The organism is Pantoea rwandensis, assembly GCF_000759475.1.
Taxonomy (GTDB): Bacteria; Pseudomonadota; Gammaproteobacteria; order Enterobacterales; family Enterobacteriaceae; genus Pantoea; species Pantoea rwandensis_B.
Genome location: NZ_CP009454.1, coordinates 2,181,188 through 2,238,858 on the forward strand (window position 1 = coordinate 2,181,188; position 57,671 = coordinate 2,238,858).

Here is a 57,671-nt window from a genome sequence, read left to right on the forward strand (position 1 = left end):
ATCTTTGAATAATATATCCTAACCGGTTAGTGCCATTTAGAAAATTGCTCGTTGCGGGATGTAAGATGAAGGATCAATAAAATAAATGTATGGCTCGGACATTTTTTGTCGAGATATCGAGCAGGTTGTTAGGCAGAGATTATGTAATTTGTGGTCAGAAATTTTGGGTGATTAAATGAATATCCAATCTGATGAGCATATGGGACCAATCGTTTTTGTTAATGATACACTTTTTCTCTAGGGAACGAATGAATCTCTTATTAATTATGATGTTGTTTTGGAACTAAACAAAGCTAAAGAATTGCTTTTTTTTGACAAAATTTGAGTGATCCATACCTGAATTGGAGTGATTTTTTCTCCACATTGATTTCTGATCTAATTCTTGATAAAGATTACAAAAAATCCCAAAGGGAAATATTGGATAGGTCAAAAAGACTAAAGGAGGATGCTCTTAAGAATAATATTCGCAAGAGAAAGGCATTTCTACTGAGAAAGAAAAATGGATTGATAGATAATGGCGATTATGATTCATTTGTCAATGAAGTTACTGATGAAGCTATTCATATGCTTAACTGGTTGGCAACGCAAAGATATCTTAATGGGTATTTAGAAGGGACAATGCTGGAAGAAATTTTTTCAATTTTCAAAAAAGGATGTATGCCATGTGGAGTTAACAGGGATCGATGAACACTCTCAGTTTTCAACCCGATTGTGTTGAAAACTTATTAACAGATTATTATTCATCTATTCTACTAGCGGTTGCCCGTCTAGACCGTATTGCGTCAGACTGATCATCATCTCCTTCATTAAGAGCTAATGAAGGATAAAAACTTTAAATCGATCTTTTAATGAAGACGAAAGATTGCCTAGGATGGCGATAGTGCCTCGAATGATATTTTCTTACTTGGTTCTTGAGATCTTACCGGTTAGCCAGATCGTGACCGAGGGGGCACGTTCTAAGCAGGGAAACACAGCCAGTCACTGTGGGGCTACGATGCGGCGGGCAGAATGACGCGCAGCATTCAGCCGGACGGCGAGGAACGTTTCTGGTATGACGCGGCGGATAACCGCACCGGCGAAGATCTGCACCCGGTGTGGAATAATCTGCTGAAGCGTCTCGAGGGTATCCGCTGGGAATACGACGGTTTTGGTCGTATGACGGAACGGCACGACACCCGGCGCGGTATTGTGCAGCGCTTTCATTACGACGATGAACACCGCATACGTGAGGTGCTTATAGAGGGTGATGCCGACTACACCCGCGCGCAGTATCAGTATGATGCGCTGGGGCGCCGCACCGGCAAGCAGGTCTGGCGGCGTCATGCTGTGAAGCCGGAATGCACGCACTACTCGTGGTCCGGCATGCAGATGGTGGGTGAGCACAGCGACAGCAAACCCGATGCCGCAGTGCAGTATGTCTATGCAGAAAACAGCTACGAACCGATAGCGCGCGTCGACAGCAGTCAGCAGCACGCGGAGGTGTACTGGTATCACACGGAGATGAATGGACTGCCGGACAGGGTAACGGACAAGCGGGGTGACACCGTCTGGCAGGGGGCATTTACCACCTGGGGCCGTACGAAGCGGGAAAGCAGTGGGGTTGACTGGAGAGTGCCGCAGAATCTGCGGTTTCAGGGACAGTACCTTGACCGTGAAACGGGTCTGCACTATAACACTTTCCGGTACTATGACCCGTGCGGTGGGCGTTATACGCAGCTGGACCCTATAGGGTTGATGGGTGGGTTGAACCTGTATGGGTATGTGCCGGATCCGCTGGGCTGGGTGGATCCGCTGGGGTTGAGTCCCTGCAAGCCAACAAAAGTATTGCCTGATGCAGAACAAGGAATCTATAACTATAGGGGGATTCATAAGGGGCACCCTGAATGGGACAATGCATTGAGAGGGAAAGTAGTTCCGGGCAATATAAACTCCAAGCTCTCTGCAGAAGAGCATAATCTTGGTGGTTTCTCTGCAAATAGCCCATACACCTCTTGGACAGATGATCCAAATGTTGCGAGAAGATTCGCAGGAGAAGATGGTGTTATCTTAAGAGTCAAAACAGGTGCACCTAAAGCTGGAGATACTTGGTCATGGGATATATCTGTTGACGATTATTTTGAAAGAGAAATATTACTCAAAGGTATTCGAAGCAATGATGTTGAGGTTTTCTTACCATGAAAAATTCTGATGATATATATTTGTTAAGGAAATTCACTCCGAATGATATAAAGAGTGAGGTTTTTTCTTCGGAGATTATTTTTTTTAAGCATTATCAAAGGAGTAAAGGTGAAGAGCTTCGTGAGCTAATAATTCACATTGAGAATGCTAATTATTCAGGTCTGTCAATTAATGGTGGTGATACTTCTGTTCGCATCTTGACAGAATTTAAAGGTGAAACTATTAGCATTCTGGCAGGAAAAAATAGTGTTTACTTTTTTAAGTTGTATATAAATGAAAATATGGAGGACCTCATTTCATTTATCTTAATTAAGAGAAATAAACGGACAAAAGAAGAATTACAATCGATGGCCAAAAAATTAGGAATCAAAGAGATACCATATTAACGCTAAAAAACCGGAATCGAACTCAGCGATCCTTCCGGCTTTTAAAGGTCAGCCACTGACCTGCGCCAGCAAGGTCTCGATCTGTTGTCGGGTCTGTCTGGCGTCCCGCTTCTGCTGCACATAGCGGGCCACTACATCATTCACACGGGCCGGGCTGAAATCTTCGGATAGCCGCCCATTACCTGCACGCGAATGCGCATACCCATACTCACCTCAAACACCGTCTGAGTCAGTCACTTCCCGGCAATGTTCACCTGCGGCGTGCTCCGGTCTCCCCGGTGCGAGCGGTATCCCAGAACATACTGCCGTTCCCGCTTTGCAGCTTTATCTGCGGTAGTGCCGCGTTCCAGTCACGATAATTTCCTCGCTTAGTTACTATGGAGAGCAGTGATCAAGGTTGTCCACCCTTATTGCCGCGTTAAAACCTGTTCCGATCAGCACGCGCCTTGCAATTATTTCTTCCAGGAAGGCCTAAGCGTTATAGAAATAGCGGATAGAATATTGGATGATGAGCCCATCCATTTATAACAAAAAGACGTATGCGAACTCTACGATCCCTCGGCTTATTATATTTAGCGGTAATAAATCAGAGTGAGTTAGCCCTGTTCAACTTTCACCGTTACCTTCTGTCCGCCTCAAATTAATTCTAGTTCTGTAAAATGTTAATAAACTGATTAGTTGTAATGGTCCTAAGCATGAAAGCTCCTTTTAAGAAATGTCCTAGAATGAGTTAGTGTTGGTCCAAATAGTTGAAATAAAGATTGATTAAGATTATTTATTAATACCGTTAATCATTCTATATAAGCAAAGGAGCCTAATATGGCCGTAGATATGTATCTGAAAGTAGAGGGAGTCAATGGTGAATCTAACGACTCTAACCATACAAACTGGATAGATATTCAGTCCTTTAACTGGGGAGCCAGCCAGCCAGGTAATATGTCAGTAGGTGGTGGCGGGGGCGCAGGCAAGGTTCAGTTCAGCGACTTTGCTGTGCAGGCTTTTATTGATAAAGCTACACCGGCCATTATGAAGTTTTGCGCATCTGGTAAGCATGTTAACAGCGTAGAACTGTCAGTATGTAAAGCCGGAGGCCAAAAAGTTGAATATGCTCGTATAGTACTGGAAGATGTTCTGGTCACTGGCTGTAAATTCACTGGCGTTGGAAGTACCGATAAAATCATGGTCAGTTATTATTTCCAGTCGGCTAAAGCCAACATTCATTACTGGGAACAGTCCGAACAGGGTACGAAAGGTGCAGAGACGCAAGCGGGATGGGATATTAAACAGAATAAAGAAATTTAATTAACGGGGACGGAATTATGGCTGGAATAGCATCCTCTATAACCAACGCTATCTATAATGGCGGTTCATTCAATAGTTCAGAGATGGAACTATTGGTGGATATCATCAATAATACTCATGACGATGATTTATTTAGCTTCGCGAATGATGATGTTGAACAGGCTATGAAAACCTATTCATCACTTCTTGCAAACAGCAGTGGTCGCGCATCTGTAGGAGGTAATGATCTTGAAATGGGGTTGTTATCAAACAGAACTAATCTAGTCATGTCAACGCCAGACAACAAAGATTTTTTTAACAAATATAAATCCGGCAATTCTGACTGGTGGAATCCTTTGAAGGTCAGAGATGTGTACAACAAGTCAGCAAGAGACTATCTCTGGGAGATTTTAGCCCCAATTGGGACCTTTTTGACTTCAGGCAGCACCATTGCCGCGATAATGAGAGAGGTAAGTGTGAGGGTGGCGTTGTACTCTGCCGGTTCAACTTCAGCATTTGTATCGTTATTATTAATCTTGAGATCAAGAAATAAAGATGATCAACTTAAAAATAATAAGGATCTGATGAGCTCATTTAAATCGCTTGCCAAAGCGAAGATTGAGTTAAATAAATCTTATTTAAAGATGGTTTCAAAACTCAGGAATGATTTAGGGCCTCATGTAAAGGATGATAAGAAGCAAGATACTATCGCTAATCTAAATAGTGATTTAGGTTTGTGGAATGCGAGTCCTAATATGAGAAGCTTTGTAAATGGAGGGTTCCTTAATATTTCTGGTGATGCTAATCCTGAGATAAAGATAGAAGGCAATGATTGGTTTATTAAATTTGATGACAGCATGACATTTAGTAAGAACGATGTGGAAATTCTTGAGAGGCTGTCTTAATCACTTGCCATTATCGGTATTAGTTACGGCGCAGTTGCGCATGATATTGTGCGTAATTCGTAAATGCCTTTACAAGTCTCAAATTGTATTCTGCATGCTAAGCTATGGCCAAGAGCAACAGTTTTGGCCTTTTATCCCTCTGCATTTTAGCAAATATCCACAATTCAACACTATTATGTCCAGGACTTGCACCATACTCTAAGCCGGGATCTTCAAACAGATTTTATCGCCAGTGCTTCCCAGTTAAAATCGTCCAAGATATTAAAGGTATAGAATGGTACGCCACGGATCACTTCTGATTTGGCGCATAACGTGTGGCTAGCGGTGCAGGGCTAAGCATCGACAAAATTGCTTACACTTGGAAAGGGACTTCGGTTTCAGCTTGCAGCAGATGCGGTGAGCAAGTTTATTACCTAATCGATCAATATTCGCATGTGATGGGTCTTTGTCTATGTCTATCTGACACCAGATTTGACCACCAATTTTCCCCGATGCGGAGGGTAAAATAAAAGTACATCGGGAAGAGTTTTCACGCTCGCCTGTTGAATCAAAATAATGCAGAAATTCGCAAGGATGCATGAGAACTGGAAATTGGCTCCTCTGACTGGACTCGAACCAGTGACATACGGATTAACAGTCCGCCGTTCTACCGACTGAACTACAGAGGAATCGTGTGAACGAGGCGCATATTAGCGATGCCGATCCCTGTTGTCAAAGCCCTATCGCACACTTCTGGTTTAAGTGCGCGTAAAAGCAGCGGAATGCTGTTTTTCTGCCTTGAACGTTCAGATTTCAAACTGCCAGCAAGATCTCACTTTAAGCGCATTTCCTTTGAGATGTTAGATGCATGTCAAAGTTTTGTTATTTGCCGATTTTAAAACAATCATTTCAGTGCTTTTATGATGAAAATTTCAAATGCTGATCGGATGAAACAAATGAACTGCTTATCATCACGGGTGAAATCAGTTTTGGCGTCTGAAACAGCATTTTGAAAATAACCTTTTGATAAGTAGATAGTTGCAGGAAAGAGCAGTACCGAAACGATAGCGTTAGACCAGAAGCCTTACCTCTACAACCAGATAAATAACGCCAGTGCCGTTGAGTGAATGTAAAAAATATTTTTCATTCGTCGTATCAGCCCAACTGAGCATGTTAACGAATAAGAAGGGTTACCTATGAAATTCAAAAAAGCGTTAGTGACTTCCCTGTTAGCTTGCATGTTACCTGCCGCTGTTATGGCAAAAGACCTTCAGGTAGGCGTCTCTATGGCGCTGTTTGACGATAACTTCCTTACCATTCTGCGCACCGCGATGCAGAAAGAGATGACCAAAGATGGTGTTCAAGGTCAGGTCGAGGATGCGAAAGGCGACGTTTCCCAGCAGCTGCAACAAATTCAGAACTTCATCGGTCAGGGCGTTGACGCCATCATCGTTAACCCGGTGGATACCAATGCGGTTAAACCGCTGATGGATGCGGCTTCTAAAGCGGGTGTGCCACTGATCTTCGTTAACCGCAAACCGGCAGGTGAATTGACCGACAAAATGGCTTACGTCGGCTCTGACTCCGAGCTGGCGGGCCGTCTGCAAATGGAAGCGCTGGCAAAAGCGATGAACGGTAAAGGCAACGTCGCCATTTTGATGGGCGATCTGGCTAACGAATCCACCCGTGACCGCACCAAAGGTGTTGAAGCGGTAGTGGCTAAATACCCGGGCATCAAAGTGGTTCAGAAACAGACCGCGAAATTCACCCGTAACGACGCGGTGGACGTCGTGAGTAACTGGATGACCGCAGGCGATGACATTCAGGCGATTGCGTCTAACAACGATGAAATGGCGATCGGTGCGCTGCAGGCGCTGGGCAAAAACCCGAACCACATCCTGATTGCGGGCGTGGATGGTACGCCGGATGCGTTGCAGATGCTGAAGAACGGCAAGATGGTCGCCACTGTATTCCAGGATGCTAAAGGTCAGGGTGAAGGCGCCGTACAGGCTGCTGTGAAACTGGCGAAAGGCGAGAAATTGGAGAAGGTGATTAACATTCCTTATCAGCTGATCACTAAAGACAACATGGCGCAGTTCGAATCTCGTAACCAGAAATAATCGTTCCCGACTCAGCCGTACGGAGGTGATGTATGACCGCTTTTGCGCTTGAAGCCGAAGGCATCAGCAAGTTCTTCCCCGGAGTGAAGGCACTCGACAATGTCTCACTACGCATTAAACCGGGGTCGGTACATGCCCTGATGGGTGAAAATGGCGCGGGCAAATCCACTTTAATGAAATGCCTTATCGGGATGTATCGTCCCGATAAGGGCACCATTCGCATTAAAGGGGAGCCGGTGCAGTTTCAGGACACCATGGATGCGCTGCGTTCTGGCATTTCCATGATCCACCAGGAACTGAATCTGGTGCCTTACATGACTGTGGCTGAGAACATCTGGCTCGGTCGCGAACCGATGAAGTACGGCTTTGTTGACCACGCGTTGCTGAACAAGCAAACGCAGGAATTACTCAACAAACTTAATATCCGTTTAAAAGCCGATCGTATGGTTGGCGAGCTGAGTATCGCTGCTCAGCAGATGGTGGAAATTGCCAAAGCGGTGTCGTGGAACTCCGACATTGTGATTATGGACGAACCGACCTCGGCACTGACGGAAACCGAAGTGGCGCATCTCTTCACCATTATCCGCGACCTGCGTGCACAGGGTAAAGCCATCATCTATATCAGCCACAAGATGGATGAAATCTTTACCATCACCGATGAGATCAGCATCTTCCGTGACGGAACATGGGTGGGCAGCAACAGCACCTCTGAATTTACTCGTCAGTCATTAATTACCCAGATGGTGGGCCGTGAACTGACGCAGCTGTTCCCGAAATTCAATGGTGAGATCGGTGAAGAAGTGCTGACGGTGCGCAACCTCACCTGTAAAGACCGTTTCACCGATATCAACTTCACGGTACGCAAGGGTGAAATCCTCGGCGTTGCCGGCCTGGTCGGAGCGGGTCGCAGTGAGGTAATGGAAAGTTTGTTCGGTATGGAAAGCTTCGACAGCGGTGAAGTGCTGATCGATGGCGTACCGGTCAAAATTGATTCGCCTTCCACGGCGATAGAGAAGGGCATGGCGTTCCTGACCGAGGACCGTAAAAAGTCCGGCTTATTCCTGGTGTTGTCGGTGATGGAGAACATGAGCATCGTCAACATGCCGGATTATGTCAGTAAAGCCGGTTTCGTTAGCCACATGAAGATGGCGCAGGACTGCATGGAGCAGATCCGCAAGCTCAATATTAAAACGCCGACCATGGATCAGATCATCAACAACCTCAGTGGCGGTAATCAGCAGAAGGTGTTGATTGCGCGCTGGCTGCTGGCGCAACCTAAGATTCTGATCCTCGATGAACCGACGCGCGGTATTGACGTCGGGGCAAAAGCCGAGATTTACCGCTTAATCAGCGAACTGGCGAACCGTGGCGTGGCCATCATTATGGTCTCGTCTGAGTTGCCGGAAATTCTGGGCATGAGCGACCGCGTGATGGTTATGCACGGCGGACGTATAACTGGCATCCTCGATAAAGAAGAGGCCAATCAGGAAACCATTTTGTCGTTGGCATCCGAGTGAGGCGCGAGACATCTATGAGCAACGTAAAAATTACGGCCCCGCAGGCCGCGGAATCGACATCCTTCTTTGGCAATCTGCGCCATAAGCTGCCGAAAGATACCGGCATCTTTGTGGTGATGTTAGGTATTGCCCTAATCTTTGAAATTGCAGGCTGGTACGTACGTGACCAATCTTTCCTGCTCAACACCAACCGTCTGGTTTTAATTGTGTTACAGGTGGCGATCATCGGCATTATCGCGGTGGGTGTGACGCAAGTCATCATCACCACGGGGATTGACCTGTCGTCTGGTTCGGTGATTGCACTGACCGCGGTGGTGGCGGCCAGCCTGGCACAAACCTCTGACAGCCTGACACCGATGTATCCTTCTCTGGTGAACCTGCCCGCAGTCATTCCGATTGTGGCGGGGATCGGCGTAGGTCTGCTGTGCGGGGTAATGAACGGTTTCCTGATTACCAAAACCGGTATCCCGCCTTTTATCGCGACACTGGGCATGATGGTGTCGGCGCGTGGTCTGGCGCAGTACTACACGCAAGGTAACCCGATCAGCTTCCTGTCAGATGGCTTTACCTCCATCGGCCAGGGTGCAATGCCGGTGATTATCTTCCTGGTGGTGGCCTTCCTGTTCCATATCGCTCTGAAGCATACGCGTTACGGTAAGTATGTGTATGCCATTGGCGGCAACATGACCTCGGCCAAAGTGTCAGGGATTAACGTCAATAAATACCTGATCATCGTCTATACCATTGCCGGTGCGCTCTCTGGTCTGGCGGGTGTGGTGCTGGCGGCGCGCGTCAGTAGCGGCCAGTCAAGTATGGGTATGGCGTACGAGCTGGATGCGATTGCCGCAGCCGTTATCGGCGGTAGCAGCCTGATGGGCGGCGTGGGCCGTATTACCGGCACGCTGATTGGTGCGGTGATTCTGGGTCTGATTAAGAGTGGATTCACCTTCGTCGGTGTGGATGCTTACGTGCAGGACATCATTAAAGGCATCATTATCGTTGCCGCAGTCTCCATCGATATGCATCGCAACCGCAAAAAACGCTGATACGCGTCGTCCTTCGCGCTGTAACTGCGTTGGCTACGCTTGTTCACCCCGGTCACATAGTGGCCTATGCTCCCGGGGATGAACAATCTTGCCGCCTTGTTACAGCGCGAATGACTTAGCGTATCTGCTTTTTTTGGAGTGGGTTGCACAACAATTCATTTTTACGTTCATCTCCATCCGTTATCTGTATATCCCATGCTGAACGGCCTTTTCAGTTTTACAGCGCGAATGAGTGAACATATCGCCTTGAGCGTGCTGGAATCAAAACTCCGCTTCTTGAGTTCTGTCACGCTTTAGCTGCCTTGCCTCACAATAAGTTTTCCCACTGGTTGATCCTGTTCCTTTCCCCGCGTTTGCTTTCGTTCTGACCGTTTTTGGTCACTTTCTGCGACTTCTGCACCACTACAACGCTTTGGGTCATCACTTTTTTGCACATCTGCCACGCAATTTACGCACCATGGTGGTGCATTCTGATTCGTTTTTAATCACTCTGCGTCATGCGCTCAGCTTATTAACTCTTAAGAGGTAATCAGAAAGGCTTATTTTCCGTGCCGTTAGGAATATTCTGGCACTGCTTTTTCACGCTTCGAATAAACCTGGCCTGCATATTGCAACTTCATGAACACAAGCCAGCAGGCTGAGACACCCAAACGGGTTATTCGGGGATTGACGGAGGCAATATGAATTTAAGACGACTGAAGTACTTTGTAAAAATCGTCGATATCGGCAGCCTGACTCAGGCAGCAGAAGTGCTGCACATCGCGCAGCCTGCGCTTAGCCAGCAAGTTGCGACGCTGGAAAACGAACTCGATCAGCAGTTGCTGATTCGCACCAAACGTGGCGTAACGCCAACCGAGGCGGGCAAAATTCTTTATGCTCATGCTCGTACTATTCTGCGCCAGTGCGAACAGGCGCAAACGGCCGTCATCAACGCGGGCCAGGCGTTAAATGGCCAGGTATCAATTGGTCTGGCACCGGGCACCGCCGCTTCATCGCTGACGATGCCGCTGTTGCAAACGGTGCGTGAACAATTCCCGGATGTACTGGTGTATCTGCATGAGAACAGCGGCACCTCTTTAAATGAAAAAGTGATGAACGGCCAGTTGGATATGGCGGTGCTGTATGACCGTGCTCCGACAGCCGGCATTAATAGCATTCCATTAATGAAAGAAGAGTTGTATCTGTTCGGCGCGACCGCATGCCCGGGCGCTACCGTTGATCTCGCCGACGTGGCGCAGATGAATCTGTTCTTGCCGCGTGATTACAGCGCGGTGCGCAAACGTGTTGATGAAGCTTTCTCTCTGCGTCGTCTGAGCGCAAAAATTATCGGTGAAATCGAGTCAATCTCAACCCTGACCGCCGCGGTTTCCAGCGGCATGGGCGTAACCGTTCTGCCGGAATCAGCGGCTCGCGCCCTGGTGAGTTCAACTCACGCGTGGATGGCACGTATTAATAGCCCATCGCTGAATCTGCCGCTCTCGCTGAATATCTCTGCGCGCCTGCCACTGTCACCTTCCGCGCAGGCAGTGAAAAACATCCTGCTGTCACTGCTAAATAAGCCAATGACGGAAGAACGCGAGTTGATGCTGGTCGGTTAATCCCTTCTTCTTTACCCCAGCTATCTACGGCTGGGGTAAAGCCTTCACGGTTAAACACCCGCAAACGCGTCGAGATATCACCCCCCTTATTACTATTCCGCATAACACACCGTTTTTTATTATTTCCTGCAATGACACCAACTTCATAACATGGACGAAACAGGGCAGGGTACAGGAGAAAAGGGTGTGAATTTCCAGCAACTTAAAATTATACGTGAAGCAGCACGTTGCGAATTCAACCTGACAGAAGTGGCGAACACGCTGTTTACCTCACAATCTGGGGTCAGCCGCCATATTCGCGATCTGGAAGATGAACTCGGCGTGGAGATCTTCATCCGTCGCGGCAAGCGACTGTTGGGCATGACGGAACCAGGCAAGGCGCTGTTAACTATTGCTGAACGCATTCTTGATGAAGCAGGCAAAGTGCGTCGCCTGGCGGATGTGTTTACCAATGAAACCAGCGGCGTGCTGACGATTGCCACCACGCATACGCAGGCCCGCTATAGTCTGCCGCGTGTGATCAAAGCATTCCGACAGCTCTATCCTAATGTTCGTCTTGAACTCAATCAGGGTTCGCCGCAGGAAATTGTGGCCATGCTGCTGGCGGGTGAAGCGGATATTGGTATTGCCTCCGAGCAACTGGTGAACAACAGCAGCCTCGCGGCATTCCCGTGGTTTAGCTGGCATCACTCATTGTTAGTGCCGCATGATCATGAATTGCTGCAGCATCAGCCGGTGACGCTGGCCAGTTTGAGCCGCCATCCGCTGATCACTTATCGTCAGGGGATCACCGGTCGCTCACGTGTTGACCGCGCGTTCCAGGCGGCGGGCATCAAGCCGGATATCGTGCTTAGCGCGCAGGATTCTGATGTCGTGAAAACCTATGTTGAGCTGGGTCTCGGCGTCGGCATTCTGGCTGATCAGGCATGTGACATCTATGAGGGTGAGGATTTGGTGAAAATTGACACTCATCATCTGTTTGATGCCAACACCGTCTGGCTGGGATTGAAGCGTGGCCAGCTGCAACGCAATTACGTCTGGCAGTTTCTGGAACTGTGTAATGCCAATCTGTCGCTGGAAGAGATTAAGCGTCAGGCGCTCTCTTATGAAACGGAGTCTGAACCCGCTATCGATTTCCAGATTTAAGCCACAGGTCGCCATGAAGGGTGACCCAACATTCCCCGTAGGGTGCGCATTCATGCGCACCTGGCCACAAACCTCACCGTAAACGACGACGCATTCATGCGCACCTGGCCACAAATCGCACCGTAATTGATGACGCATTCGGTGCAGCATAAAATTTCTTTTGTCGCCTTAAAACGCATCCCAGCCCAGTTTCCACCCCGTAGAAAAACATCCTGCACTGCTGCGCCACGTTACAGTGAAATGAACAGGATAAAGGGGATGAAAATGTCGCGGATACAATTAAAAGATGCAGAGCTGTTGCGCCAACAGGCGCTGTTTGGTGGACGCTGGCAAGACGCTCACGCGGGCGCCACGCTGCCGGTCATCGATCCCTCCACTCAACAGCAGATTGCGACTATTCCGGCACTGGGTGTAGCCGAAACCGAGCAGGCGATAGATTATGCCGAGTCGGTGCGCGTTAGCTGGGGCAAAACCCCGAATGCATCGCGCGCCGCGCTGTTGGATAAGTGGCATCAGCTGATTCTCGATAATGCGGACGATCTGGCGATCATCATGACCGCCGAGCAGGGCAAGCCGCTGGCAGAAGCGAAAGGCGAGGTGTTATACGGCGCCAGCTTTGTGAAGTGGTTCGCTGAAGAGGCGCGCCGCATTTATGGCGATACCATTCCGGCGCCCAGCGAAGACCGCCGCATTCTGGTTCTGAAACAGCCCGTTGGCGTGGCCGCCGCGATCACACCGTGGAATTTCCCGATTGCGATGATTACCCGCAAAGTGGCACCTGCACTGGCCGCCGGTTGCCCGATCATCGTGAAACCTTCTGAACTGACACCGCTGTCGGCCCTGGCACTGGCGGTGCTGGCAGAGCGGGCAGGTTTTCCCTCGGGCGTGCTCCAGGTGCTCACCGGATTGCCGACCGAAATCGGCAGCACACTGACCGCCAGCCGCACGGTACGCAAAATCTCCTTTACTGGATCCACTCGCGTTGGCCAGTTGCTGATGCAACAAAGTGCCGACAGCATCAAACGCCTGAGCCTTGAACTGGGCGGCAATGCCCCTTTGATCGTGTTTGATGATGCCGATCTCGATGTCACCATTCCCGGTGTGATGGCGAGTAAATTCCGTAATGCCGGGCAGACTTGCGTCTGTGCCAACCGCATTTTGGTGCAACGCGGCATCTATGAGCGTTTCAGCGAGAAACTCATTGAGGCAGTGGCAACCCTTAAAGTGGGGGATGGCTTTGAACCCAGTAGCACGATTGGGCCACTGATTAACGATCGCGCTGTTGAGAAAGTGAACAGTCATATTGATGATGCGCTTAGCCAGGGCGCCACCTTACTGCGTGGCGGGATCAGTGCAGCGAATGGCACCTTTGTTGAACCGACCGTGTTGGGTAATGTCACCAGCAGTATGCGTATTGCGCATGAAGAAACCTTCGGCCCGGTCGCACCGCTTTTTGTCTTCGATACGGAAGAGGAAGCGATACGCATGGCGAATGACACACCTTATGGATTGGGCGCTTATTTCTTTACGGAGAATATACGCCGAGCCTGGCGCGTGGCGGAATCATTAGAGTTTGGCATGGTCGGTTTTAATACCGGTGCGATTTCATTAGATGCGGCCCCCTTTGGCGGAATTAAATTATCAGGATTAGGACGTGAAGGTTCTCGCTATGGTATTGAAGAGTATCTTGAGCAGAAAACGTTTCATATGGGCAGTTTATAAATACAGCAATGCGCGTTAAATCGTGCCGCTACAAATAGGTAGCCGTGCAATTTATTGCGCATAATGACTTTCATCATCAATTTCATAATCAGCGCCGGCGGCCTCAGGTTCCCGGCGCTGTTTTATTTTGTGCGCACCGTCATAATTTTCCGGCTCATCACCGTTTTAGTGCAAGTTTCGTGCGAGCTGCACCGTAGGGATGCACGAATTTTGTGAAGTAAATCATCTGTTTATTCCTTCGGCAATTCCGCAAATTTTCCCTCTCCAATACGGCAGAAAATTTTTCTGGACTGTTTTTTACGCATTTTTATTTTTTACTGGGCTGGCATACTTTCTGCATTAGCTTATTAACGTGACAGATAAATGCAGTGCAAATCGTTAATTGGCGCACATGTGATGGGTGTAACAAATAAGGAATTTTCCATGTTAAGTTTCGACCCTGAAAAAGTTTCTCTCCCGATTGGCCATTATATTGGTGGCCAGCATGTCACCACCCAGGGCGCACGTTTCGCCGTAAAACGGCCGTCTGATGGCAAAGTCTATGCCGAGCTGAGCGAAGCCCAGGCCAGTGATGTTGATCGGGCTGTCACCCTGGCTCATGAAGCGCTAAAAACCAGTGGCTGGCGCAGCTGCCCACCACGGCAACGTGGCAAAGTGTTACGCCGCTGGGCGGATTTGATTGAAAGCGATCCGTTACTGGCTCAGCTCGAAGCGTTAGGGTCGACGCGGCCGATCAGCGATGTGGTACAGCATGAAATTCCGTTTACCGCAGAGGCCATCCGTTTCTACGCCGAGTGCGCAGACAAATACAGTGGCGATCTATTTCCGACGCAGGAAAGCAGCCTCGGCATGCTGATTTCGGAGCCGTACGGCGTGATTGGCGCGATTACTCCGTGGAATTTCCCGCTGTCGATGGCGTCATGGAAATGCGGCCCAGCACTGGCAGCAGGTAATGCGGTGGTGCTGAAACCTTCGGAGCTGACACCTTTCTCTACGGTGCGCATGGCAGAACTGGCGGTGCAGGCCGGTTTACCAGCGGGCATTCTGAATATTGTGCAGGGCAGTGGCGCAGTGACCGGCAGCGCGCTGGTCACCCATCCGCTGGTGCGCAAAGTCTCGTTTACCGGTTCCACTGTGACGGGCGCTCGCATCATGAGTGACGCAGCACAGCATGGCATGAAGCCTGTCACGCTGGAGTTAGGGGGTAAAAGCCCACAGTTGGTGTTCGATGATGCGGGCGATATCGATGTGCTGGCACAGCGCATCCTGCGCGGCTTCACCGCCAACGGAGGACAGGCATGCGTCGCGGGTACTCGCCTAATTGTGCAACGTGGCATCGCTCAACCGCTGCTGGATCGCCTGGTGGCGCTGTGTCAGCAGCCGCAGCCAGGTGTCACCTGGCAAGACAGCAGCCGTTATGCGCCGCTGATCGATGAGCGCCAGGGCAACAAGGTGGCATCAGTGATTGCTGAAGCCAAAGCGCAGGGCGCGGAAGTGTTAGTGGGCGGTGAGCGTTTTGCCGACACCGATGGCGGGTGGTTCTGGCAACCGACCTTGCTGTGTGGTGTGGCGACAGACAACCCAGCCGTACAGCAAGAGATTTTTGGCCCGGTGCTGACCGTGCAGGAGTTCGACAGCGAAGAGGAAGGTCTGGCGCTGGCCGCGCATGAGACTTACGGATTGTGTGCGGGCGTGCATACGCTGAGCCTGCCGCGTGCCATGCGAGCGATGCGTGCCATCGAATCTGGCACCGTATGGATCAACCGTTATGGCCGCTCCGGTGATTTTATTATTCCTACTGGAGGCTTCCTTGGCTCTGGTATTGGCAAGGATCTGGGACGTCAGGCATTTCAGGCCTGTCAGCGCCAGAAGAGTGTATTAATCGATTTTTAAATTCACGTATCAGACAACGACGAGGTCGCGTCATGGCACTGTTTAAACCGAAATTCATCACCTTTGATTGCTACGGCACCCTGATTAACTTTGACATGGCGGGAGCGGCTGAACGCTGCTTTAAGGATCGTGTATCCCCGCAGGAGATGCTCGCATTCACCACCGATTTCGCCATCTATCGCCGCGATGAGGTGCTGGGAGCGTGGAAGCCTTACTACGATGTGGTGAGTGATGCATTGCAGCGCACCTGCAAAAAATGGGGCGTGCAGTGGAGCCAGGCAGACAGTGATTTTATCTACACCGATTGCGCCACCTGGGGACCGCACCCCGATGTGCCGGCTGGGCTGGCAAAAGTGGCGAAAGAGTTTCCGCTGGTGTTGCTCACCAACTCTATGAACGATTTGATTCCGCACCATGTGCCGCGTCTCGGTGCACCGATCCACATGACCATCACCGCGGAAGAAGTGGGTGCGTATAAGCCACAGATGAAAGGCTTCGAGTACATGCTGGACAAGTTGAATTGTGGTCCGGAAGAGATCCTGCACGTTTCGTCGAGCCTGCGCTATGACCTGATGACCTGCTACGACATGGGCATCAAAAACAAAGTGTGGGTCAATCGCGGTCACGATCCGGCCAACCCAGCGTATGAATACACCGAGATTAAAGACATCGGCGGTCTGCCCGCTGTGGTTGGACTCTAAGCCCGGAGGCGGCGATGAAACTCGAATCATTCTGGCAAGCCACCGCACCGGAATTTACCGGCGCAGCGAGCGGCGCACTGCCGACGGTTGCGGATGTGGTGGTGATTGGCGGCGGATTTACCGGCATCTCAACCGCGCTGAATCTCGCACGACAGGGTATCAACGTGGTGGTGCTGGAAAGTGGCAACGTGATGAGTCAGGCCTCCGCGCGTAACGGTGGGCACTGCAATACCGGCGTGTCGCAAAACTTTGCTTCGTTGGTGGCCAGCCAGGGGATCGAACAAGCCAGTCGCTTCTACCGTGCTTTTGACGACGCCGTGAGTTATGTCCAGCAACTGGTGCGGGAAGAGCAGATTGATTGTGATTTTCGCCTGTGCGGCAAGCTCAAGCTCGCCAGCAAAGCGTCGCATTTCCCCGGGCTGCGCAGCGCATGGCAACTGATGCGTGACACCGTTGACCCGGAAATCGAGTTGATCAGTAAAGATGAGATTCGCCGTGAAGTGGGCAGCGATGCCTTTCACGGTGGCTTACTGCAAAAACGTGGTGGCCAGATGCATATGGGCAAGTTCGGCATGGGTCTCGCCAATGCGGCGGCCCGCGCGGGAGCGAAGATCTTTCCGCATCACGCGGTGACCGGCTTGACGCGTCTGGATGGCTACCGTCATCGCGTCACCACCGCCAGGGGCGAGATCATCGCGGAAAAAGTCATGATGGCCACCGGCGTATCGAATGAAGGGCCATTCCCGTGGTTCCAGCGCCGCATCGTGCCGGTAGGCAGCTTTATCGTGGTGACTGAACCGCTGGGTGATGCGCTGATTGAACAAGTGCTGCCCAAAGATCGCACCTACGTCACCTCGCTGAACATCGGCAACTACTTCCGTACTACTGCCGATCGTCGCCTGGTGTTTGGGGGGCGCGCACGTTTTGCCGTCAGCAATCCGACCTCGGATACGCGCAGCGGCGAAGTGTTGCGCGCCGCGATGACCGCGCTGTTCCCGCAGCTGGGCAAATCGCGCATCGATTACTGCTGGGGCGGCATGGTGGATATGACGTCCGATCGCCTGCCGCATGCGGGTGAGCACGATGGCGTGTTCTATTCACTGGGTTACAGCGGCCATGGCACACAGATGTCGGTGTGGATGGGGCGGGTGATGGCGGATTTACTGGCAGAAAAACGTAACGAAAACCCCTGGCAGCGCGATGCATGGCCTGCGCTGCCAGGTTACCACGGGAAACCCTGGTTTTTGCCTCTCGCGGGGCTGTATTACAAGGCTAAGGATCGGCTCTCCTGATAGTTAGTCTGGTGCGCATCAATGTGCACTCTACGATGGGATTCTTCAGGTCGCTACTGATGCGCGCCGGGGGGACTCTCTCGAGGGGGCGCATAAATGCACATCCTAAGGTGTCATTGATTTGGCATTCATGCGGGCGCTATCCGGTCTGGTCGGGGCCACATTGATGGCGATGTGATTGACGCTCGATTATCAAAACAAACAACTTTTCATATTGAGGGTGTGCAGATGAGTAAATTCGATAAAGAGTCTGACGCTGTAAATCCGGCCCTGACACGTATGCTGACTGAGGGATCTCTGTCACGTCGTGGCCTGATGAAGTTGTTGTCTGCTGGTGCAGTGATGAGCAGTGGCTTGATAGGTTTTCCGCAGATGAGCTTTGCGGCTGAAACCCCGGTGAAAGGCGGCAAGATGCGTGCAGCCATGTCCAACGCCTCCGCTACCGATACACTCGATCCTGCTAAAGGCAATAACAGCGGTGACTACACCCGCCAGTTTATGGTTTACAGCGGCTTGACCGAACTCGACCAAAAGTTGGCGATTCAACCGGGGCTGGCGGAATCCGTGGAGTCTTCGGATGGTGTCACCTGGCACATTAAATTGCGCAAAGGGGTCACGTTCCACGACGGTAAAGCCCTCACCGCGAAAGACGTCATTTTCTCACTCAGCCGCCACAAAGATCCCGCCGTGGCTTCCAATGCTTTTAAGCTGGCCGATCAGTTCAAAACCTTCACGGCGGTGAACGATAACGAAGTCACACTGGAGCTGAGCAGCGCCAACTTTGATGTGCCTTATATGCTCGCCAGTGCCCCGTTCCTGATTGTGCAGGATGGCACCAAAGACTTCAGCAAAGGCATTGGCACGGGTCCGTTCAAATTGAAAGAGTTCACGCCGGGCGTACGCTCTGTTGGCGTGAAGAACCCGAACTACTACAAGCCCGGCCTGCCACATCTCGACGAAATCGAACTGCTGGGCGTCACCGACCAGGCGGCACGCGTCAATGCGCTAATGTCGGGTGACTTGCATATCGTATCGACCCTGAGCGCAGCCGACAGTAATCGTTTGAAAGCCACGCAAGACTTCGCGGTGCTGGAAAGTAAGGCGGGCATGTACACCAACCTGATCATCCGCACCGACATGAAGCCGGGTAGCAGTGAAGATTTCGTGCTGGCGATGAAGTATCTACAGCCGCGTGAAATTGTGCTGAAAACCGTGTTACAGGGTTATGGCGATATCAGTAACGATACACCCGTGCCGCCGTGGCATCCGCTGTTTAACGCCGATCTCAAACCGCGTCCACTGGATGCCGAAAAAGCCAAATTCCACATCGAAAAAGCCGGCATGAAAGGGGCAACGGTAGAGATCATCACCACACCCAACATAGAAGGTGCGGTGGAAGGGGGCCAGTTAATCCAGCAAGTGGCACGTAACACCGGGCTGAACGTTAAGGTACGTCGCGTGCCGTATGACGGCTACTGGTCAACGCACTGGACCAAAGATCCGGTGGGCTATGGCTCGATCAACCCGCGTCCAACGCTGGATATGCTGTTTTCTCAGTTCTATATGTCGAGCGCGGCCAACAATGAATCTGGCTGGAAGAACGATCAGTTTGACCAGTTGGTGGTCGCCGCACGCGGTGAGCGCGATCAGGGCAAGCGCAAACAGATGTATGGCGATATGCAGAAGCTGATCTATGACCACTGCGGCACCATCATCCCCACCTTTATCAGTACCCTCGACGGGTACAGTAAAAAAGTGGGCGGCGTCGAAGCCTGGCCAAGCGGCATGATGATGGGTTACCGCTTCCATGAGTTCGCCTGGCTGAAAGCCTAATTCGTCATCCGTCAGAGGAGAACGCCGATGAATCGATACATGTTGTTTCTGATTGCCCGGCGCGCAGGTGCGGGCATCCTGACCTTGCTTATCGTCTCGGCGGTGGTGTTTTTTATCACCAGCCTGCTGCCTGGCGACGCCGCGCAGATGATCCTGGGCCAAAACGCCACGCCGGAAACGGTGGCGGCGTTACGCCAGCAGCTGGGTCTGGATCAGCCGTTGTTGATGCGTTACTTCAGCTGGCTCGGCGGGATGCTGCACGGTGACTTTGGCACCTCGTTTGCCAGCCATCTGCCGGTGACGCAACTGGTGGGACAGCGTATTCCTGCCACGCTGGAGCTGGCGGGCATCACCACGGTGATCTGCGTCCCGCTGGCGCTGGTGATCGGCATTCTGGCCGCCATGAATCGCGGTTCAGCACTGGATCGCTTTCTGGTGATCGCCACCATGGCGACGGTGGCGGTACCGGAGTTTCTGGTGGCCACCGTGGCGGTGTTGATCTTCGCGGTCAAACTGCATTGGGTCTCGGCGATGTCGTTTGGCAGCCCCGATATGGATCTCGTCAGTTATCTGAAAGCCTATGCACTGCCGGTGCTGACGTTGTGCTGCGTATTAGTGGCGCAGATGGCACGGATGACGCGTTCGGCGATCATTAATCAGCTCGACAGCCCATATCTTGAGATGGCGTTGCTGAAAGGGGTCTCGCCGCTGCGTGCCGTGTTGCGTCATGCGCTGCCGAATGCGGTGGGACCGATTGCCAACGCCATTTCGCTCAGCCTGTCTTACCTGTTTGGTGGGGTGATCATTATTGAGTCGATCTTCAGCTACCCCGGTCTCGCCAGTGCGCTGGTGGATGCCGTGAGTAACCGCGATCTGCCGGTGGTGCAGCTGTGCGTGATGATGTTCGCCGCCTGTTATCTGGTGCTGCTGCTGATTGCTGACATCCTGACTATCGCCTTTAACCCAAAATGGAGGAGCTGATGAATAGCTTGCTGCTTCCTGTACGAATTTTTCAGTCGCTGTCGATCTCCGGTCGCATTGGCCTGGCGATCTCTCTGTTTTGGGTACTGATGGCGCTGTTCGGCAATCAACTGGCGCCGCATAGCGTAGAGGATATCGGTGGTGGCCCGATGCTAGGAGGGATGACCGCTAACAACCTGCTGGGCACCGATTATCTCGGTCGCGACATCCTCAGCCGCATTTTATACGGTGCGAAATTCTCCATCGGTCTGGCGTTGACCGCTGCGCTGGGTGCCAGTTTAATCGGCACCTTGCTGGCGCTGTTGGCCGCCGTTGCCGGACGCTGGCTCGAGGAGTTGCTGGGCCGCATTAACGATGCCATGTTGGTGCTGCCAGGCAAAGTGCTGTCGCTGATGATTGTGGCCGTGTTTGGTTCGTCGCTGCCGATGCTGATTCTGACTGCTGTCTTCACTTACTGGCCCGGTGCGTTCCGTATCGCGTTCGCCATGGCCAGCAGTTTGCGCAATATGGATTACGTCCGTGCTTCACGACTGCGTGGCGAAAGCCGCTGGTATGTGGCCATCCATGACATTCTGCCGAATATGGTGCATCCGATGCTTACCGATTTTGGCCTGCGTTTTGTCTATATCGTGCTGTTACTCAGCGGCTTGAGCTTCCTGGGCTTAGGCGTGCAACCACCTTATGCTGATTGGGGCACGCTGGTACGTGAAAATCTGCAGGGCCTGTTTAACGGCTCACCTGCGGTATTGATGCCGGCAGTGGCGATTGCCAGCTTAACCATCGGCGCAAACCTGTTTATTGACAGCCTGCAGCAGATGCGTCCGCTGACGCTGGCAAAGGAGGGATCATGAACGTGACACCCCATACAGCCATGCCCGTGATCTCCGTTGAAAACCTGCGTGTCACCGCCGAGACGGATAAGGGCGAAGAGATCGATCTGGTTTCAGATATCCGTTTTACCGTACAAAAAGGCGAAGTGCTGGCGCTGATCGGCGAATCCGGTTCGGGTAAAACCACCATCGCCATGGCGCTGATGGGCTATGCGCGCCACGGCTGTCGCATCGCCGAGGGCAACATTCATCTGGCGGGCACCGACGTGCGTAGTCTGTCGCCCGGCCAGCTGCGCGAATTCCGCGGCAACAAAGTGGCCTACATCGCCCAAAGTGCGGCTGCTTCCTTCAACCCAGGGATGCGTATTCTCGATCAGGTTATCGAGCCGGAGGTGATCCATGGCACCATGAAACGCAAAGCCGCCAAAGAGAAGGCGATCACGCTGTTTCGCGAGCTGGCATTGCCGAATCCTGACACCATTGGCGACCGTTTCCCGCATCAGGTCTCAGGCGGACAGCTGCAACGTCTGATGACGGCCATGGCACTGATTGGCGATCCGGATGTGGTGATCCTCGACGAGCCGACCACGGCACTGGATGTCACCACTCAGGTTGAAGTACTGAAAGCGTTTCGCCGTGTGGTGGCACAGCGCGGTGTGACCGCAATTTACGTCAGTCACGATCTGGCGGTGGTGGCGCAGATGGCGGATCGCATTCTGGTGCTGCTGCGTGGAAAAATGGCCGAGTACGGCTCCACTGAGCGTTTGATTGGCGCACCGCAGGCTGAATATACCCAACTGTTAATGGATGCTGCACGCCAGAAAGAGCGAGAAAGCAGCTGGACCTGCGCAGAGGCTGATGTGCAGCCGCTGATGGAAGTGCGCGATCTCAGTGCCGGATATGGCCCACGTGATAGTGAGGGCAAACCGAAAACGCTGATTCTGCAAGATATCAATCTTAAGCTGTGGAAAGGGCAAGCGATTGGCATTATCGGTGAGTCGGGTTCGGGTAAAACCACGTTGGCACATGCGATTGCGGGCCTGAATGCCCCGAGCCACGGTCATATTCTGTTTAATGGTCACTACATCAATGGCGACATGCATAAACGCCCGGATAACGAACTGCGGCGGATCCAGTATGTGTTCCAGATGGCGGATACCGCGCTGAACCCGGCACACAGCGTGGAACGTATTCTGACTCGCCCGCTTGTGCTGTTCCACGGTCTGAAAGGGGCCGATCTTGAGCGTCGTTTGCATCAGTTACTGGACCTGGTCAAATTACCGCGCTCAGTGTTGTGGCGCCGCCCATGGGCGCTGTCCGGTGGGCAGAAGCAGCGTGTGAATCTGGCCCGTGCCCTTGCGGCGGAGCCGGATCTGATTCTGTGCGATGAAGTGACATCGGCATTAGATACGGTGGTCGCTGCCGCCGTACTGGATCTGATCAGCGAACTGCGTCGTGAGTTGGGGCTGTCGGTGCTGTTTATCAGTCATGATATGCATGCGGTCCGCGCCGTTTGCGATGATATCGTGGTGATGAAATCAGGCCGTATCGTCACGCAAATTTCCCGCGCTGATTATGATAAGCCGACCAGTGAGCTGTACTTCGAGCGTCTTAAACGGGCGGTGCCGGAGCTGCGACAGGGTTGGCTGGATGAGCACGAAGAAGTGCTTAAAGCAGAATAAACATCACGGCATTCGTAGCGATGCGATAAATCACATCTCAATGGCGAAACCGCTCGCGCAGCAGATTGCGCCGCTACGTCGCGGGGGCGTTTTACAAGATAGGAGCAACAGATGATCACATTACGCGCCATGACGCAGGACGATATTGAACACGGCTATGCCATCACCCAACAGCTCAAGTGGCCGCATCGTCGTGAAGACTGGCAGCAGGCGTTGGCATTGGGTGAAGGCGTGGTCGCTGAAGAACAGGGCAAATTTGTCGGCAGCGCCTTTGGCTGGCGTTGGGGTGAACACGCCGCCACCATTGGTCTGGTGGTGGTGAATCCCAACAGTCAGGGACGCGGCATTGGCAAGCAACTGATGCTGGCCGTGATGGAAAAATTTCCGGATGCCGTGATTCGTTTACATGCGACGGAAATGGGGCAGGGGCTGTATGAGAAGCTCGGCTTTAAGGTGACGGGCAGCATCCAGCAGCACCAGACACGTGAGCTGGCAGCGGTGCCTGCGGTGAGTATCCCCACCGGTCTGACGCTGCGTAATGCCGAGGCGAATGACGTCGATCTACTCACCGAATTAGACCATCAGGCTCACGGTATGTGGCGTCCACAGTTGATGCAAACGCTGATCGCTGACCATCAAACGGTTTTGCTGCAGGACGCGCAGCAGCGGGTGCAAGGGTTTGCCAGCCTGCGACGCTTTGGTCACGGCTGGGCGATTGGCCCGGTGATTGCCCGCAATATCGAGGTGGCACAGGCGTTAATTGCCGCGCTGATGCAGGGTTTGCGCGGCGAGTTTGTGCGCATCGATACCGATGCGGCTTTGCCGCTGGCGAGCTGGCTGGAAACTCTGGGATTGGTCAAGGTTGATGCGCCCACCACCATGTATCTGGGAACGCCGTGGTCACCGCAAGCCGGTGAGATGCAGGCGTTTGGGTTGATGACCCAGGCGATGGCCTGATGCATATCGTTTATAAATCGGAAGCCACGCGTGGAGCCCACTGGCAGCGCTGGCTGGCTGAACATGCACCGGATGTGCAGATGCATATCTGGCCGGATGTGGGTGACGCAGAACAGGTTGAACTGCTGGTGGCCTGGCAACCGCCGGAAGATGTCATGGCGACGTTCCCTAATCTTAAGGCGCTACTGTCGGTGGGCGCGGGGGCCGATCAGTTTGATCTCAGCCAACTGCCGCCCCATTTGCCGGTGGTGCGCATGATCGAACCCGGCCTGACGCAAGGCATGGTGGAGTACGTCACCTTTGCCGTGCTGGGGTTGCATCGTGATATGCCGCGCTATTTCCAACAGCAGCGCGCAGCAACGTGGCAAACGCACCCGATTCGTACCGCCCATCAGCGGCGGGTGGGTGTCATGGGCTTAGGCGAACTCGGCCAGGCATCTTTGCAGCAGCTGGTGTCATTAGGTTTTGACTGTGCTGGCTGGAGCCGGACACCGCGTGAACTCGAGGGCGTGCGCTGCTGGCATGGCGCCGAGCAACTGGCTGAGTTTCTGGCACACAGCGACATTCTGGTGTGTTTGCTGCCGTTAACTGACAGCACACGCGGTTTGCTCAACGCTGAACTGTTTGCGCAGTTACCTGCCGGAGCCGCACTGGTACAGGTGGGGCGTGGCCCGCAGTTAAATCATGACGATCTGCTCACGGCGCTGGCCAGCGGACAATTGAGCGCAGCCGTGCTCGATGTGACCGATCCCGAACCTTTACCGCCGGAACACCCTTTCTGGCAGCATCCTGCCATCTGGCTCACGCCGCATATTGCCAGCCAGACGCAAACCGATAGCGCAGTGGCGGCGCTGCTCGACAACCTGCGCCGCTACCAACGCGGCGAACCGATGGTCGGTCTTATCGATCGCAAACGGGGATACTGAGATGGAACTGGAACAATTAGTCGCTCTGCGACGGGATCTGCACGCCCATCCCGAGCTGGGGTATCAGGAAACACGCACCAGCGACATTGTGGCGCAGGTGCTGCAAGAACATGGAATTGAAGTGCACCGTGGCATGGGCAAAACCGGTGTTGTGGGTGTGCTGAAGCGTGGCAACGGCACGCGCATCATTGGCCTGCGCGCTGATATGGATGCGCTGCCGATGCAGGATAACGGCACCCAGGCATGGAAAAGTGTGCATGCCAATGTCTGCCACGCCTGCGGTCACGATGGCCATACGGTGATGCTATTAGGTGCGGCTATCCAACTGGCGCAACAAAGTGATTTTGACGGCACGCTGGTGTTTATCTTTCAGCCGGCAGAAGAGGGGCTCGCCGGCGCGAAAGCGATGATCGATGACGGATTGTTCCAGCGATTTCCTTGCGATGCAGTATTTGCCCTGCATAACTGGCCCGAACTGCCGCTGGGCGACGTGCAGACGCGACCGGGCGCCATCATGGCAGCGGCGGATCGCTTTGATATCACGGTAAAAGGTGGCGGCGGTCATGCCGCACAGCCGCACCTGACGCGCGACACGCTGCTGGCGACCAGCGAGTTGGTGGTGCAACTCAATACGCTGGTGGCGCGTGCACTTGATCCCTGCGAGCCGGGATTGCTCACGGTGACGCGCATGCAGGGCGGTTTCTCCCACAACATGATTCCAGCAGAAGCCAGTATCACCGGCACAGTGCGTACATTCAGCCCAGCGGCGCAGGACATCATTGAAAGTCGTTTGCGTGAAATGGCGCAACATGTCACGGCGGCGCACGGCCTGCAGGCAGAGGTGAGCTATCTGCGCTATTACCCGGCCACGGTCAATCATGCGGGGGCTGCACAAGTGGCGCTGGAGGCTTTGCGCGAGGCGGGCATCCCTGCTGAACAAGCCAGGCAACCGGCACTGACGTCAGAAGATTTTGCCTTTATGTTGCAGGCAAAACCGGGCGCCTATTTGTGGATCGGGTCGGCAACCAGCCAGCCCTTACACCATTCCTCTTACGACTTTAACGACGCACTGATCCCGCACGGTATTCAGACTTTGACGGCCATCGCCCGCCACGCGCTGCGTGCAGAATTTCCCTGCTGATTGGCAGAAGATTTTGAAACGAAATGCCGCTGCTTTGCTGATTACGGCAGCGTGAGAAACCAACGGGTTGCGATACTTGAGCCAACCGAACGTTACGTGGATGAGGATTTTGAAAATGCAGAATGTCATGGCGGAGCAGCAAGCGTATAGCGATAACGGCCTGTTACTGGATGCACGTGAGCAGAATGTGCCACGTGGTGTGGTCACCGCGCATCCGTTGGTGATTGAACGGGCAAAGGGCAGTGAAGTGTGGGATGTTGAGGGCAATCGCTATCTCGATTTTGTCGGCGGGATTGGGGTACTCAACGTGGGTCATAACCATCCGGCAGTGGTGAATGCGGTGACAAAACAGCTTGGGCTGGTGTCACACGCCTGTTTCCAGGTTGTTGCCTATCCGGGCTATATCGAACTGGCGCAGCGCCTGAATGCGCTGGTGGGTAAAGGTGAAGATTTCAAAAGCGTGTTCTTCACCAGCGGCGCGGAGGCGGTAGAAAATGCGGTGAAAATTGCCCGTGCGCACACCAATCGCAGCGGCATTATCGCGTTTGACGGTGCCTTCCATGGCCGTACCTTACTAGGCTGTACCCTGACGGGGATGAGCCAGCCGTATAAACAGAACTTCGGCCCGTTCGCCTCAGAGGTGTATCGCCTGCCTTATCCTAATGCCTTCCATGGCGTCAGCGATGATGACTGCCTGCAAGCGCTGGAACAGTTGTTCGCCGTGCAGATCCTGCCGGAGCGAGTGGCGGCAATCATCATCGAGCCTGTTCAGGGTGACGGTGGCTTCCTGCCAGCGGGTGCGAACTTTATGCAAGCGCTGCGTCGCATTACCGAAAAACACGGTATCGTGCTGATTCTCGATGAAGTGCAGACCGGATTTGGTCGTACCGGTACGCTGTTTGCCTTCGAGCAACTGGGCATTACGCCGGATCTGGTGACAGTGGCGAAGAGTCTGGGTGGCGGTCTGCCGATTTCCGGCGTAGTCGGCAAAGCGGCCATCATGGATGCGCCATTGCCTGGCGGTCTCGGCGGCACCTATGGCGGTAACGCTCTGGGCTGTGCGGCGGCGCTGGCGGTGCTGGATCTGCTGGAAAATGACAATCTGCTGGCGCGCAGCAATCAGCTGGGTGAACAGCTCAACGCGCGTCTGCAACAGCTGGCGGAGAAGTATGCCTGTATTGGCGAAGTGCGCGGTGTGGGCTTTATGCAGGCGGTGGAGATCATCGACTTCGAAACCAAACGCCCTGACGCAGCGATGACGCAGAAAATCCTCGACTGCGCCTGCCAGGAAGGTCTGCTGCTGATCAAATGCGGCCTGCATCGCAACGTGGTGCGCTTCCTCGCGCCACTGGTGACCACAGATTCTCAGTTGGAAGAAGCGTTACATATCTTTGATATTGCGCTGGCCCGCGCCAGTGGTCGCCTGGGATAAATCCGGCTTCCTCATTGATATCTCTGGAATTATTGACTCGACCAATGAATGATGTGACGTGCGGAAGTCGCTAGCGCCGTCACGTCAAAGCGTGATATACCATCGTATCAGCCTGCGCGATTGGTCAACAATGAGGGGTGCTATGAACGGCTTAATGAAACTCGACCGCATCGACATCAACATCCTGGTGCAACTACAAAAAGATGGCCGTATCAGCAACGTCAATCTCGCCGATGCCGTTGGACTTTCGCCCAGCCCTTGTTTGCAACGGGTGAAGCGCCTGGAGCAGGCTGGATTTATTACCGGATATGAAGCCCACATCAATCTGACCAAAATTACCGATTCCGTCACCGTGTTTACTGAAGTGACGCTCTCGGGCCATCGCCGCGAAGATTTTATGAAATTTGAAAATGCGGTACGCGATGTGGATGAGCTGATGGAGTGCCACTTGATTACCGGCGGCTACGACTATTTGCTGCGCTTTATTACCCGCAGCATTGAGCACTACCAGGAAGTGATTGAGAAGATGCTGGATGCGCAAATCGGCATCGATAAGTACTTCAGCTATATCGTGATCAAATCGCCGATAATGAAAAGTAGTGTTCCACTGCGATCGCTGATTGCTAAACATAACTCAGTTGATTTTAGTGTCTGATATCCCCTCATGAGACCTTCTCCCGTTGTGGGAGGAGGGATCCACTAAGCTTGTGCATTGAAGATACGGGAACATGATTCTCCCCACCCTCAGATCTCATTTTTCGTTTCAGCTAACCCAGCTATTGTCATGTTGCCCGCCGCATCGATTGGGCGGTTGCTCGCGGGTGGGAGAGAACGGTAATACGCGCTTTGACCCCGCAGCATAAAATTTCTTCTCTGCCGTAAATTCCCTTTATCTTTACTGTTCAGGTCGTGGCTTCACGCGCGCCCGGTGCCTGCGTATCCGTACACTCAATTTATCGCTTTACAAGGAGTTGCCATGACCGCTCTAACCCTTGCCGATCATCAATGGCCGCGCGACGACTTCACCATCTCTACCGAACGTCAGCGCCTTGATATGGATTACATCCACCAGCAATTGACAGAGAAGTCTTACTGGGCCAGCGCGCAGTCACGCGCGAAAACCGAGCGCGCATTTGCCGGCTCGTTACCGTTCGGTGTTTATCATCTTCAGCAACAGATTGGCTTCGCGCGGTTGGTCACGGATTACACCCGATTTGGCTGGCTGTGCGATGTGATGATTGATGAAAACTGGCGGGGTCATGGCCTGGGCAGCTGGCTGGCAACCTGTGTGCGTGCGCACCCGGAACTGGCCACGGTGCACCGCTGGATGCTTTCAACCAATGATGCCCATCAGCTGTATCAGCGCCTTGGCTGGCGCGTGGTGCAGGACCCACAAAAACTGATGGAATTTCCTCTCTCCTGATAACGGAGCTTGCTCACCATGGGTTACCGCGTTGGCGTTGATATTGGCGGATCCTTTACGGATTTTGCCGTGCTGAATGAACAAACTCACCAGATCCATACCTTAAAAGTTCTGTCGCGGCCGGATCAGCCCGGCAGCGAAATCCTCACCGGGTTGTCGCAGTTGCAGCAGCGTGACGGTATTGAACCCCAGCATATTGACTACTTTACCCACGGCACCACCGTGGGCATCAACGCGGTGATCCAGCGACGAGGCGTGCGGCTGGCGCTGTTTGCCACCGAGGGATTTTGCGATGTGCTGGAGCTGGCGCGTCTTAAAATCCCCCATATCCACGATCTCTTCTCGCGACGTCCGGCACCGTTGATTACCCGCGACCGGGTGTATGCCATCAAAGAACGCACTGACCGCCATGGCAACGTATTGCAGCAGGTGGATCGCCAGAGCGTGCTGGAAGCGATTGAGCAAGTGCGGGCAGCGGGTTGCAAGGGGATTGTGGTGTCGCTCCTGCACAGTTATCGCAATCGCCAGAACGAAGCGGCGGTCAAAGCGATCATCGAGGACGTGGCGCCTGAACTACTTACCTCTTGCTCTGCCGACATCTGGCCGATTATTCGTGAATATGAACGGACCATCACCGCCACTATCAATGCTTACGTGCAGCCGATGGTGATTCATTACCTCGAATCGTTTGAACAGGCGTTACACACCATGGGCGTTAAGCCACCGCCGCGTATCACTAAGTCCAACGGCGGCGTGATGGGTGTGGAGCAGGCAAAAAGTGAATGCGTGCAGATGGTGTTGTCAGGTACGGCTTCGGGGGTGATCGGTGCCAGTTTCCTCGCCAGCGCCTGCGGTTTCGACAAAATTCTCAGTCTGGATATCGGAGGTACCAGCGCGGACGTGGCGGTGATCGTCAATGGGCAAGTCGCGCAGGGCAACGGTGAAATCATCGGTGATTTCCCCATTTATATTCCGTCGGTGGCCGTTACGTCGGTGGGACAGGGGGGCGGATCGCTGGCGTGGATCGATAACCAGGGGGTACTGCAAATGGGTCCAGACAGCGCCGGATCGCTACCGGGACCGGTGTGTTTCCAGCGCGGAGGGACGCAGCCAACAGCGACCGATGCTTTTGCAGCCTGTGGGATGATCGGTCATGGCGATCTGGGCTACAACGCGGTGAAAGTCGATGTCGCCGCCGCGCGTGCCGCCTGGCAGCCGCTGGCGGAGCAACTGGGCATTACGGTGGAAGAGACGGCGGAAACGGCTATCGAACTGGCGATCTCCAGTATGTACGGTGACACCAGCGGATTGCTGTCGCGTTTTGGGCTGGATCCGCGTGAGTTCTGGTTCCTCGCCTTTGGTGGCGCGGGTCCGATGATGGGGTGTTTCCTCGCCCGCGAACTCAATATGAAAGGGGTGATCGTGCCACCTACGCCGGGGGTACTGTCTGCGCTGGGAGGGCTGGTGGCGGACATCCGCAATGATTTTATCCGCACGCTCTACAGCGATCTGGACGCCAATCTGGCGGATAGGCTGGCAACGGAAGCGGAAGCCCTGAGCCAACGTGCGCGTGGCTGGCTGCGCGAGCAACACGGCGCGGACATGCCGTTCACTTTGCATTACAGCGCCGATATGCGCTATCGCGGCCAATCCTTTGAGATAGAAGTCGCATTGCAACCGGAGTGGCTGGTGCAGGCCAATGTAGCGGCCTTACATGAGGCCTTTGACCGCCAGCATCAGCAGCTGTTTGGTCACTGTGATGCCGATGCGCCGGTGCAGATTATCAATCTGCGGTTGGTGATTGCGTCTCCCACACCAAAACCCACGCTCAATCTGTTGCCTGCGGCCACTCATGCCGTCGAGGTCGCAAAACAGGTGCATGCCTGGATTGACGGTGCGTCGCATCCGGTCGATGTGGTGTTGCGTGCCACTCTGCGTGCCGGACACCATCTCAACGGACCGGTGATCATCGCACAGGATGACTGCACCACCTGCGTTCCACCGTTCATGCAGGTGGATGTCGATAGTTTTGGCAACTTGCTGATTACGCCTCTGGAGGCAAACTAACATGGCCATTAACGGACGTAACCTGCAAATTCTGGCGAACTATTGCGCGGCGGCGGCCGATGCGATGGCGTTTACGCTGATGCGCACCGCGCACTCCACTTTCGTCAAAGAGACCGAAGATTTTTCCTGTCAGATTGTCAGTCGTGACGGCATGGCGTTCGCCTCACCGCGCAGCTTTGGCGCGCCCTGGTATAGCGGCATCGATTACGGCCCGGTGCTGGCGTTAATCGACAGCTATCAGGAGGGCGATATCTGCATCACCAATGATTCGTATGCGGGTAATGTGGCAACGCACTCGCCGGATATCCATATCTGGAAGCCGGTGTTCCACAACGGTGCGATTGTCTGTTTTGTGGTGGGCCATATTCACAACACCGATGTGGGCGGCGCGGTGCCGGCTTCGCTGTCGCGATCGCTGACCGACATCGTGCAGGAGGGCATCCGCATTCCGCCACTCAAAATTGTGCGCAACGGTGAGTTGAATGAAGAAGTCGCCAGCATTATGCGTCTCAACGTGCGTGTACCAGAGCAAAACTGGGGGGATTTCAAGGCGCAGATTGCCTCGGTGAACGTGGGCGAGCGTAAGATCCATGACATCATCGCGCGTTTTGGTGTTGAGGATTTCCTGCAGGGTATCGAGGGTATTCTGGACTACGCCGAAGCGCAGGCGCGCAGCATTATTGCCACTATTCCGGACGGGGAGTACTTCTATGCTGACTTTGCCGATGAAGATGGTGAAGGCGGCTATCCGTGCCGCGTAGCCATCACGCTGCGCATTAGCGGCGACACGCTGGAGCTGGATTACACCGGCAGCGATCCGCAGTTGGCCTCGTCGCTGAATATGCCCACGGGCGGCCGTGAACGCCACCCGCTGGCACTGGTGGGTGTCACTTATGTGCTTTCCACGCTGGATCGCCATCTGCTGCTCAATGCGGGCACCTTACGCCCGACGCGCGCCATCCTGCCGCCCGGTACGGTGATGAACTGTGAAGCGCCTGCCGCGGTGGGCATGCGATCGCTGACCTGCGCGTTGTCGCAGATCGCCACCATTGGCGTCTTTTCCCAGGCATTGCCCGATCGCTTACCGGCCAACTCACCCGGCGGCAACTCGATCATGAATATCCGTACCAGCGACAGTCAGAACCGCAGCGTGGTGGCTTCGCTAGGACCCGTCGGCGGTGGCGCGGGCGGTACGCCACGTCATGATGGCCCGGATGGTTCTGGCGGGTTATCGGCGTTTCTGAAAAACACGCCTATTGAGATCAACGAGGCAGAAGTCCCCATCCATTTCCATCGCTATGGGCTGGCAGCGGACAGTGCCGGTGCCGGGCGCTATCGTGGCGGCCTGGCCACAGAGATGGCGTTTGAAATTACCGCGCCCAACACCACGGTAACGGCGCGCAATCGCAACCGGTCAGTGTTCGCCTCGGCTGGCGTGCTGGGCGGTGAGTCAGGGGCATTGTCGCACTTCCGCACGCTGCGCAACGGCAAGGCCATTGAACACGGCAACACCGATGTCATTCGTTGCCAGCCGGGCGATATCGTTGAGGTGCGCGGTCCGGGCGCGGGAGGGTATGGCCTGCCAGTGGAACGTGACACGGCGGCAGTGCTGCAGGATGTGCGCTGCGGATTCGTCTCCTGCCAGATGGCGCGTGAGCGCTACGGCGTGGCGATCATCGATGATGAGGTGGATGCGATCACCACTGCGCGTTTACGCGCTGAGATGCAGCACGAAGCCCGGCAGCATTTTGATCACGGCCCAGCCCGCACCGCGTTTGAACAGCAGTGGACTCCGGCACGCTATGCGTTGCTCACCGCGTTTCTGGCACAAGCGCCGGTCAGCTGGCGCCACTTCCTCAAGCAGCAGGTGTTTGACGCCGTGGCAGTGGCGGCACAACCGGCAACACGTGAGGCGGTTGCAGCAGATCCACAACCGGCAATGCTTGAGGCGCAGATGCAGGCCATCTTCCAGAATCTGCAACAACGCTATCCGGCGATGATGAACAGGTCGCACTAAGCGCTAATATTCGGCTTCAGGCTTTGCCATAGTCTTTTGTTGCCCGATGACGGTTCATCAGGCGCATTTAAGAGGATGTCACTATGGCTTCAGCAAACACGCCCGTTTGGTTTATTTCTGGTTGTTCAACCGGCTTTGGCCGGGAGCTGGCGCAGCAGACCATTGCGCGCGGCTTTCATACCGTGGTGACCGCGCGTGACCTGGCAAAAGTGCAGGATTTGGTGGCGGGGCATGACAACGCCCTTGCGGTGGCACTGGATGTGACCGATGCGCAAAGTATCGTGCAAGCCGTTCAGGCCGCACTGGACAAATTCGGTAAGGTAGATGTGCTGGTGAACAATGCCGGCTATGGCTATCAGAGTTCAGTGGAAGAGGGCGATGAGCGTGAGATCCGTGCTCAGTTCGATGCCAACGTCTTTGGTCTTTTTGCCTTGACGCGCGCGATTTTGCCGGCGATGCGTAAACAGCGTCGCGGACACGTGATCAATATCACCTCGGTCGCCGGATTCATTGGCTTTGCCAGTTCAGGCTATTACTCGGCCAGCAAACACGCGGTGGAAGGCTGGTCTGATTCCCTGGCAGTGGAAGCGGCGCCTTTAGGCATTCATGTCACTTGTGTCGAGCCTGGCCCATTCCGCACGGATTGGGCGGGGCGTTCACTGCACCAGACGCCGAGCACCATACCGGAATATGCTGATACGGCGGCGGCGCGCATGAAAGCCACTTCCGAATACAGCGGCACCCAGGCGGGCGATCCGGCTCGTGCGGCCACGGCGATGATCGCCATCACGGAGCACGATAATCCTCCGCGCCATCTGGTGATGGGCGCATGGGGTTATGAGGCAGTGACCAGTAAGTTGAAAGAGAGACTGGCACAAATCGAAGACTGGAAGCAGACGTCGATTGATACGGATTTTCCATCATAACCCTGATGCACGGTAGATCGCGCCGCCACCGCTAACCGGGATTAAACGCGAGCGGCGCGGCATTGACGCCAATGCCCGCAGGGCGGAACACGCTCCTCCCGCCGGGCATTTATACCATCTTTTCAATCTCTTCAAACGGTACGGCCTGGCTGAACAGATATCCCTGTAGCTGATTACAGCCCGCATCGGCCAGCGCCACCTTTTGGCCTTCGGTTTCTACTCCTTCGGCGGTGACGGTTAAGCCCATGGCGTGACCCAGACGCACCACGGATTCAACGATTGCCGCAGAGTTTTGCGCGACGCCCAGCGATTGGGTGAAGGAGCGATCAATCTTGATTTTGTCGACCGGGAATGTGCTGAGATAGTTAAGGCTGGAGTAACCGGTGCCAAAATCATCCAGCGCAATGCGGAAACCGGCCTCACGCAGCGCGATGATGTTGTTGCGTGCTTCGTGCTCATCCTCAATCAATACGCCTTCGGTGATCTCCAGTTCCATATGATGTGGATTGGCGCCTTCTTCACGCACAATTTCAACGATGCGCTCCACAAAGCCACTGGCGCGAAACTGCACGGGAGAAACGTTAACCGCCACAATCACCTGCGGCAGTTTCAGTGAGGTTTTACAGGCTTCACGTAACACCCATTCGCCCAGCGTAATGATCATCCCGGTCTCTTCGGCGATGGCGATAAAGTCACCCGGCGAGACATCACCACGCACCGGATGCTGCCAGCGCAGCAGGGCTTCTAATCCCACCACTCGCTGTCCGCTGATCTCCATCAGGGGTTGATACCACACGCGCAGGCCATCGAAATTGACCAGCGCCTGACGTAAATCCGTCGCCATCTGCTGGCGGGTGCGCAGCGATTCATCCATCACTTTTTCGAACTGGCGATACTGGCCGCGACCACTGTTTTTTGCCTCATACAGCGCGATGTCCGCTTTACGCATCAGCTCCAGACGATCAATGCCATCTTTAGGGGCCAGCGCCAGCCCGATGCTGACCCCAACCCACACTTCGCTGCCTTGCAGCTCATAGGCTTCACTCAGCTCACTGATAATGCGTTTTGCCAACGTCTGCACCTGACCGATGTTATCGACGTCCGGCATCATCACAATAAATTCATCCCCGCCGATGCGCCCTACGGTATCGCTGGCACGCAAGATGTGCGTGAGGCGGCGCGCCACCTCAATGATCAACTCATCGCCCGCATGATGGCCATAGGTATCATTGATGTTTTTAAAGCGATCGAGATCAAGCAACAGCAGCGCCACACGTTGATCGTGCCGGGCGGATGCAGCCAGCGCCTGGGTCAGCCGATCTTCCACCAGTGCCCGATTAGGCAGGCCGGTAAGCACATCGTGAAAAGCCAGATGCTGCGCCTGCGCCTCACTGGCGCCGAGCTTAAGCAACGATTGCGACAGATTGAGAGAGGAGGTCCAGATGCGCCTGACCATAAACAGGCAGAGCAGGGTAATCAGCACCACGGATAACAGTGTTGAAGGGCCGAGCATGCGCAGCATCTGCGCGCCGGGTTTATCTGGTAGCCAGCTCAGGTAACCCACTGCATCGCCTTGCTGTGAATTCAGTTGGTAGAGTGCATCTGTTCCAGGCTGCGGTGCGCCATCGCTGAAATGCAGCTGTTGCAGTTGGCTGCGATCCGCCAGATTACGTAAATAGCCATCATCGAGGAATTTGATACTGACTAATCGATAGCGGCCTGCTTCACGTGTGCTGCTGATATCGCCCACAGCGAGGGCCGTGGCACGTTGCCCAATGCGCACGAAATCGGCGCGATCGCTGGGACCCGCCACTTCATCACTGCTCACCACGAGCGGACTGGCCAGCATGTCTTTTAGGTATTGCCCCACGCTGTCACTGGGCACGCGTTTACCCTCACGCCAGATCGCCAGCGGCTGATTGTTACGATCCATCAGCAGAATCAACTGGTGGTCAAACATGTCATAAAGCCAGCCGCCGATATTTTGATCTAACCAGCTCTGATCCGGTACGCCCAATGCCAATTGGTCCGCGAGAGGCGACCAGCGAGTCAAACTGCGCAGCTGACGCAAATGTTCATTCAAACTTTGGCTAAAGGAGGCCTCAATCATGCGTTGCTGTTGATCGCGAGCCTGTTCATTGCTCAGCGAGGTGCCCCAGAACAAGCCAACACCTGCTCCGGCAAAGGTTAAAACTAAAATCGCCACCAACGGCAAAATAACTTCCCGTACAAAATTGCGGCGAAAACCGTCGGACAGTTTGATTGTGTTAATCATTTTAGGGTTCGCGTAACAAGGAGGGATCATTAATAACGTTAGCAGACTTTACGCAAGCTGCATCCTGTAAGGGAAGCGATAAAGCTGTGAAAATAAGCGATAATTTTTTGAACACTGTCACAAAGGTAACAGTTAAAAATTTTTTATTAAAACCACAGCCGTTTCGCTTCGATCCTGCTGCCCTAAAGCAAATTCATCCTCACGTCATTGAGCCGTCACGGCGCTGTCATCTGGCTCGCGCACTGTAGTCGCCATCTCGCAGCACTTGTCGCTGCGCTCCTCAACCCATAGCGAATGAGGTATTGAACGTGATGGAGATATCCAGACATCCGACCACTGTGTATCAGGCGGTCGCCGCCCAACTGGAGCAGGCACTGCAAGAGCGTTATCGCTGTGGTGACTATCTGCCTTCTGAACAACAGTTAGCCGATCACTATGAAGTCAACCGCCATACGTTGCGCCGCGCGGTGGACGAACTGGTGAACAAAGGGCTGCTGCAACGCCGTCACGGCGTCGGCATTTTGGTGCTGATGCGTCCCTATGATTACCCCTTACATGCGCAGGCGCGCTTTAGCCAAAACCTGCTGGAGCAGGGCAGCCACCCCACCAGTGAGCGACTGCTGGCGGTGCTGCGTCCCGCCAGTGGCGATGTGGCCAGTGCGCTCGCCATTAATGAAGGCGACAACGTGATTCATCTGCGCACGCTGCGCCGCGTGAATGGCGTGCCGGTGTGTGTCATCAATCACTTCCTGCCGGAACTGAGCTGGTGGCCGACGATACAGCAGTTCCAGAACGGCTCGCTGCATGACTTTATGCAGCAGCACCTTGGCCTCGATTTAACGCGTTCGCAAACCCGAATCAGCACCCGCCGCGCCCAGGCTAAAGAGTGTAAACAGCTGGAGATTGACCTGCAGTCACCGCTGCTGTGCGTGCGCACCCTGAATAAACACCGTGACGGTCAGGTAGCGGAATACTCCGTCAGCCTGACGCGTGGCGACATGATTGAACTGACTCTGGAGCATGAATGAAACAGCAAACCGCTCGCCAGCATTGGCTATCGGTACTCGCGCACAGCGAAGCCAGCCAGCTAAATGCCCACTGGCAGTCGCTGCACCTCAAAGCGCAATTTGAAGCGATTCGTCCCGCCGAAACCGGTTTAACCCGTTTGCAGGCGCGCATGGGCGGTAGCGGCAAACGCTTCGTGATGGGCGATGCCACCGTCACGCGTGCCGTAGTGAAACTGCATGATGGCACCCTCGGTTTCAGTTATGTGCTGGGCCGCGATAAAGCCTATGCCGAACGCTGCGCCGTGATTGATGCGCTGCTGCAACAGCCGGAAACCCATGCGCTGTTGCAGGAAAAATTAATTGCCCCGCTGGCGGCCCTGCGTGAAGAGCAGCGTCAGCTGCGCGCACGTGAAATCGCCAGCTCTAAAGTGGACTTCTTTACGCTGGTACGCGGAGATAACTCATGACATTACTCGCCAGTTTTAACCATCCGGTTGCCGATTCACAGCGTGCCTTCCGCCGCATTCTTAAAGCGATGAGCGAGCCAGGCGTGATGGTCTCTCTGCCACTGGAACAGGGCTGGGGCGACCTGTCGCCTGCCGCAACGGCGGTACTGCTGACGCTGGTGGATCAGGAGAGTGCGTTGTGGCTGGATGGTCGTGTTGATAGCGAAATCGTGCGTAACAACCTGCGTTTTCACACCGGTGTGCCGATTGTGGAAGAGCGCCATGCACCCTTTGCCCTGACGCATGCTGCATCCAATCCGGATCCCGCGCAGTTTGCGCCGGGCGACAATATGTCACCGGAAAAAAGCACCACACTGATCATTGAAGTGCCATCACTCAACGGCGGCTTAACCCTGCGCCTGTCTGGTCCTGGCCTGCGTGAGTCACGTGCCATCGCCCCGCAGCTTCCCGAAGCCATTCTGACCTATCTGCGCGAGCGTCCGCACCCGTTCCCACTGGGCGTGGATCTGATTTTCACCTGCGGTGAAGCGATGATGGCCTTGCCACGCACTACCGACGTGGAGGTGTGCTGATGTACGTTGCGGTGAAAGGGGGCGAGAAGGCGATAGCCAGTGCTCATGAGCTACAGGCTGATTTGCGCCGTGGCGACCGCGATATCGCCGAACTCGGTTGCGATCAGGTCGCACAGCAGCTGGGATTAGCGGTGGATCGCGTGATGACCGAAGGCGGTATCTACGATCCCCAACTGGCGGCACTCGCCATTAAACAAGCCAGCGGCGATTTGGTCGAAGCGATCTTTCTGCTGCGTGCCTATCGCACGACGCTACCACGTCTGGCTGACAGCCTGGCGCTGGACACCGATGAGATGCGCATCGAACGTCGTATCTCGGCGGTGTACAAAGATTTGCCGGGCGGTCAGGTGCTCGGTCCCACCTACGATTACAGCCATCGTCTGCTCGATTTCACCTTGCTGGCCAATGGTGAAACTCCGGCGGCACCGCGTGACGATCAGGCGCTGCCAGAGCACTGCCCGCATGTGTTCAGCATGATGACCAGAGAGGGCCTGGCAGCGCGCGAAGAGGATGATGGCAGCGAGCCTTGTGATATCACGCGTGAACCGCCTGGCTATCCGGCCACGCGCGCGGCACGTCTGCAACAGTTGGTACGCGGCGACGAAGGTTTCTTGCTGGCGCTCGGCTACTCCACGCAGCGCGGTTATGGCCGCAACCACCCGTTTGCTGGCGAAATCCGTACCGGCTATCTCAGCGTGTCGATCTGCCCGGAAGAACTGGGCTTTGAGATTGATATCGGTGAAATCCTGCTAACCGAGTGTGAAATGGTCAACGGCTTCACCACGCAAACCGAAGGTGCGCCGCACTTCACGCGCGGCTACGGGCTGGTGTTTGGCCGTTCAGAGCGTAAGGCGATGGCGATGGCACTGGTGGATCGTGCTCTGCAAGCACCCGATTACAACGAACGTATTGCCGGCCCGGCGCAGGACGAAGAGTTCGTGCTGTCGCATGCCGACAACGTGGAAGCGGCGGGCTTTGTTTCGCATCTGAAACTGCCGCACTACGTCGATTTCCAGGCGGAGCTGGAGTTGCTGAAACGGCTGCGTGAACAGGTTCAGGAGCAAAACGATGAGTGAGTTAACCGGCTATAACAACGGCTATCTGGATGAGCAGACCAAGCGCACCCTTCGTCGCGCGATCCTCAAAGCGGTAGCGATTCCGGGTTATCAGGTGCCGTTTGCCGGACGTGAAATGCCGATGCCTTACGGCTGGGGCACCGGCGGGATCCAGATCACCGCCAGCATCATTGGCGACAGCGACGTGCTGAAGGTGATTGACCAGGGCGCGGATGACACCACCAACGCCGTGTCGATCCGTCGCTTCTTCCAGCGTGTCAGCGGGGCAGCCACCACCGAAGCCACCAAAGACGCCACGCTGATCCAGACGCGTCACCGCATTCCAGAGACGCCATTGCAGGAAGATCAGGTGCTGATTTTCCAGGTGCCGATTCCTGAGCCGCTGCGCTTCATCGAGCCGCGCGAAACGGAAACCCGCACCATGCACGCACTGGAAGAGTACGGCATCATGCAGGTCAAACTGTATGAAGATATCGCCCGCTACGGCCATATCGCCACCACCTATGCCTATCCGGTGAAGGTCAACGATCGCTACGTGATGGACCCTTCGCCGATCCCGAAATTCGATAACCCGAAAATGCACATGATGCCTGCGCTGCAGCTGTTTGGCGCCGGGCGTGAAAAGCGCATTTATGCCTTACCGCCTTATACCAAAGTGGAAAGCCTCGACTTCGACGACCACCCATTCACCGTACAAAGCTGGGATGAACCCTGTGCCCTGTGCGGTTCACGCCACAGCTACCTCGATGAGGTGGTCATGGATGATGCCGGTACGCGCATGTTTGTCTGCTCCGATACCGATTTTTGCCACCAGCAGCAGGAACAACAACATGCACAGTGAACAGCCGCTGCTTGCGGTCAACAATCTGACGCACCTTTATGCGCCAGGCAAAGGTTTTGAAGACGTCAGCTTTGAACTCTATCCAGGGGAAGTCTTGGGCATTGTGGGTGAGTCGGGTTCCGGCAAAACCACCTTGCTGCGCAGCCTGTCTGCGCGTTTAGCGCCGCAGCAGGGCAACATTCTTTATCGTGCTCAGGACCTTTATCAACTGAGTGAGAGCGACCGCCGACGTCTATTGCGCACTGAATGGGGCGTGGTGCATCAGCATCCGCTGGACGGATTGCGCCCGCAGGTCACGGCGGGAGGCAACATCGGTGAGCGCTTGATGGCCGTCGGCCAGCGTCATTACGGTGACATCCGTAAAGAGGCGATGCGCTGGTTGCAGGACGTCGAAATCCCCGCCAACCGCATCGACGATTTGCCGACCACCTTCTCTGGCGGTATGCAGCAGCGTTTGCAGATTGCACGCAACCTGGTGACGCAACCCACGCTGGTGTTTATGGATGAGCCGACCGGTGGTCTGGATGTGTCGGTGCAGGCACGACTGCTGGATCTGCTGCGAACGCTGGTGCGCGAGCTCAATCTGGCGGTGGTGATCGTCACCCACGATCTCGGCGTCGCGCGCTTGCTGGCGCACCGCCTGCTGGTGATGAAGCAGGGCAAGGTGGTGGAGAGCGGTCTTACCGACCGGGTGCTGGACGATCCGCACCATCCTTACACGCAACTGCTGGTCTCATCGGTGCTGGCTTAACTTCATCAGGACATCAACATGCAACCTTTATTGCGCGTAGAGAAACTTAGCAAAACCTTCGTGCTGCACAACCAGAGCGGTGCTGAACTGCCGGTGCTGCAGGATGCCAATCTTGAGGTCGGCGCCGGTGAATGTGTGGTGCTGCACGGTCGTTCCGGCAGCGGTAAATCCACGCTGCTGCGCGCGCTGTACGGCAACTATCAGGCCAACAGCGGCCATATCTGGCTGCAACATCAGGGCGCATGGATCGACATGGCACAGGCACCCGCACGGCAGATTTTGGCGATTCGTCGCGAAACTGTTGGCTGGGTGAGCCAGTTCTTGCGCGTTATTCCCCGTGTGCCCACGTTGGAAATCGTCATGCAACCTCTGCTCGAACGCGGCGTGGATCGTGCTTTTTGCGAGAAGCGAGCCAAAGACCTGCTGACCAGGCTGAATGTGCCTGAACGTTTGTGGTCACTCGCGCCGTCCACGTTCTCGGGTGGTGAACAGCAGCGCGTGAACATCGCACGGGGTTTTATCGCGGATTATCCGGTACTGCTGCTGGATGAACCCACCGCCTCACTCGACAGTGCGAATAGCGCAGCGGTGGTGGAATTGATTGAACAGGCGCGCACCCGTGGCGCCGCTATTGTGGGCATTTTCCATGACGAAGCGGTGCGCGCACGCGTGGCCGATCGCCTGCACGTCATGCAGCCGGTTAAAACAGGAGCAGAAGCATGATCGTCAATAATGTCCGTCTGGTGCTGGAAAATGAGGTTGTCGCCGGTTCGCTGGAGATCCGCGATGGTCGCATCGCCAGTTTCAGCGACAGCACCAGCCAATTGCCTGGTGCGCTGGATGGCGAAAACGCCTTCCTGTTACCAGGACTGGTTGAGCTGCATACCGACAACCTCGACAAATTCTTCACGCCGCGTCCAAAAGTGGATTGGCCCGCGCACTCGGCAATGAGCAGCCACGATGCCCTGATGGTTGCCAGCGGCATTACCACGGTGCTGGATGCGATTGGCGTCGGCGATGTGCGTGATGGCGGTCATCGCCTCGAGAACCTGAGCAAAATGATCAACGCCATTCAGGACAGCAACCGCAAAGGCATCAACCGGGTCGACCACCATCTGCATCTGCGCTGTGAGTTGCCACACAACACCACGCTGCCGCTGTTTGAAAAGTTGATGAGCACGCCTGAGCTGTCACTGGTATCGCTGATGGACCATTCGCCAGGCCAACGTCAATACGCCTCGCTGGAGATGTATCGCACCTATTACCAGGGCAAATACTCGTTGAATGATGAGCAGATGGATCAGTTCGAACGTGAGCAACTGGCACTGGCTGCCGAGTTCTCGACACCGAACCGCAACGCCATCTCCAGCCTGTGCCGTTCACGGGGGATCCCGATTGCCAGTCACGATGATGCTACTGCCGCACATGTGGCCGAATCGCATGAGGTGGGCAGCACCATTGCGGAGTTCCCCACCACCATCGAGGCTGCCCGCGCCTCGCGTGAGTGCGGTATGCAGGTGTTAATGGGCGCGCCGAATATCGTGCGTGGTGGATCGCACTCGGGCAACGTGGCAGCCTGGGAGCTGGCCAGCCATGGGCTGCTGGATATTCTGTCATCGGATTACTACCCAGCGAGCTTGCTGGACGCGGTGTTCCGCTTAGTGGCAGATGAACGCAACAGCCTGACGTTGCCACAGGCCGCCGCGTTGGTGACACGGCATCCGGCGCGTGCCATTGGCTTGCACGATCGCGGCGTGATTGGCGAAGGCATGCGTGCCGACCTGGTACTGGCGCATACCGAACATGGGCATCCACACATTCGCCACGTCTGGTCGCAGGGCAGGCTGGTGTTCTGATGGCGCGCCTGATCTGGCTCACCGGGCCTTCGGGCTCGGGTAAAGACAGTTTGTTGAATGCGCTACGCGAAGCGCCGCCAGATAACCTGGTGATCGCCCATCGCTACATTACGCGCCCGGCTGATGCCGGGGGCGAAAATCATGTGGCGCTGAGCGAGGCTGAGTTTAGGCGTCGTCAAGCCATGGGGTTGTTTGCCATCAGCTGGCAGGCACACGGCCTCTACTACGGGCTGGGAGAAGAGATCGACCACTGGCTGGCGCGCGGGTTGAATGTGCTGGTCAACGGTTCGCGTCTGCATCTGCCGATTGTCGAGCAACAATACGGCACACAACTGTTGCCGCTGGTGCTGCACGTTTCACCGGCGGTGCTGGAAATGCGCTTACGGCAGCGCGGACGTGAAAGTGAAGGGGAGATTCGTCAACGGCTGGCGCGCGCATCAGAACCGCTGCCTGCGCACTGCCATCCGCTCAATAACGATGGCGCACTCAGCGATACCCTCAACGGGTTGCGTCAATTGCTGGAGCATCCACCATGAAACTCACTTTTCTCGGTACGGGTGGCGTGCAGTCTGCGCCGCTGTTTGGCTGTGATTGTCACGCTTGCGAACGTGCACGTCTTGAGCCAAGGCGCGCACGTGCCGCGACCAGTGCACTCATTGACACGGGCAGCGAGCGTATATTGCTGGATGCCGGACGCCACGACCTGCATCAGCGCTTTCGACCCGGTGAACTGAGCCGTATTTTGCTCACCCATTTTCATATGGACCATGTGGCAGGACTGTTCAGTTTACGTTGGGGATTAGGTCAACAGATTCCGGTGTGGGCACCGCCGGATGAGAAGGGCTGCGATGACCTGTTTAAACATCCTGGTTTGCTGGATTTCCGTTCTGCCCTCACGCCTTTCGTCCCTCATAGCTTTGGTGCGTTGCAGGTAACACCTCTACCGCTGCAGCACTCAAAACTCACTTATGGTTACCTGTTCGACTGGCAGGGTACGCGTCTCGCCTGGCTTTGTGATACCTGTGGATTGCCACCTGACACTGCAGATTTTCTTCACGGTCAACCGCTGGATCAACTGGTGATTGACTGCAATGACCCGCCACGAGAAAGCGTACGCAATCATAACGATGTGACGCGCGCATTGCAGATTATTGAACAGCTGGCACCGCGCCAGGCGTGGCTTATCCACCTCAGTCATGAGATGGATGGCTGGTTGCTTAATAATCGCTTACCTGACAATGTGCTGGCGGCCACCGACGGCCAGACGATTACGGTCGGCTCCTCACTCAGTGTCACTGTTTAATCATTTAACTGTCATTAAGTCTTCATCGGATTTGCCCGTAATAACGGGCAATCAAGACCTCAGAGAGATGGAGTGCAACATGGCACAGGCATTACTGAAAACCGTTATCGACAATCCTTATGTTCCGCACGCCGGGCAAGGCAACAAGGTGCTGTCGGTGCAGGGACTGTGCAAGGCGTACGGCGAAAACCGCGTACTGGATAATGTCAGCTTCGATCTGCATGCGGGCGAGCTGGTGGCCGTGATTGGTCGCTCAGGCGCAGGCAAATCGACACTGTTACATATGCTGAATGGCACCATCAGTGCTTCGCAGGGTGCGATTCTCAGTAATCGTCAGGGTGAAGCCGATCATGATGTGGTGACGCTCAATAGCCGCCAGATGCGCGAATGGCGCAGCGAATGCGGCATGATTTTCCAGGATTTCTGTCTGGTGCCGCGTCTGGATGTACTGACCAACGTACTGCTGGGGCGGCTGAGCCAGACTTCAACACTGAAATCGTTCTTCAAAGTGTTCTCCGAAGCGGACCGCGCGCAGGCGATTGAGCTGCTGCAGTGGATGAACATGCTGCCGCAGGCGCTGCAGCGTGCGGAGAACCTGTCAGGTGGGCAGATGCAGCGCGTGGCGATTTGCCGTGCGCTGATGCAAAACCCGCGCATTCTGCTGGCAGATGAGCCGGTGGCCTCACTCGATCCGAAAAACACCAAACGCATCATGGATGTGCTGCGTCAGGTGAGTGAGCAGGGCATCAGCGTCATGGTGAACCTGCACTCGATTGAACTGGTGAAGCAGTACTGCACCCGTGTTATCGGCATTCAGCGCGGTAAAGTGCTGTTTGACGGACATCCTTCTCAGTTGACCGATGGCTTGCTGCATGAGCTGTACGGCGACGAAATTAACCAGCTCCACTAACTTCCACGGCAAGAGAAAAAACACGAATGAAACTGACCTCTTTAGCTTTATTGACTGTTGCAATGACTTTTGGCGTTAACGCAGCGGATGCACCAAAAGAATTGAACCTCGGGATTTTGGGTGGACAGAACGCCACTCAGCAGATCGGCGATAACCAGTGCGTGAAAGATTTCTTCGACAAAGAGCTGAACGTCGATACCAAAATGCGCAACTCGTCTGACTACTCAGGCGTGATTCAGGGCCTGCTGGGTAACAAAATTGATATGGTGCTGAGCATGTCTCCAGCATCTTATGCGTCGGTTTATCTGCAGAACCCGAAAGCGGTTGACGTGGTCGGCATCGTGGTGGATGACAAAGACGGATCACAGGGTTATCACTCTGTGGTGATCGTGAAAGCAGACAGCCCGTACAAAAAGCTGGAAGACCTGAAAGGCAAATCCTTTGGTATGGCCGATCCGGATTCAACTTCTGGCTTCCTGATGCCAAACCAGGCGTTCAAGAAAGAGTTTGGTGGCACGGTTGACGACAAGTACAACAACACCTTCTCCAGCGTGACCTTCTCTGGCGGCCACGAGCAGGACATCCTGGGTGTGCTGAACGGTCAGTTTGAAGGTGCTGTAACCTGGACTTCAATGATCGGCGATTATGACAAGGGTTATACCTCTGGTGCCTTTGGCCGCATGATGCGTATGGACCAGCCTGACCTGATGAAGAAAATCCGCATCATCTGGCAGTCGCCGCTGATCCCGAACGGTCCAATCCTGGTGAGCAACAACTTGCCCGCTGACTTCAAACAGAAGCTGGTGGCTGCGATCAAGAAGCTGGATAAAGAAGACCACAGTTGCTTTGTTAAAGCGGTGGGCGGTGCTCAGCACATCGGCCCGGCAACCGTTGCCGATTATCAGAACATCATCGATATGAAACGTGATTTGATGAAAGGTTCACGCGGTTAATGAACCTGCGGGGCAGGTGTGCTGGCAAAGCATACCTGCCTGATGCGCTTGCAGCAAACCGTAGCGGCGCGATGAATCGCGTGGTTTTGACCCGCAGATGAGCGGGTATCAGTGTGCAATGAATCGTGCCGCTATACCGTTGTGCCACGCAATATTACCTCCAATACAGGACATCCCCCTTGACCGATTTCGAACACTACTACCAACGCATCCGTCGTCAGCAAAAACGCGACACTGTGCTCTGGTCGCTGCTGTTGGTGGCGCTCTACCTCGCTGCGGGCAAGATGGCGGAATTCAATCTGGTCACCGTCTGGCAATCACTGCCACACTTTTTTGATTACATCGGCGAAACCGTGCCGGTGTTGCATTGGTCGGTGTTGTTCGCAGATGTCAAAACCGAAGGCTCGCTGGCCTACTGGGGCTACCGCCTGCATTTCCAGCTGCCGCTGATTTGGGAAACTTTGCAGCTGGCGCTGTCGTCGACCATCGTTGCCGTGATGATCGCTGGGGTACTGGCGTTTTTCGCCGCCGACAACACCCAAACGCCGCGCAGCCTACGCTTTGCGATCCGTGCCTTTGTCGCTTTCCTGCGCACCATGCCTGAACTGGCGTGGGCGGTGATGTTCGTCATGGCGTTTGGCATTGGGGCGATTCCCGGCTTCCTCGCACTGGCGCTGCACACCGTGGGAAGCCTGACCAAACTGTTTTATGAATCGATTGAGAGCGCTTCGGACAAACCGGTGCGCGGCCTCGCGGCCTGCGGCGCCACCAAATTACAGCGCATGCGCTTCGCCTTCTGGCCACAGGTGAAACCGACGTTTCTCTCCTACAGCTTTATGCGCCTTGAAGTGAACTTCCGTTCTTCCACCATCCTCGGATTGGTCGGTGCGGGCGGTATCGGCCAGGAGCTGATGACCAACATCAAACTGGACCGTTACGATCAGGTCAGTATTACGCTGCTGCTGATCATTGTGGTGGTTTCGCTGCTGGATACGGTATCCGGCTGGTTGCGCCGTCGCGTGGTGGAAGGGGATATCAAATGATCGCATTAGCACCGGATGTGGCGAAACTGAAGCAGGAACATCCTGCACTGTTCGCCGCCCAAAACCGTTATCTGCGCCGGGTGGCTGGCGTTGCACTTGCCATCGCGCTCTATTACCTGTTCTTCTTTGAGTTCTTTGGCATTGAGTGGAGCCGAGTCATTATCGGTTGCGAGCAACTAGGGCGTTACTTCCTGCGCATGTTCGTTTGGCAAGACTTTATGAATTGGCCATTTGGCTATTATTTCTCGCAGATTGGCATAACGCTGGCGATAGTATTTGCCGGGACATTGACTGCATCGCTGATCGCGTTGCCAGTGTCGTTCCTTGCGGCGCGTAACGTGATGCACGATCCCATTGCCCGTCCGATCTCCTTAGTGGTGCGCCGTTTGCTCGACATCCTGCGCGGTGTCGATATGGCCATCTGGGGCCTGATCTTTGTGCGTGCGGTTGGCATGGGGCCGTTGGCGGGCGTACTGGCGATTGTGGTTCAGGATGTAGGCTTGCTGGGTAAACTGTATGCGGAAGGGCATGAAGCGGTTGAACGTTCGCCAAGCCGTGGTTTAGGTGCGGTGGGGGCCAATAGTCTGCAGAAACATCGCTTTGGCATCTTTACCCAATCCTTTCCGACCTTCCTGGCGTTGAGCCTGTACCAGATTGAATCCAATACCCGTTCGGCGGCGGTACTTGGCTTTGTCGGGGCAGGTGGCGTCGGCCTGGTGTATGCCGAGAACATGCGTCTGTGGAACTGGGATGTGGTGATGTTCCTGACCATCCTTCTGGTCGGCGTGGTGATGATTATGGATGTCATCTCCAGCAAATTGCGTAAATGCTACATCACGGGGAAACCGTTGCCGCTGTGGCAGCCTGCCGTGCGCGATTAAGCCGTTCACTGCGTTGCCAGGCGCGCTCCAGCGCCTGCGCCAACTGCACCTGTTGCCAGGGTTTTGCCAGCCGTTCACACAGCGGCAAAGTGACCTGACTTTGACGCAAATCCTGACCGCTAATCAGCAGCGTGGCCAATTCCGGCCACTGCTGTTGTGCCTGACGAATCACATCTGCGCCGTTTAACGCCCCGGGTAACATCAAATCACTGATCAGTAACTCAATGTCTGGCGTCTGCCGCAGCAGCGTTAACGCGGATTCGCCATCGTCACACTCTAATGTGAGATAGCCGAGCTGATGCAAGTGCTCACACAATGTCTGCCTGACGGCGGGTTCATCATCCAGGACCAACACCAGACGGTCGCTGCTGGCAACTGGCGTGAATTCCGGCAGCGCCGGTGCAGACTGGGCCGCTTCCGGTGCACGCGGCAGTAACAGGCGCACGGTGGTGCCCTGGCCGGGGGCGGTTTCCACCTCGATCTGCCCGCCAGATTGACGCACAAATCCATACACCATCGACAGCCCAAGTCCACTGCCGCTGCCGGTCTCTTTGGTGGTGAAAAATGGCTCAAACACCTGTTCTCGCACCTCGGCTGACATGCCGCAGCCGTGATCGATAACTTCAATGGTCACGCGATCGCGTTTGCCATCCGCCTCCTGCATTCGCTGATTCCAGATGCGCAGGCGAATTTCCCCGCTTTGTTTCTCCATGGCATCGCGCGCATTGACCACCAGATTCATCAGCGCATTTTCCAGTTGCCCGGCATCGATCCACGCTGGCCAACCGGGGCGTTGCGCATCTACCACTAATTGCTGACCGGGCAACAGTGAATGCTGCAACAGTGAGTGCAGATTATCGACCAGCTCAATCACTGATACCGCACGCGGATATAGCGACTGTTTACGTGAGAAGGCCAGCAGCCGCTGGGTAAGCTGTGCCGCGCGGTCGGCCGCCAGCCGCGCACGATCGATTCGGCTAGCCAGCGAACCAGAGGGGAGTTGGCCCACGGTGAGCGCCAGACTGCCAATAATCACGGCCAGCAGGTTGTTGAAGTCATGGGCGATGCCGCCGGTGAGTTGGCCCACCGCTTTCATTTTTTGGCTGTGCAGCAGCGCTTCTTCCAGCGCCTTGCGCGTGGTGCGCTCCAGTACGGTATTGACCATGCCACGGCGTGGCACCGGGCTAAAGCGCAGTTCCAGCGTGCGGCCGTCGGGCAGGCGAACTTCCTGCGCATCGTGCAGGCTGGTGAGTTGCACATCCATCCGCTCTAGCAGACGTTGATAATGCAGGCCGCGATGCAGGTCGCGCGCCGGAATGCCGAGCAACTCAGCATATTGCGCGTTCCATACCACCAGTTGCCCGCTGTTATCGAACAACGCAAAGCCATCGCGCATCGCGAGGAAAGTGGATTCCAGTTGATTACTTTTCTCTTTTAACAGGCGCGAAGTGTGGGCCAGTGAAGCGGTATTGCGCGCAAAGACGTTAAAGGCGCGAGCCAGATCGCCAAGCTCATCGCGGCGGGCCAATCCCGGAACATTGACGCTTTTCTCGCCCTGGGCCAGGCGCGTCATGGCCTGGGCGATAGCGGTCAGGCTCGAACCGAGATTCCGATAGATGTAGTAGCCCGCGTAACCGGTGATCAACAGTGCCAGCAGCATAAACAGACCAATAAACCCGATGATGGAGTCCAGCTCCTGATGCGTCACCGTGCTACGCGCATCGCTCTGCTGCGCGACCAGTTGCACATAATGGGTGATGTCACCATTCAGCATCGCAACCAGTGCTTTGATGCGATAGGTCGCGTAGGCAATGGCGATATCGCTCTGCTCAAGCTGTTGAGCGACGGGTTGTAAGCTGCGCGTGGTGTCGACCAAGCGGTCACGCTGCATCGCCAGCGCATCCTGTAGCGGCAGGGCGGACCAAATGGGCAGTACCTGTTGTAATTGCTGTTCAGCAGCTTGCGGTGCCGTGGACTGGATAGCCACCTTTAACAGGGCATCCGTTTGCTGGCGCAGCGGCAAAAAAGCGCCGTCGCTGGCGAGTACATCAATGCGATTCAGCAGCAATTGCGCCTGCCACAGACCACTCAGCATCACGTTGCGTTGTAAGTGGCGTTGATGACCAACACGCAGCAGCTGATTGATGCTCTGTTCAAGCATCTGGCTGCGTTCACGAATGCGCGCCAGCAGTGCGGGTTGCTGTGCGGCCAATGGCGCGTTCGCCAGCAGGGATAAAGACTGCTGCAAGGCTTGCTGCGTCTGTTGCAGACGTGCCGACTCGCTCTGGTACTCCAGCGCACCCACCACCTGCGCCAATCGTACGGCGGCGGTGGCCACATTGGCCGTATCCCGCGCCAGCGCCAGGCTGCCGTTCATATCCGCTAGCGTTTGCGCCTGTGCCTGCTCCTGAATGTGACCCGCGTGGCGAAATCCAAAAATAGCCACCAGGCTCACCGCCAGCGTCACGCTCACCACTAACAGGTTAAACAGCAGCAAGCGACCCCGTGCGCCAGCGTGCCAGTGCAGACTCTGACTCATTTGCGGACACTCCTTACCTCTCAACTCCCGGCGAGTATAAAAGCGTGAACGGGGTGCAATATGACAAATATGAATGGCCGCTGACATTTTCCATTTATCTGGCGTTGCAACACTCGGCGACAACTTCACACAGCAGGAGCCTGGCGATGGCGGCGACACCTATATTAGAAATGCGCGAAATCACCCGACGCTTCGGCAGCTTCTACGCCTTAAAAGGCGTGGATCTGACCGTGTGGCCGGGTGAAGTCCATGCGCTGATGGGCGAAAACGGTGCCGGAAAAAGTACGCTGATGAAGATTCTGGCCGGTGCGTATATCGCCAGCAGCGGGGAAATTCTTATTGATGGTCAGCCCTACGCCATTAAAGGCCCGAAAGAGGCGCTGGCAGCGGGCATCACACTGATTTATCAGGAAATCAATCTGGCGCCCAATCTCACGGTGGCAGAGAACATTTTTCTCGGCAGCGAGATCACGCGTGGCGGGCTGGTGAAACGTCGGCAGATGGCAGAAGAAGCACAGCAGGTGATTGATCGTTTGGGTGCGCAATTCAGCGCAACCGATCTGGTGAGCAGGCTGAGCATCGCCGAGCAACAGCAGGTGGAGATCGCCCGCGCGCTGCATCGCAACAGCCGTATTCTGGTGATGGATGAACCCACTGCCGCACTCTCCAATCGTGAAACCGAACAGCTGTTTGCGCTGATTAAACGCCTGCGCAGTGAAGGCATGGCGATCATTTATATCAGTCATCGCATGGCGGAAGTGTATGAGCTCTCCGATCGCGTCAGCGTGCTGCGTGATGGACAGTATGTTGGCAGCCTGACGCGTGACCAACTGAATGCCAGTGAACTGGTGCGCATGATGGTCGGGCGTCCACTCAGCGATCTGTTTAATAAAGATCGCGATATTCCCTTCGGTGAGGTCCGCCTGGCCGTTAATCATCTAACCGATAACCGGAAAGTGCATCCCAGCAGTCTCTCGGTGCGCGCCGGGGAAATTGTCGGGCTGGCAGGTTTGGTCGGTGCCGGGCGCAGTGAGCTGGCACAGCTGATTTTTGGCGTGCACCAGCCGAAAGGCGGCGAGCTCTGGATCGACGGTGAGAAGGTGAAAATTCACTCCCCGCGGGATGCCATAGCACGTGGCATTGGTTTCCTGACCGAGAACCGTAAAGAGCAAGGGCTGTTTCTGGAACTGGCCGCGCAGGAAAACATCGTGATGGCCACGCTGGAGCGTGATGCCAGTTACGGTCTGCTCAATCGGCGCAAAGGGCAAAAGATCGCCGGTGATGCCATCGAATCACTCAATATCCGTGTGCCGCACGCCCAGGTGCGGGCAGGTGGATTATCGGGCGGTAACCAACAGAAGCTGCTGATTTCACGCTGGGTGGCGATTGCACCGCGCATCCTGCTGCTGGACGAACCCACGCGCGGCGTGGATGTCGGCGCCAAAAGCGAAATCTACCGCATGATGAATCAGATGGCGCAACAGGGCGTGGCGATATTGATGATCTCCAGCGAGCTGCCGGAGGTGGTCGGGATGAGTGACCGCGTCTACGTGATGCGCGAAGGCAGCATTGCGGGCGAGTTGAGCGGCGCAGAGATCAGCCAGGAAAACATCATGACACTGGCCACCGGCGCACAGCCGGTTCAGGCCTGAGGAGACCGAAATGACCAGTGAAACCGCACGCGTAAAAAGTCCTACGCTCAAACGCGCCTTAATGAGCGATCTGCTGCAAACGGTGGGCATTCTGCCGATTTTGATTCTGATTGTGGCGGTTTTTGGCTTTGTCGCACCGAACTTCTTTACCGAAGCCAACCTGCTGAATATCACCCGCCAGGCTTCGATCAATATCGTGCTGGCAGCAGGCATGACCTTTGTCATCCTCACTGGCGGGATAGATTTATCCGTCGGTTCGATGCTCGGCACCACGGCGGTGGTGGCGATGGTGGTGTCACTCGATCCCGCCTTTGCCGGGCTGACGATACCGGCGGCGCTCGGCGCAGGGCTGATTATGGGGCTTTTCAACGGCATTTTAGTGGCGTGGGCCGGTTTACCGCCCTTTATCGTCACGCTCGGCACCTATACCGCCTTGCGCGGCGCGGCTTATTTGCTGGCGAACGGCACCACCGTCATCAACTCTGACATCAATTTTGAGTGGATAGGCAACGGTTATCTCGGGCCGATCCCATGGCTGATCATTATTGCCTTTGCCGTCATCGCGCTGTGCTGGTTCATTCTGCGCCGCACCACCCTGGGCGTGCACATCTACGCTGTGGGCGGCAACATGCAGGCGGCTCGTCTTACCGGCATTAAGGTCGGCATGGTGCTGGTGTTTGTCTATGCCATGAGCGGCATGTTGTCGGGATTGGGCGGATTGATGAGTGCATCACGCCTTTACAGTGCCAACGGCAATCTGGGGGTGGGATACGAGTTGGATGCGATAGCGGCGGTGATCCTGGGCGGTACCAGTTTTGTCGGCGGCATCGGCACCATCACCGGCACGCTAATTGGTGCGCTGATTATCGCCACGTTGAACAACGGCATGACGCTGATGGGCGTGTCTTACTTCTGGCAACTGGTGATTAAGGGCGGAGTGATCATTATTGCCGTGCTGATCGATAAGTACCGTACGCGTCATCACGTGGGTTAAGGGCTATTTGCAACAGGTTGTCACACAACGGCGATCTGCTGGGTCGCCAATATAATCAAAAAAGCAGGAGAACATCGACTATGCGTTTTAATCCGATTATTACCGGACTGCTGGCGGCGACGTTGTTGAGTGCGCCACTGGTGCAGGCAAAAGAACTCAAATCCATTGGTGTCACGGTCGGCGATCTCGCCAACCCGTTCTTCGTGCAGATCACCAAAGGCGCAGAGCTCAAGGCGCGCGAACTGGCGGGCGACAAGGTCAATGTGACGCTGGTCTCCAGCGGTTACGATCTCGGTCAGCAGGTGGCGCAGATTGATAACTTCATCGCCGCTAAAGTGGACATGATTATCCTGAACGCCGCCGACTCCAAAGGCATCGCGCCCGCGGTAAAACGTGCGCGTGACGCCGGAATTGTGGTGGTGGCGGTGGACGTGGCCGCAGACGGTGCTAACGCCACCATTACCTCCGATAACACCCAGGCTGGGGCGATGGCGTGTAAATACATCTCTGATCGCCTGAAAGACAAAGGTAACGTGGTGATCATCAACGGACCGCCTGTATCAGCGGTGCAAAACCGGGTTGAAGGCTGCATGAACGAGCTGAAAACCCATCCGGATATCAAACTGCTTTCCTACAACCAGAATGCCAAGGGCAGCCGTGATGGTGGCCTGGAAGTGATGACTGGACTGCTGTCAGCCAATCCGAAGATCGATGCGGTATTTGCGATCAATGATCCAACGGCGATAGGTGCGGATCTGGCGGCTAAACAGGCACAGCGCAGTGAGTTCTTTATTGTCGGCGTCGATGGATCGCCTGATGGTGAAGAGGCGCTGAAACGTAAAGGTTCGCTGTTTGTCGCAACGCCAGCACAGGACCCACAGGTGATGGCGGCCAAAGCGGTGGAGATTGGCTACGACATCCTGCAGGGCAAACCCGCGCCTGACAAACCGGTGCTGATCCCGGTCACCATGATCGATCGCAATACCGTCAGCAGCTACAAAGGCTGGACAGTGAAATAACGTTGATCACTTGAGGCGGTCTCTGGGCCGCCCGCATTGGGAGAGGAGTTATGCATCGATCCGAAGTGAACGCCATTCTGCAACTCACCCGAGAATTCTTTATGCGTCAGGACGTGCATCTGCCGCCGTGGGCCGATTATGGCCTCAGCCAATGGCGTGCGCTGGATAAACGCAGCGCAGAAGAGCTGCTGGCGCTGCATCTGGGCTGGGATGTCACCAGTTTTGGTGCTGATGATTTCTCTCAGACCGGCTTAACCTTGTTTACTCTGCGTAACGGATCGCGCGGCGGCCAGCCGTGGGGCAAACCCTATGCCGAAAAGATCATGCACGTGCGGGAAGGACAGGTGACGCCCATGCACTACCATCCGCAAAAAATGGAAGACATCATCAATCGCGGCGGCGGAAATCTGATCGTGACACTGCATAACCGCGCGGGCGACCGGCTTGATGATTCGCCGGTGAACGTCACGTTGGATGGCATCCGCCAGACTCACGCGGCGGGATCGCAACTGCGCCTGTCACCGGGTGAGAGCGTAACCCTGCAGCCCGGAATCTGGCACAGCTTCTGGGGCGAAGAGGGCTATGGCGATGTGCTGGTTGGCGAAGTCTCGATGCCCAACGATGACGAGCATGACAATGTCTTTCTCACGCCGCTGGCACGCTTCAACCCGATTGATGAGGATGAAGATCCGCGCTGGCTGTTGTGCAACGAATATCACCGCTGGCTGGCATAAAGGAGTTCACGATGGCACTGATTTCTCTGGCGCAGGGTCTGGCCCACGCGCAACAACACCAATACGCACTCGGCGCATTTAACGTGCTCGATACCCACTTTCTGCGCGCCCTGTTTCAGGCGGCAGAGCAACAGCGATCGCCGTTTATCATCAATATCGCGGAAGTGCATTTTAAGTATGTCAGTCTCGCGCCTCTGATTGCCGCTATTCGCACCGAAGCGGCGCTGCATGATATCCCGGTAGTGCTTAATCTCGACCACGGTTTGCACTTTGAAGCGGTAATGCAGGCGATTCGCCTCGGTTTTACTTCGGTGATGTTTGATGGCTCAACCCTCAGCTATGAGGAAAATGTGCGTCAGACGCGCGAAGTAGTGAAAATGTGCCACGCCATTGGCGTTTCGGTTGAAGCGGAACTCGGCGCGGTAGGTGGCGATGAAGGGGGGGCGCTGTTTGGCGAGGCTGACAGCAACAAGTTTACCGATCCTGCTTTGGCGGCGGAGTTTGTCCAGTCGACCGGGATCGATTGTCTGGCCGTGGCGATTGGCAATGCGCACGGCAAATACAAAGGCGAACCGAAACTTGATTTTGACCGTCTGGCGGCCATTCGCGCGGCCGCAGGCATTCCTCTGGTGCTGCATGGCGGCTCAGGGATCAGTGACGCCGATTTCCGCCACGCCATCAGCCTGGGCATCCATAAAATCAATTTCTACACGGGCATGTCGCAAGCCGCACTCGGTGCAATTGAAAAGCAAATTACCCAGCGTGATGCCCGCTACGACGCCTTTGCTGAACTGCTGATGGCGGTAGAACACGATATTGCCAATGTGGTGGCGCAGCAGATGCAGGTGTTTGGCAGCGCCGGGAGGGCCTGACATGGTGCAACGCAACGGTATTCTCGGTGCGGGCAGTATGCTGGTGGATCATGTGCAACGCATCACGCATTGGCCGGAACAAGGCTGGTTAGCCGAGATTACCCACAGCGAGAAGTGTAGCGGAGGCGCTGCACTGAATGTGCTGTTCACCCTGGCGCGCATGCAGGTCAATTTGCCGCTGGCGGGTGTCGGCATGGTGGGCGGGGACAGCGACGGCGATTACATCGTGCAGTTGCTGGACGAGCATCAGATTGATCGTCAGTTTGTGCAACGTACACACAGTGTCAGCACGGCGATGACGCAAGTGATGACCACGCCCGATGGTCAACGTACGTTTTTCCATGCGCGCGGGGCCAATGCCGAGCTGGATTTGCCCCATTTTGCTGAAGTTGCCACGTCACACCGTATTTTTCATCTTGGCTATTTGCTGTTGCTGGATAGTCTCGACCAGCCAGATGAAGTGTTTGGTACGCGCAGTGCGCATCTGCTGGCACAAATGCAGCAACGCGGTTACCTCACGTCGCTGGATTTGGTGTCGCGAATCGGGGAGTATCGCCCGTTGGTGGTGCCGGCGTTATGCTGGCTCGACTATCTGGTGATTAATGAACTGGAAGCACAATCACTCACCGGAGTGACGCTGCGCAGCGCTTCGGGGCTGGCAGCACCCAGCGCGTTTGCCGAGGCCGCCGCCTGGTTAATGGAACAGGGCGTGCGCCAACGCGTGGTGATCCATGCCCCTGAAGGTGCGTGGGGACAAGAGAGAATGGGTGAGAAAGGGTGGCAGCCGGCGTGGTGCCTGAAACCAGAGGAGATTGTGGGCAGTGTTGGCGCGGGAGATGCATTTTGCGCTGGGGTGTTATTTGCCAGCCATGAAGGTTGGCCCCTGCTGGAGACCTTGAAGTTGGCACACACCTGCGCCTGTTTCAATTTGCATGCAGCAAACGCGCTGGACGGCACGCGGCCATTGGCCGAGATGCAGCGCTGGATGGATCAGGCAATCTGTGTTTCACGTGCGGCTGAAGCCGGACGCAATACATCAGCGGAAAATACGTAACCGAGGCCACGGATGGTGCGGATCAGGCTGGGTTGATGTGGATTGGCTTCGATTTTCCGCCGCAGTCGCATAATGAGCACGTCTATAGTACGGTCGAACACCTCAAGACTTTCATTGTGGGTCAGTTCCAGCAGTTGATCGCGCGTCAGCACTTTGCGTGCGTGACCTACAAGGGCGCGCAACAGGGTATATTCGCCTTGGGTGAGGGCAACACTTTCGCGCTGAGGATTAAACAGCTGACAACGCGCATCATCCAGCCGCCAGCCATTGAATTGCCATCCTTCATCCTGCTGCGCATCAGCTTGTGCCAGACGCCCACAGCGACGCAATGCCGCACGTGCACGCGCGACAACCACCCGAGGATTAAAGGGTTTGGCGATGTAATCATCAGCACCCATCTCTAATCCCACCACCATATCCGCTTCCGACCCCATTCCGGTCAGCATGATGACCAACAGGTCCGGCCGCTGTCGCTGCATCTGTTGCAGCACCAGTAAGCCGTTGGTGTCCGGTAGCATCATGTCCAGCATCACCAGGGAGATCTCCGGATGCAGGCTGAGCAGCGCAAGGGCATCTTTGCCCTGATGGCAGCTGTAGACGGTAAACACATGTTCACTCAAAACATCGTGCAGCAATTCACACACGGCACGATCATCATCAACGACCAAAATCGCGGGCTTCATTGCACTGTCTCTTATGTTGCGAAAGGGTTAAAAAGCAGTGTAACCCGATGTTTTTAAGCTGCTGCCCTATGCTGCAGAAACGTGAGCGCCATCGCTGAGCAGTGTGCGAAAGCGTGCGGTGCCGCAATCTTTTTTCTCCTGAGGGCAGTAGAAGGGAAAACGATTGCGCAGCCATGGTGCAATGCACCATAATCGCGCCCTGATCGGGTT

49 protein-coding genes, 1 tRNA gene and 1 pseudogene are annotated in these 57,671 nt (G+C 55.0%); 47 read left to right on the forward strand and 4 right to left on the reverse strand.

Annotated features, from left to right (window positions below):
- The first annotated feature begins 321 nt into the window (after positions 1-321).
- The 5 genes and pseudogenes from LH22_RS09920 to LH22_RS09940 all read left to right on the forward strand — a co-directional run bounded on the left by LH22_RS09920 (position 322) and on the right by LH22_RS09940 (position 4,750).
- Positions 322-687 carry a hypothetical protein gene (locus LH22_RS09920; protein ID WP_081946724.1) on the forward strand — a complete coding sequence of 122 codons (366 nt, stop codon included), beginning with the start codon at positions 322-324 and terminating at the stop codon, positions 685-687.
- Between the two features lie 273 nt (positions 688-960).
- Positions 961-1,803 (forward strand): annotated as a pseudogene (locus tag LH22_RS09925) (RHS repeat-associated core domain-containing protein); the annotation flags it as partial.
- Between the two features lie 371 nt (positions 1,804-2,174).
- Positions 2,175-2,564 (forward strand): hypothetical protein, encoded by a 390-nt coding sequence (locus LH22_RS09930; RefSeq protein WP_038646189.1) that lies wholly within the window; start codon positions 2,175-2,177, stop codon positions 2,562-2,564.
- Positions 2,565-3,383: 819 nt separating this feature from the next.
- On the forward strand, positions 3,384-3,866 hold the full coding sequence (locus LH22_RS09935) for an Hcp family type VI secretion system effector (protein ID WP_038646192.1): 483 nt from the start codon (positions 3,384-3,386) through the stop codon (positions 3,864-3,866).
- 17 nt (positions 3,867-3,883) lie between these two features.
- A complete protein-coding gene (locus tag LH22_RS09940) occupies positions 3,884-4,750 on the forward strand; it encodes a hypothetical protein (RefSeq protein ID WP_038646194.1) in 867 nt (288 codons plus the stop codon).
- A 592-nt stretch (positions 4,751-5,342) separates the two neighbouring features.
- On the opposite strand, the gene LH22_RS09945 is transcribed toward LH22_RS09940, so the two are convergent.
- Positions 5,343-5,418: transfer RNA gene (locus LH22_RS09945), tRNA-Asn, on the reverse strand.
- A 507-nt stretch (positions 5,419-5,925) separates the two neighbouring features.
- On the opposite strand from LH22_RS09945, the gene LH22_RS09950 reads away from it, so the two are divergent.
- The 22 genes from LH22_RS09950 to LH22_RS10055 all read left to right on the forward strand — a co-directional run bounded on the left by LH22_RS09950 (position 5,926) and on the right by LH22_RS10055 (position 33,979).
- Entirely contained in the window at positions 5,926-6,849 is a 924-nt protein-coding gene (locus tag LH22_RS09950) for a sugar ABC transporter substrate-binding protein (protein ID WP_038646195.1), read from the forward strand.
- Between the two features lie 32 nt (positions 6,850-6,881).
- On the forward strand, positions 6,882-8,366 hold the full coding sequence (locus LH22_RS09955) for a sugar ABC transporter ATP-binding protein (RefSeq protein WP_034824628.1): 1,485 nt from the start codon (positions 6,882-6,884) through the stop codon (positions 8,364-8,366).
- Between the two features lie 14 nt (positions 8,367-8,380).
- The gene (locus tag LH22_RS09960) at positions 8,381-9,412 is read left to right on the forward strand and encodes an ABC transporter permease (RefSeq protein WP_038646197.1); all 1,032 of its coding nucleotides are present in this window, start codon (positions 8,381-8,383) and stop codon (positions 9,410-9,412) included.
- Between the two features lie 680 nt (positions 9,413-10,092).
- Positions 10,093-11,010: a nitrogen assimilation transcriptional regulator NAC gene (gene nac, locus LH22_RS09965; protein ID WP_038646198.1), complete on the forward strand. Its 918-nt coding sequence runs from the start codon at positions 10,093-10,095 to the stop codon at positions 11,008-11,010.
- A gap of 186 nt (positions 11,011-11,196) precedes the next feature.
- Positions 11,197-12,156 carry an HTH-type transcriptional regulator Cbl gene (cbl, locus tag LH22_RS09970; protein ID WP_034824622.1) on the forward strand — a complete coding sequence of 320 codons (960 nt, stop codon included), beginning with the start codon at positions 11,197-11,199 and terminating at the stop codon, positions 12,154-12,156.
- 264 nt (positions 12,157-12,420) lie between these two features.
- Entirely contained in the window at positions 12,421-13,878 is a 1,458-nt protein-coding gene (locus LH22_RS09975; protein ID WP_038650018.1) for an NAD-dependent succinate-semialdehyde dehydrogenase, read from the forward strand.
- A gap of 423 nt (positions 13,879-14,301) precedes the next feature.
- A complete protein-coding gene (locus tag LH22_RS09980) occupies positions 14,302-15,771 on the forward strand; it encodes an aldehyde dehydrogenase family protein (protein ID WP_038646200.1) in 1,470 nt (489 codons plus the stop codon).
- A gap of 32 nt (positions 15,772-15,803) precedes the next feature.
- Positions 15,804-16,472: a haloacid dehalogenase type II gene (locus tag LH22_RS09985; RefSeq protein WP_038646202.1), complete on the forward strand. Its 669-nt coding sequence runs from the start codon at positions 15,804-15,806 to the stop codon at positions 16,470-16,472.
- 14 nt (positions 16,473-16,486) lie between these two features.
- On the forward strand, positions 16,487-17,764 hold the full coding sequence (locus tag LH22_RS09990; RefSeq protein WP_038646204.1) for an NAD(P)/FAD-dependent oxidoreductase: 1,278 nt from the start codon (positions 16,487-16,489) through the stop codon (positions 17,762-17,764).
- A gap of 228 nt (positions 17,765-17,992) precedes the next feature.
- Positions 17,993-19,597, forward strand: coding sequence for an ABC transporter substrate-binding protein (locus LH22_RS09995; RefSeq protein ID WP_038646206.1), 1,605 nt, complete (start codon positions 17,993-17,995; stop codon positions 19,595-19,597).
- Between the two features lie 27 nt (positions 19,598-19,624).
- A complete protein-coding gene (locus LH22_RS10000; RefSeq protein WP_038646208.1) occupies positions 19,625-20,578 on the forward strand; it encodes an ABC transporter permease in 954 nt (317 codons plus the stop codon).
- Positions 20,578-21,429, forward strand: a complete 852-nt coding sequence (locus LH22_RS10005; RefSeq protein ID WP_038646210.1) for an ABC transporter permease — start codon at positions 20,578-20,580, stop codon at positions 21,427-21,429. Before LH22_RS10000 ends, LH22_RS10005 begins: the two co-directional genes overlap by 1 nt.
- Complete coding sequence (locus LH22_RS10010; RefSeq protein WP_038646212.1) at positions 21,426-23,090, forward strand: ABC transporter ATP-binding protein; 1,665 nt, start codon at positions 21,426-21,428, stop codon at positions 23,088-23,090. The genes LH22_RS10005 and LH22_RS10010 overlap by 4 nt, the downstream gene beginning before the upstream one ends.
- A gap of 111 nt (positions 23,091-23,201) precedes the next feature.
- On the forward strand, positions 23,202-24,047 hold the full coding sequence (locus LH22_RS10015) for a GNAT family N-acetyltransferase (RefSeq protein WP_038646214.1): 846 nt from the start codon (positions 23,202-23,204) through the stop codon (positions 24,045-24,047).
- A complete protein-coding gene (locus LH22_RS10020; protein WP_038646217.1) occupies positions 24,047-24,973 on the forward strand; it encodes a 2-hydroxyacid dehydrogenase in 927 nt (308 codons plus the stop codon). The genes LH22_RS10015 and LH22_RS10020 overlap by 1 nt, the downstream gene beginning before the upstream one ends.
- A 7-nt stretch (positions 24,974-24,980) precedes the next feature.
- A complete protein-coding gene (locus tag LH22_RS10025) occupies positions 24,981-26,114 on the forward strand; it encodes a M20 aminoacylase family protein (protein WP_205624999.1) in 1,134 nt (377 codons plus the stop codon).
- A gap of 115 nt (positions 26,115-26,229) precedes the next feature.
- A complete protein-coding gene (gene gabT / locus LH22_RS10030) occupies positions 26,230-27,546 on the forward strand; it encodes a 4-aminobutyrate--2-oxoglutarate transaminase (RefSeq protein WP_038646221.1) in 1,317 nt (438 codons plus the stop codon).
- A gap of 142 nt (positions 27,547-27,688) precedes the next feature.
- Complete coding sequence (locus tag LH22_RS10035; RefSeq protein ID WP_038646223.1) at positions 27,689-28,201, forward strand: Lrp/AsnC family transcriptional regulator; 513 nt, start codon at positions 27,689-27,691, stop codon at positions 28,199-28,201.
- A 321-nt stretch (positions 28,202-28,522) separates the two neighbouring features.
- Positions 28,523-28,969: a GNAT family N-acetyltransferase gene (locus tag LH22_RS10040; protein WP_038646225.1), complete on the forward strand. Its 447-nt coding sequence runs from the start codon at positions 28,523-28,525 to the stop codon at positions 28,967-28,969.
- An 18-nt stretch (positions 28,970-28,987) separates the two neighbouring features.
- Entirely contained in the window at positions 28,988-31,036 is a 2,049-nt protein-coding gene (locus LH22_RS10045; RefSeq protein WP_038646227.1) for a hydantoinase/oxoprolinase family protein, read from the forward strand.
- A gap of 1 nt (position 31,037) precedes the next feature.
- Positions 31,038-33,053, forward strand: coding sequence for a hydantoinase B/oxoprolinase family protein (locus tag LH22_RS10050; RefSeq protein ID WP_038646229.1), 2,016 nt, complete (start codon positions 31,038-31,040; stop codon positions 33,051-33,053).
- An 83-nt stretch (positions 33,054-33,136) separates the two neighbouring features.
- Positions 33,137-33,979 (forward strand): oxidoreductase, encoded by an 843-nt coding sequence (locus tag LH22_RS10055; protein ID WP_038646231.1) that lies wholly within the window; start codon positions 33,137-33,139, stop codon positions 33,977-33,979.
- 109 nt (positions 33,980-34,088) lie between these two features.
- Here the strand turns inward: LH22_RS10055 and LH22_RS10060 are convergent, their stop codons facing one another.
- Entirely contained in the window at positions 34,089-36,254 is a 2,166-nt protein-coding gene (locus tag LH22_RS10060) for a putative bifunctional diguanylate cyclase/phosphodiesterase (protein ID WP_038646233.1), read from the reverse strand.
- Between the two features lie 311 nt (positions 36,255-36,565).
- Here LH22_RS10060 and phnF point away from each other — a divergent pair, with 311 nt between their 5' ends.
- From phnF to phnE (LH22_RS10130), 14 genes are all read left to right on the forward strand, one after another.
- Entirely contained in the window at positions 36,566-37,282 is a 717-nt protein-coding gene (gene phnF, locus LH22_RS10065) for a phosphonate metabolism transcriptional regulator PhnF (protein WP_038646235.1), read from the forward strand.
- Positions 37,279-37,728: a phosphonate C-P lyase system protein PhnG gene (gene phnG / locus LH22_RS10070; RefSeq protein ID WP_038646237.1), complete on the forward strand. Its 450-nt coding sequence runs from the start codon at positions 37,279-37,281 to the stop codon at positions 37,726-37,728. The genes phnF and phnG overlap by 4 nt, the downstream gene beginning before the upstream one ends.
- Positions 37,725-38,300: a phosphonate C-P lyase system protein PhnH gene (phnH, locus tag LH22_RS10075; RefSeq protein ID WP_038646239.1), complete on the forward strand. Its 576-nt coding sequence runs from the start codon at positions 37,725-37,727 to the stop codon at positions 38,298-38,300. The genes phnG and phnH overlap by 4 nt, the downstream gene beginning before the upstream one ends.
- Entirely contained in the window at positions 38,300-39,376 is a 1,077-nt protein-coding gene (locus tag LH22_RS10080) for a carbon-phosphorus lyase complex subunit PhnI (protein ID WP_038646242.1), read from the forward strand. The genes phnH and LH22_RS10080 overlap by 1 nt, the downstream gene beginning before the upstream one ends.
- A complete protein-coding gene (locus LH22_RS10085; protein ID WP_038646244.1) occupies positions 39,369-40,217 on the forward strand; it encodes an alpha-D-ribose 1-methylphosphonate 5-phosphate C-P-lyase PhnJ in 849 nt (282 codons plus the stop codon). Before LH22_RS10080 ends, LH22_RS10085 begins: the two co-directional genes overlap by 8 nt.
- Complete coding sequence (phnK, locus tag LH22_RS10090; protein WP_038646247.1) at positions 40,207-40,968, forward strand: phosphonate C-P lyase system protein PhnK; 762 nt, start codon at positions 40,207-40,209, stop codon at positions 40,966-40,968. Before LH22_RS10085 ends, phnK begins: the two co-directional genes overlap by 11 nt.
- An 18-nt stretch (positions 40,969-40,986) precedes the next feature.
- The gene (gene phnL, locus LH22_RS10095) at positions 40,987-41,691 is read left to right on the forward strand and encodes a phosphonate C-P lyase system protein PhnL (protein WP_038646250.1); all 705 of its coding nucleotides are present in this window, start codon (positions 40,987-40,989) and stop codon (positions 41,689-41,691) included.
- Complete coding sequence (phnM, locus tag LH22_RS10100) at positions 41,688-42,824, forward strand: alpha-D-ribose 1-methylphosphonate 5-triphosphate diphosphatase (protein WP_038646252.1); 1,137 nt, start codon at positions 41,688-41,690, stop codon at positions 42,822-42,824. The genes phnL and phnM overlap by 4 nt, the downstream gene beginning before the upstream one ends.
- Positions 42,824-43,360: a ribose 1,5-bisphosphokinase gene (phnN, locus tag LH22_RS10105; RefSeq protein ID WP_038646255.1), complete on the forward strand. Its 537-nt coding sequence runs from the start codon at positions 42,824-42,826 to the stop codon at positions 43,358-43,360. Before phnM ends, phnN begins: the two co-directional genes overlap by 1 nt.
- Entirely contained in the window at positions 43,357-44,127 is a 771-nt protein-coding gene (gene phnP, locus LH22_RS10110; protein WP_038646257.1) for a phosphonate metabolism protein PhnP, read from the forward strand. Before phnN ends, phnP begins: the two co-directional genes overlap by 4 nt.
- Positions 44,128-44,206: 79 nt before the next feature.
- Complete coding sequence (phnC, locus tag LH22_RS10115) at positions 44,207-45,037, forward strand: phosphonate ABC transporter ATP-binding protein (protein WP_038646258.1); 831 nt, start codon at positions 44,207-44,209, stop codon at positions 45,035-45,037.
- A 26-nt stretch (positions 45,038-45,063) separates the two neighbouring features.
- Positions 45,064-45,990, forward strand: coding sequence for a phosphonate ABC transporter substrate-binding protein (gene phnD / locus LH22_RS10120; RefSeq protein WP_034824564.1), 927 nt, complete (start codon positions 45,064-45,066; stop codon positions 45,988-45,990).
- Between the two features lie 179 nt (positions 45,991-46,169).
- Complete coding sequence (gene phnE / locus LH22_RS10125; RefSeq protein ID WP_038646261.1) at positions 46,170-47,033, forward strand: phosphonate ABC transporter, permease protein PhnE; 864 nt, start codon at positions 46,170-46,172, stop codon at positions 47,031-47,033.
- The gene (gene phnE / locus LH22_RS10130) at positions 47,030-47,914 is read left to right on the forward strand and encodes a phosphonate ABC transporter, permease protein PhnE (RefSeq protein WP_038646263.1); all 885 of its coding nucleotides are present in this window, start codon (positions 47,030-47,032) and stop codon (positions 47,912-47,914) included. The genes phnE (LH22_RS10125) and phnE (LH22_RS10130) overlap by 4 nt, the downstream gene beginning before the upstream one ends.
- Here the strand turns inward: phnE (LH22_RS10130) and LH22_RS10135 are convergent.
- On the reverse strand, positions 47,868-50,453 hold the full coding sequence (locus LH22_RS10135) for an ATP-binding protein (protein WP_038646265.1): 2,586 nt from the start codon (positions 50,451-50,453) through the stop codon (positions 47,868-47,870). The genes phnE (LH22_RS10130) and LH22_RS10135 overlap by 47 nt on opposite strands.
- A 146-nt stretch (positions 50,454-50,599) precedes the next feature.
- Here LH22_RS10135 and LH22_RS10140 point away from each other — a divergent pair, with 146 nt between their 5' ends.
- From LH22_RS10140 to LH22_RS10165, 6 genes are all read left to right on the forward strand, one after another.
- Positions 50,600-52,105: a sugar ABC transporter ATP-binding protein gene (locus LH22_RS10140; RefSeq protein ID WP_038646267.1), complete on the forward strand. Its 1,506-nt coding sequence runs from the start codon at positions 50,600-50,602 to the stop codon at positions 52,103-52,105.
- Positions 52,106-52,115: 10 nt separating this feature from the next.
- Positions 52,116-53,099, forward strand: coding sequence for an ABC transporter permease subunit (locus LH22_RS10145; protein WP_038646270.1), 984 nt, complete (start codon positions 52,116-52,118; stop codon positions 53,097-53,099).
- 80 nt (positions 53,100-53,179) lie between these two features.
- The gene (locus tag LH22_RS10150; RefSeq protein ID WP_038646272.1) at positions 53,180-54,118 is read left to right on the forward strand and encodes an ABC transporter substrate-binding protein; all 939 of its coding nucleotides are present in this window, start codon (positions 53,180-53,182) and stop codon (positions 54,116-54,118) included.
- A 50-nt stretch (positions 54,119-54,168) separates the two neighbouring features.
- Positions 54,169-54,852 carry a D-lyxose/D-mannose family sugar isomerase gene (locus LH22_RS10155; protein WP_038646274.1) on the forward strand — a complete coding sequence of 228 codons (684 nt, stop codon included), beginning with the start codon at positions 54,169-54,171 and terminating at the stop codon, positions 54,850-54,852.
- An 11-nt stretch (positions 54,853-54,863) separates the two neighbouring features.
- Positions 54,864-55,724: a ketose 1,6-bisphosphate aldolase gene (locus LH22_RS10160; protein ID WP_038646276.1), complete on the forward strand. Its 861-nt coding sequence runs from the start codon at positions 54,864-54,866 to the stop codon at positions 55,722-55,724.
- Position 55,725: 1 nt separating this feature from the next.
- Positions 55,726-56,778 (forward strand): carbohydrate kinase family protein, encoded by a 1,053-nt coding sequence (locus LH22_RS10165; protein WP_038646278.1) that lies wholly within the window; start codon positions 55,726-55,728, stop codon positions 56,776-56,778.
- Here LH22_RS10165 and LH22_RS10170 read toward each other — a convergent pair.
- Entirely contained in the window at positions 56,715-57,461 is a 747-nt protein-coding gene (locus tag LH22_RS10170; protein ID WP_038646280.1) for a response regulator, read from the reverse strand. The two genes, LH22_RS10165 and LH22_RS10170, sit on opposite strands and share 64 nt — an antisense overlap.
- Positions 57,462-57,671 lie beyond the last annotated feature (210 nt).

What these genes read in the sequence shown, in the direction of transcription:
- LH22_RS09935 (WP_038646192.1), top strand. Translation starts at nt 3,384, where the DNA reads ATGGCCGTAGATATGTATCTGAAAGTAGAGGGAGTCAATGGTGAATCT.
- LH22_RS10165 (WP_038646278.1), top strand. Translation starts at nt 55,726, where the DNA reads ATGGTGCAACGCAACGGTATTCTCGGTGCGGGCAGTATGCTGGTGGAT.
- LH22_RS10045 (WP_038646227.1), top strand. Translation starts at nt 28,988, where the DNA reads ATGGGTTACCGCGTTGGCGTTGATATTGGCGGATCCTTTACGGATTTT.
- LH22_RS10085 (WP_038646244.1), top strand. Translation starts at nt 39,369, where the DNA reads ATGAGTGAGTTAACCGGCTATAACAACGGCTATCTGGATGAGCAGACC.
- LH22_RS09980 (WP_038646200.1), top strand. Translation starts at nt 14,302, where the DNA reads ATGTTAAGTTTCGACCCTGAAAAAGTTTCTCTCCCGATTGGCCATTAT.
- phnP (WP_038646257.1), top strand. Translation starts at nt 43,357, where the DNA reads ATGAAACTCACTTTTCTCGGTACGGGTGGCGTGCAGTCTGCGCCGCTG.
- LH22_RS10040 (WP_038646225.1), top strand. Translation starts at nt 28,523, where the DNA reads ATGACCGCTCTAACCCTTGCCGATCATCAATGGCCGCGCGACGACTTC.
- LH22_RS10150 (WP_038646272.1), top strand. Translation starts at nt 53,180, where the DNA reads ATGCGTTTTAATCCGATTATTACCGGACTGCTGGCGGCGACGTTGTTG.
- LH22_RS10080 (WP_038646242.1), top strand. Translation starts at nt 38,300, where the DNA reads ATGTACGTTGCGGTGAAAGGGGGCGAGAAGGCGATAGCCAGTGCTCAT.
- LH22_RS10015 (WP_038646214.1), top strand. Translation starts at nt 23,202, where the DNA reads ATGATCACATTACGCGCCATGACGCAGGACGATATTGAACACGGCTAT.
- phnL (WP_038646250.1), top strand. Translation starts at nt 40,987, where the DNA reads ATGCAACCTTTATTGCGCGTAGAGAAACTTAGCAAAACCTTCGTGCTG.
- LH22_RS10155 (WP_038646274.1), top strand. Translation starts at nt 54,169, where the DNA reads ATGCATCGATCCGAAGTGAACGCCATTCTGCAACTCACCCGAGAATTC.
- LH22_RS10000 (WP_038646208.1), top strand. Translation starts at nt 19,625, where the DNA reads ATGAATCGATACATGTTGTTTCTGATTGCCCGGCGCGCAGGTGCGGGC.
- LH22_RS10170 (WP_038646280.1), bottom strand. Translation starts at nt 57,461, where the DNA reads ATGAAGCCCGCGATTTTGGTCGTTGATGATGATCGTGCCGTGTGTGAA.
- LH22_RS10035 (WP_038646223.1), top strand. Translation starts at nt 27,689, where the DNA reads ATGAACGGCTTAATGAAACTCGACCGCATCGACATCAACATCCTGGTG.
- LH22_RS10160 (WP_038646276.1), top strand. Translation starts at nt 54,864, where the DNA reads ATGGCACTGATTTCTCTGGCGCAGGGTCTGGCCCACGCGCAACAACAC.
- phnG (WP_038646237.1), top strand. Translation starts at nt 37,279, where the DNA reads ATGAAACAGCAAACCGCTCGCCAGCATTGGCTATCGGTACTCGCGCAC.
- phnH (WP_038646239.1), top strand. Translation starts at nt 37,725, where the DNA reads ATGACATTACTCGCCAGTTTTAACCATCCGGTTGCCGATTCACAGCGT.
- LH22_RS09975 (WP_038650018.1), top strand. Translation starts at nt 12,421, where the DNA reads ATGTCGCGGATACAATTAAAAGATGCAGAGCTGTTGCGCCAACAGGCG.
- gabT (WP_038646221.1), top strand. Translation starts at nt 26,230, where the DNA reads ATGCAGAATGTCATGGCGGAGCAGCAAGCGTATAGCGATAACGGCCTG.
- phnK (WP_038646247.1), top strand. Translation starts at nt 40,207, where the DNA reads ATGCACAGTGAACAGCCGCTGCTTGCGGTCAACAATCTGACGCACCTT.
- phnM (WP_038646252.1), top strand. Translation starts at nt 41,688, where the DNA reads ATGATCGTCAATAATGTCCGTCTGGTGCTGGAAAATGAGGTTGTCGCC.
- phnF (WP_038646235.1), top strand. Translation starts at nt 36,566, where the DNA reads ATGGAGATATCCAGACATCCGACCACTGTGTATCAGGCGGTCGCCGCC.
- phnC (WP_038646258.1), top strand. Translation starts at nt 44,207, where the DNA reads ATGGCACAGGCATTACTGAAAACCGTTATCGACAATCCTTATGTTCCG.
- LH22_RS09950 (WP_038646195.1), top strand. Translation starts at nt 5,926, where the DNA reads ATGAAATTCAAAAAAGCGTTAGTGACTTCCCTGTTAGCTTGCATGTTA.
- LH22_RS09960 (WP_038646197.1), top strand. Translation starts at nt 8,381, where the DNA reads ATGAGCAACGTAAAAATTACGGCCCCGCAGGCCGCGGAATCGACATCC.
- LH22_RS09955 (WP_034824628.1), top strand. Translation starts at nt 6,882, where the DNA reads ATGACCGCTTTTGCGCTTGAAGCCGAAGGCATCAGCAAGTTCTTCCCC.
- LH22_RS09940 (WP_038646194.1), top strand. Translation starts at nt 3,884, where the DNA reads ATGGCTGGAATAGCATCCTCTATAACCAACGCTATCTATAATGGCGGT.
- LH22_RS10135 (WP_038646265.1), bottom strand. Translation starts at nt 50,453, where the DNA reads ATGAGTCAGAGTCTGCACTGGCACGCTGGCGCACGGGGTCGCTTGCTG.
- LH22_RS10145 (WP_038646270.1), top strand. Translation starts at nt 52,116, where the DNA reads ATGACCAGTGAAACCGCACGCGTAAAAAGTCCTACGCTCAAACGCGCC.
- LH22_RS10055 (WP_038646231.1), top strand. Translation starts at nt 33,137, where the DNA reads ATGGCTTCAGCAAACACGCCCGTTTGGTTTATTTCTGGTTGTTCAACC.
- phnN (WP_038646255.1), top strand. Translation starts at nt 42,824, where the DNA reads ATGGCGCGCCTGATCTGGCTCACCGGGCCTTCGGGCTCGGGTAAAGAC.
- LH22_RS09985 (WP_038646202.1), top strand. Translation starts at nt 15,804, where the DNA reads ATGGCACTGTTTAAACCGAAATTCATCACCTTTGATTGCTACGGCACC.
- phnE (WP_038646263.1), top strand. Translation starts at nt 47,030, where the DNA reads ATGATCGCATTAGCACCGGATGTGGCGAAACTGAAGCAGGAACATCCT.
- nac (WP_038646198.1), top strand. Translation starts at nt 10,093, where the DNA reads ATGAATTTAAGACGACTGAAGTACTTTGTAAAAATCGTCGATATCGGC.
- LH22_RS09930 (WP_038646189.1), top strand. Translation starts at nt 2,175, where the DNA reads ATGAAAAATTCTGATGATATATATTTGTTAAGGAAATTCACTCCGAAT.
- LH22_RS10140 (WP_038646267.1), top strand. Translation starts at nt 50,600, where the DNA reads ATGGCGGCGACACCTATATTAGAAATGCGCGAAATCACCCGACGCTTC.
- LH22_RS10005 (WP_038646210.1), top strand. Translation starts at nt 20,578, where the DNA reads ATGAATAGCTTGCTGCTTCCTGTACGAATTTTTCAGTCGCTGTCGATC.
- phnD (WP_034824564.1), top strand. Translation starts at nt 45,064, where the DNA reads ATGAAACTGACCTCTTTAGCTTTATTGACTGTTGCAATGACTTTTGGC.
- LH22_RS09990 (WP_038646204.1), top strand. Translation starts at nt 16,487, where the DNA reads ATGAAACTCGAATCATTCTGGCAAGCCACCGCACCGGAATTTACCGGC.
- LH22_RS10060 (WP_038646233.1), bottom strand. Translation starts at nt 36,254, where the DNA reads ATGATTAACACAATCAAACTGTCCGACGGTTTTCGCCGCAATTTTGTA.
- LH22_RS10010 (WP_038646212.1), top strand. Translation starts at nt 21,426, where the DNA reads ATGAACGTGACACCCCATACAGCCATGCCCGTGATCTCCGTTGAAAAC.
- LH22_RS10020 (WP_038646217.1), top strand. Translation starts at nt 24,047, where the DNA reads ATGCATATCGTTTATAAATCGGAAGCCACGCGTGGAGCCCACTGGCAG.
- LH22_RS10050 (WP_038646229.1), top strand. Translation starts at nt 31,038, where the DNA reads ATGGCCATTAACGGACGTAACCTGCAAATTCTGGCGAACTATTGCGCG.
- LH22_RS09995 (WP_038646206.1), top strand. Translation starts at nt 17,993, where the DNA reads ATGAGTAAATTCGATAAAGAGTCTGACGCTGTAAATCCGGCCCTGACA.